Source organism: Stenotrophomonas sp. STEN063 (genome assembly GCF_056854515.1).
Genome location: NZ_JBXFWF010000042.1, coordinates 1 through 41,167 on the forward strand (window position 1 = coordinate 1; position 41,167 = coordinate 41,167).

Below are 41,167 nucleotides of genomic sequence, written 5' to 3' on the forward strand. Positions count from 1 at the left end.
GGGTGGGGCGGGCCGGCGCTCATGGGCCAAGGCCCTCGCCCTCGTAAAAAGCGGGCCAAGCGCCCGGACTCGACACAAACCCCCACGCGCACCCCGATTTTGCCATCGCTGACAGTGCGCATGATTGCTGCCAGGACGAACAGGCCAGTACACCCTGCGCAAGCGGTGACCACTGCGACTGCCAGCAGCATTGCAACATGCTGCCCAGCGTCACGGTGACCAGGCTTGCACCGATGCGCCATGCCTTGGCGCCAATGCCAGCACTCCCCTCTCGCGACGATGTGGCCCCGGGCCAGCTCAACCGCCCTCCCATCGGCTGATTCCCGCGCCTTCTGGCGTACGCAGATATCTGTGCCAAGGCGATCGCCCTGGTGCGCCCTTGATCTGTTCAGGACACGCAGCAACGCATCGTGATGCGGCTGTGTGGCCGGGAGTTCCACATGTCTTCTGATTTCCTTTCCGATTCGCGCTCGGTACTGTCGCGACGTCGCTTCGTGCAGGGCTTGGCGATTGGCGGCGTGGTTGCCGGTGCCGGCCTGGCGCGTATTCCGCAGGCCTTCGCCGCCGGCAGCGCCATGGCCGTGCCGCCGGTTGAGCTGCGCGGCACCGAGCTGAACCTTGCGATTGGCCGCTCGGCGGTCAACTTCACCGGCCGTACCCGCCCCGCCATCACCGTCAATGGCTCCCTGCCAGCGCCGATCCTGCGCCTGCGTGAGGGCGATACGGTCAACCTGCGTGTGGCCAACTCGCTCACCGATGAAATGACCTCCATCCATTGGCACGGCATCCTGCTGCCGGCCAACATGGACGGCGTGCCAGGCCTGAGCTTCAACGGCATCGCACCGGGTGAGGCCTACCAGTACCGGTTCCAACTCAAGCAGTCCGGCACCTACTGGTACCACAGTCATTCCATGTTCCAGGAACAGGCCGGCCTGTACGGCGCGATGATCGTCGATCCGCTGGCACCGCCGCCGTACCACTTCGACCGCGAGCATGTGGTCATGCTCTCGGACTGGACCGACATGGACCCGGATGCGCTGTTCCGGCGCATGAAGAAAATGCCGATGCATGACAACACCTACCAGCGCACGGTGGGTGACTTCATGCGCGACGCGCGCAAGGATGGCCTGCGCGAGACACTCAGCGACCGTGGCATGTGGGGCCGGATGCGGATGACGCCCTCCGATCTGTCCGACATCAACGCCCACACCTACACCTACCTGATGAACGGAACCGCGCCGGCCGGCAACTGGACCGGCCTGTTCCGCAGTGGCGAAAAGGTGTTGCTGCGTTTCATCAACGGCTCGGCGATGACCTACTTCGATGTGCGCATCCCCGGCCTGAAGATGACCGTGGTCGCCGCTGATGGCCAGTACATCCATCCGGTCAGCATCGACGAGTTCCGCATTGCCCCGGCCGAGACCTTCGACGTGATCGTCGAACCGACCGGCCAGGATGCCTTCACCCTGTTTGCGCAGGACATGGGCCGCACCGGCTACGCCTGCGGCACGCTGGCAACGCGGCATGGCCTGCAGGCGCCGATTCCGCAGATCGATCCGCGCCCGCTGCTGACCATGAGCGACATGGGCCACGACATGGGCAGCCATGGCGACCACGGTGCCGGCATGGAAGGTGGTTGCGGCGCCAACATGGGGGCCAAGGGCATGGAAGGCGGCTGCGGTGCGGCGATGGGTCACGGCGCCCATGACGGCTCCGACAAGTCGCCCAAGCACAAGCCCAGCGAAGCCGGCAATCCACTGATCGACATGCAGACCGCGGCCACCGAGCCCAAGCTCGACGACCCCGGCATCGGCCTGCGTGACAACGGCCGCAAGGTGCTGACCTATGGCGCGATGCGCTCCTTGTTCGAGGACCCGGATGGGCGTGAGCCCGGCCGCGAGATCGAACTGCATCTCACCGGCCACATGGAAAAGTTCGCCTGGAACTTCGACGGCATTCCGTTTGCCGGTGCCGAGCCCATCAAGTTGAACTACGGCGAGCGCATGCGCATCGTGCTGGTCAACGACACGATGATGCAGCACCCGATCCACCTGCACGGCGTATGGAGTGACCTGGAGAACGCCGACGGCGAGTTCCAGTTGCGCAAGCACACCATCGACATGCCGCCCGGCACACGCCGCAGCTACCGCGTGCGCGCGGATGCGCTGGGCCGTTGGGCCTTCCATTGCCATCTGCTGTACCACATGGAAGCGGGCATGATGCGCGAAGTGAGGATCGACGCATGAAGACTCTTTCTCACTCGCTGCTGTTCATCGCCCTGGCCGCCAGTGGCAATGCCTTCGCGCAGGACCCACATGCGGGCCACGCCGGGCACGCCGCTGAAGCAAAGCCGGCCGTGGATCCGCATGCCGGGCACAACATGCCCAAGACCAAGCCGGCCGATCCGCATGCTGCGCACCGTGGTCATGGTGGCAAAGCCAAGGCTGCTGATCCACATGCAGGCCATACCATGCCCGCCGATCCGCATGCCGACCATGCAATGCCCAAGGCGGAAGATCATTCCAGCCACGGCGCGGCAGCTGACCCGCACGCGGGGCATGCAATGCCCTCGGATCCGCATGCCGGTCACAACATGCAGGGCAACAGCGCCAGCGACGCGCCGCGCGAACCGATCCCGACGCCGACCAAGCAGGACTTCGACGATGCCTTCCCGGTATTGAAGCCGCATGCGATGGAGCACGCACCGTCGTTCCACAGCCTGGTGGTATTCGATCATCTGGAAGCCTGGGACAACGCCCACGGCAGCGGCCAGGCCTGGGGCATCGACTCCTGGTTCGGCAGCGACATCAACCGCCTATGGATCCGCAGTGAGGGCGAGCGCAGCGAGAACGCGCTCGGCGACTGGTCGGTGGATGCGCTGTACGGGCATTCGATCTCGCCGTGGTGGGACGTGGTGGCCGGTGCGCGGCATGACAACAGCCGCGAATCCCCGGATCTGACCCGCGCAGCCTTCGGCCTGCAGGGCATGTCTCCGTACAAGTTCGAAGTCTCGGCGATGGCCTACATCGGCGGACCGCGCAAGGCCGAGTTGGCCTTCGAGGTCGAGTACGACGTGCTGCTGACCAACCGGCTGATCCTGCAACCGGTGGTGGAAGCCAGCATCGTTGCCGATGATGATCCGCGCCGCGGTGTGGGCAGGGGCCTGAGCAGCGTGGAAGCAGGCCTGCGCCTGCGCTACGAGTTCACCCGCAAGTTCGCACCGTATGTGGGCTTCGTGCACGAGCGCGCGTTCGGCGATACCGCCGACCTGCACCGTGATGCCGGCGAAGGCGTGAGCGAATCGCGCTGGGTTGCCGGTGTGCGCTTCTGGTTCTGATTCGTAGTGATGGCGTCGCATGCCGACGCCATCCCCACTCTCGTTACAAGGAATACATTCGATGAAATTCTTTCTCCAGGCCGCACTGGTCGGCGCGACCTCCCTTGCCTCCGTTTCCATCGCGCAGGCCCAGCATGCCGGCCATGAGCACCACGCACCGGCTGCAAAACCGGCTGCAAAGGCACCGCAGGCTGATGCAGCGGCGACGTTCAAGCGTTTCGATGCCAACAAGGATGGCTTCATCAGCCGCGAGGAGCTGCCCAGCGGTCACCCGCTGCTGCCGCACTTCGGCATGAGCGACGGCAACCGTGATGGCAAGCTCGACGCCAAGGAATTCGAGCGCGGCCTGTCGATGCTGTGACGCCCTACTGCCGCACTGGCCTCCGGCCTGTGCGGCAAACTGTCCAAGGAATCTAGATCATGAAAATGCGTTCAAAGCCGATGTTCTCGCTGCTGGTTCTGGCTGCCGGCACCTTGTTGATCAGTGCCTGCAATGCCAGTCCGTCAACTGCCAGCACGGCAGCCGCTGCGGTTGTTGCGGCACCTGCGAAGGCTGCTGAAGCTGCGCCGGCTACCAAGGCCTTGCCGTTGGTGGTTGTGCACAAGGACCCGAACTGTGGCTGCTGTGGTGGCTGGGCCGAGCATATGCAGGCCGCAGGCTTCCCGGTACAGATCAATGACACCAGCGACATGATGGCGGTGAAGCAGCGGCTGGGAATCGGCGACGGCATGATGTCCTGCCACACCTCCGAGATCGACGGCTATGTGGTGGAAGGCCATGTCCCGGTGGAAGACATCAAGAAGCTGCTGGCCGAGCGCCCGCAGGCACGTGGCCTGGTGCTGCCGGGCATGCCGGTGGGTACGCCGGGCATGGAATCGCCGGATGGTTACCGCCAGGCGTTCACGGTTGCATTGCTCGGCAATGATGGTTCGTTGAGCGAGTTCTCAAAGCACGAGTAATTTGCGCTAAAAGCTCCTCTCCCTCTCGCGGGCGGGAGAGGCGCAATAGACGAACTATTGATTCGTAGCCCCCTTGCCTCAGCGCAAGGGACGGGACCAAAGCCGCGTGCCGTTGTAGTGCCGAGCCATGCTCGGCAGGGGCTTTACCGCAAGGTGCAAAAGCACCCCTCATCCGCCCTTCGGGCACCTTCTCCCGCAAGCGGGAGAAGGGAATGCTGGAAGCAAAGATCAAAGCAACGGCCGAAGCAACAGCCAAAGCAAAAGCCAAAGCAATAGCAAGAGCCAACAACCACGGCAGCCGCCTAAGCAACTGCCGCAGCTCAGCTGCAGCAAGCCTGCGTCAGATCTTGAAGTCATCAAACGCAACCCGCTCATCCGCAACACCCAGCTTGCGCAACAGCTGCCTGGTCGCCGCCAACATCGCCGGTGGTCCACACAGATAGAACTCGCAACCCGCCAGATCCGGATGCTGCTTCAACAGGTCTTCATGGATCGCATCATGCACACGCCGTGCATCCGTCCCCTGCCCCGACCACACCGGATGCCAGCTGAAGTTGGCATGCTCACGCGCCAACTCCTGCATCTGCTCGACGTACGGGCAATCACGCTCGCCACGGGCGCCGTACCAGTAATGCATACGTTCACCACCACCTTCATCCAAGCGCTGCTGGATTAGTGCACGTAGCGGCGCCATGCCTGCACCGGCGCCAATGAATATCTTCTCGCGCTCACTGCCGCTGAGTGCGAAATCACCAAACGGGCCGCTGTAGCGGACACGGTCACCCTCACGCAACGTATAGGCATAGGTCGAGCCCTTGCCCGGCGGATGCTTGCGGTTCTCCTGCCAGCCGGGACTGAAGCGCACCAGCAGCACCAGGCCGCCGTCCGCGTTCGATACCGGTGTCGCCAGCGAGTACGAGCGCCGCACCGCGGTCTTGTTCTGTAAGGTCGCAGGCAAGGACAGCCCCTTCCAATCCTCGTCATGCTCGTCCGGGTACCACACCGCACTGCGCGGCAACTCGTACTCGGGCACGTGCATCTGCAGGTAGCAGCCCGGCTGGAACTGCGCGTCCGCGGCCTGCTCAGGGCGCAGATGGATCTCGCGCAGGAACGGCGTCACCGCGACGACCTTCTCGACGACGGCCCAGTGGTCGGTCCACAGGCTGGCACCGCCGGCCACTTCGATCTCGACGTCCTCATCCACCTGCAGATTGCAGGCCAACCTGCAGCCGACCTTGCGCTTTGCTTCGGCCACGTGCGCGCGATCTGCCGCTGTTGCCTTACTGGCACCGGAACGTACCCGCACCTCGCATAGACCACAGCTCTGGCCGCCACCGCAGTTGGAGGGAAGATTGATGCCCTCACGTGCGAGCGCCACGTAAACGCTGTCGCCACTGGCTACCTCGACCGTGCGCAGATGCGCGCCGCCCGGTGCATAGACCATCAGCTGCCGGCGTGAACGCCAGCGACGTGGGATGAACTCCTGCAGGTGGAAACTGGCGATCAGCAACCACACACCGGTCAGCGCCAGCCACAGACCACCGATGCCCATGCCAACCACCAGCGGGTTGTTGAAGTTGGCCCGGCTGCTGTAGTCCATGATGTGCAGCATCCAGAAGATGTCGAACAACCGCCACGTCGCGTTGCGATGCTCCATCACCTGGCCGCTGTGCGCGGACACATAGATGCTCGTGTCCTGCGCATCACTGAAGTCGACGCGCCATACCGGATCCGGGTTGGCCCGGGTTTCCAGCGTCTTCTCCAGGTACTGCGGCGCGGCGGCAACACCATCACCGGCATACGCAGCCTGCGCAACTTTCGCAGCGATCGCCGCATCGATACTGATGCGCTTGCCGTCACGGGCGTCGATCACCTCGGTGCCTTCCGGCGACTGCAGGCGGTACACCGGCTGTTCCAGCAACCAGCCACTGTCCAGTGTTGCCGCCTCACCCTTGGCTGCGGCCAGCGCCACGCTTGGCGACACTGTCGCGGCCGGCCACGCAGGGTTGGCAACTGCTGCTGCCTGCTGGGCACTGCCCTCGATCTTGTCTGGGTCGAGCAGGCTCATCATCAGCCCACTGCCCAGCCACACCACGAACTGCAGGCCGACGATCAGGCCCACCCACTTGTGCAGGGTCCGCATCCAGGGCGTCATGCGTTCCTCCGTTTGCCGAAGCTGTAGAACAGCAGCCAGATGCCACTGAGGGCGAAGCCCAGGCCAATGACCGAGGCCACGCGCAGCAAGGTGTTGTTGACGTCAGTGCGGTTCTCGTAATCCATGATGTGCAACATCCACACGAAGTCGAAAATGCGCCACAGGTCGTGCCGGCGCGCGAGCAGCTCACCGCTGTCGGGTGACAGGTACAGCGTGCTGTCACCGCGCCCGCTGAAATGCACGGCCCACATCGGCACCGGCCGGGTCTTTACCTCCGATGGCGCACGGGTGATCCACTCCACCCGCTCCACTTCGCCCTCGCCCTGGTACAGCGACTGCGCCAGCGCTATGGCCTGCTCGCGGTCCATCGGTGCCAGGCGTTCGCCGCTGGCAGCATCTACCAGATACTTCTGTTTGCCTTGGCGGATCTCATAGACCTCGCGCTCCAGCACATGCTTTAGCCGGAACGATTCCATCTGCGGGTAGCGCGTGCCCAGCACATCGGCACCAACGCGCGCGGTCTGCGCCGGCAGCGGCGTCCCGTGCACGTGGGCAAGGTGGTCGCCATGGATCACGTCCAGCGGCACCACGGTCATGTAGACGCCGCTGAGCATCCACAGCAGCGCCTGCACACCGATCACCAGACCGATCCATTTGTGGGCACGGCGTGCCCAGAATGCGGGTTTCATCAACATCGTCCTCGTTCAATGACGCGCCCCGCCGCAGCTGCGACGGGGCGCATCCAATCACCAGCGGTAGCCGATGCGTGCGTACCAGCGGCGACCCAGCAGGTCGTAGGTCATCGTATCGGTGTTGGCATCGGTGTAGCTCTGGATGAACGGCGGCTTCTTGTCGAAGACGTTGTCCAAGCCCAGCGATACATCCAGCGCCTTGCTCACCGCGTACTTGAGCTGCAGGTTGTGATAGAACACCGACGGCGCGTGGTCACCGATGTCACCGCGGGCTGCATTGATGTCATCAGCGCGACCGATGTACTGCGTGCTCCAGGTACCCGACCATTGATCGCGCGAGGCATTGACCGAGACCAGGCCACGCCACTTGGCATAGCTGCCGCGTCCGCCGGTGATCTTGCCGGCGTACTCGATCAGGTCGGCACCGTCGTACGGCCGCACGTCATAGCGCTGCAGGTAGGACACATCGGCACTGACGCTGGCATCGAAGCCGGCGGCCTTGAATTCATACAGCGCGCCGAAGTCGTAACCGGTGACATGCTCATTGGCGGCGTTGACTGGTTGCGAGGACAGGAAGTCCACTTCGCCGGTGCGCGGATTGCGGGTGAAGTTGCTGGCATCGCAGAACGGATGCGCCAGCCCCGGGGTGTTGTAGCAGATGGCCAGTTTGGTGGAACCGTCGATGCGCTGGATCGCGTGCTTGATGCGGATATTGTAGTAATCCAGCGTCAAGGTCAGCCCGGACAGGAACGCCGGTGTCCACACCACACCCGCGGTGAACGAGGTGGCGTCTTCCGGCTCCAGCGCCGAGTTTCCGCCCGAGGTGGTGAGGATGGTATTGCCCGGCTGCACGTAGCCAGCCGGCACGCCGTAGGCCTGGCAATTTTGACGAACCGTGGAGCCCGCCGGCAACGCCGACCAGTTGCTGCACGGATCGGTGGTGGTCAGGTTGCCCTCGGCCACGCCGCCAAACAGTTCCGGAATGTTCGGGATGCGGAAGGCGGTGGCATAGGTGCTGCGTACTTTCAGCGCCGGATTGATCTGCCAATCCAGGCCGGCCTTGTAGTTGTAATCGCGACCGAACAGATCGTAGTCCGACGCACGCCCGGCCAGATTCAGATACAGCGAATCAGCGATGACGTTGTCCTGCAGCAGCGGAATGGCCAACTCGGCGAAGACTTCCTTGGCGGTGTACTCACCGGCAATCGGGTCCTGCTGGTTGGTATTGCCGATGCCCAGCACGGTCAGCGGATCGGGATTACGCCAGCCGCGTTCCTTGCGCACTTCCACGCCGGCAGCGAAGCCTACCCAACCTGCAGGCAGCTCGAAGATCTGTCCGCTCAGATTGGCAGTGAAACTCTTCTGTTCGTTGCCGCCGGTATCGCGCGAGGTGTAGAGGATGTAGTCGAGCACTTCGCGACTCAGATCGCCATAGCCGAGATAGTCGCCGCAGGGAATCGCTGCGCCCGGCACCGGGCTGCAGACGCTGCGGTTCAAGGTCTGCTCGACACGATCAAGATTGGCGACGTTGTCCGAACCATCAACGCCCGTGTTGCGGCCCCAGTTCAAGGCCGCCGACCAGTCCCAACCAGTGCCGAACTGGCCCTTCACTCCGACCAGACCACGGAAGGTATTCACCTCCTGCGAGAAATGGCGCGGGCCGGCTTCTTCCAGACGACGGCGCTGCAGCAGCAGGTCCTGTCCGGTCGGGTTGGTCGGGTGATTGGCGGCGATGTTGATCGGCCGATACACGCCGAGTCCGCCCGGCGCGGCCAGCTGATCGGATTGGCGGTTGGTGTACATCAGCTCCGTGAAAACGGTGGTGTTCTCGCTGATCTGGTTGTCACCGAACACGCTCATGCTGATGCGCTTGATCGGATTGACCGCGTTGAGCGTGGGGTTGCCGTTGTAGTTGTGCTTGGCGGCCGAGTACGGTTCGTAGAAATCGCCGTTGCCGCCCAGTACCTGGTTGAAGTTGACGCGGCTGCCATCGGCCAGCAGCGCGCGGCCACCCACCGTGGTGGAACTGCCCGAGCACACCAGCTTGCCGCCTACTTCGGCCAGGCCGCAGGGCGCTCGCGACGCCATGTTCACCGTGCCGCCTTCGGCGTAGTTGATGCCGGCCATCAGCGAGCCGCGATCGCTGGTGACGCCCCAGGCCAGGTCGACAGCGGTTTCATCGCCATCGCCACGCGTGGTCTGGCCGTAACGCACCGCGGCCTCGGCGCCGTCGAATCCCTGCTTGGTGATGATGTTGACCACACCGGCCACCGCGTCGGCGCCGTAGATGGCTGAGGCGCCGTCCTTGAGCACTTCCACGCGCTCGATCAACGACACCGGGATCATGTTCAGATCGACCGAACTATTGGCGCCGGTACCGCCATTGACGATGCGGCGACCATTGAGCAGCACCAGGGTGCGGTTGATGCCCAAGCCGCGCAGATTGACCTGGGTGGTGCCATAGCCATTCTCGGCCCAGTAGGCATTGCTCTGGCTGCCGGCAAAACCGGCCGAGGCCGGCAGGCGCTGCAACAGCGTGTCCACCGAGGTGGCGCCGGAGCGTTCAATGGCCTGCGCGTCGATCACGCTGACCGGGCCTACGCCCGACAACTGCGCGCGCTTGATGTGGCTGCCGGTGACCTGCACGGCATCCAGCGTGCGGGCGGCTTCATTCGGGGGTTGCGCGTCCTGCGCGTTGGCAGCGTGGATGGCGGTGGCACACAGCAGCGTGCCAATGGCCGCAGCCAAGGCTTGGGGCTTCAAATACATGTTCTCTCTCGCTGGGATTCTGTCTCGGGGCGATAGCCGCGGTCGCGGGCGCGAGCACGGTTCACTACTACGTCGTGGTGACGCGAGAACAACCGCTCAGACGATGGGAGGTCGGAAGACGCGGGACAGCCTGCCCGCCGGCAATACCAGCACCGGCAATGGCGTATCGGCCGATACCGGCGGATGCGCACCGGCGAACAACAGCGCCGTCGCGGGGGGATAGATGGTGAACACACACAGACATTCGCAGCCCACGCTGTCAGCGCAGCTGCAGTCATCGGCATGGCTGGAAGTCGACTTGCCAGCGTGCTCGTCGTGGCCGCTGCCAGCTGTTGCGCCCGGCGCTGCCGACGTGCGATTCACCAGATCACTTCGAACCGGATTACAGCTGGCACTGGCCGCGCGGGTAATTCCGGCAACCGACGGAGCCCCATCCGCATGCAGCACCATGCGCGTGCTCGCCCATGCACCGAGCACGCCTTCAACGGCGAGCACCAGCATCAGCAGCAACGGCAGCCACACACGGTAGGACATGAAGTTCCGGACAGCCTCTTTATTTGTATATACATACAATGAATAACGCGAGCAGCGAAACCTTGTCAACCTCCGTTGCTCACGTCATGGCTCCGTCCGTGGTGGCATCCTCTGCCAACAATCCGCGCAGGCCTTGCGCCAGCGTCACTCCCAGCGCACATCAGGCGATGCATGCGCGCTTCATCAAAAACAGGGGAACAACGACTATCCTGCGACGCAGCATAGCCAGCGCGCGCGCAGCCGCCTAGCCGTGGAAGGTATGCAGTTGATGATTTTTTGTATCGACGCATGCAAGCTGGGCTAGCGATTTCAAATGCAACTTTTTGCATGAGCGTTACGCTGCCACGGCAGCGCACCCGCCCTCCCCCATTCATCGCAACAGGATAGTTTTCATGAGCCTTCAAACCCTTGCCCAACAGCCTGGCGTTGCCGCCCAGGTGCCGGCCGAAACCAATGGCTTCGTGTTCAACCACACGATGCTGCGGGTCAAGGACATCCGCGCCTCGCTGGATTTCTATACGCGCGTGCTCGGCTTCCAGCTGATCGACCAGCGTGATTTCGCCGAAGCACAGTTCAGCCTGTACTTCCTGGCCTATGTGCCGGCCGGTGTACAGGTGCCGCAGGACGATGCCGAGCGCCGCCTGTGGATGGCCGGTATTCCCGGTGTGCTGGAACTCACCCACAACCACGGCACCGAGAACCAGGATGGCCCGGTCTACCACGACGGCAACAGCGACCCGCGCGGCTTCGGCCACATCTGCGTGTCGGTGCCGGAACTGGAAGCGGCCTGTGCCCGTTTCGAGGAACTGGGCGTGCCGTTCCAGAAGCGCCTGAGCGATGGCCGCATGAAGAGCCTGGCCTTCATCAAGGACCCGGACGGTTATTGGGTGGAGATCATTTCCAATACCGTGCGCGCCTGACCAACGCATGGTCTTGAAACAACAAACGCCGGCATAAGCCGGCGTTTGTTGGTGTCGAACCACTTGGCAGAGGCTGCGACTTACTTTTTGAAGGTGCCGGCCTTGACCAGCACCATCTTCTGCGGGTCCACGTACTTGCGGATCACGCCATTGACCTGCTGCAGCGTCACCGACTGGATCGCCTGCGGGTAGTTGTCCAGCCAGGCCAGGCCCACACCGCGCTCAACCGTGCCGATGATCGCCGCCGACATGCCGTCGGTATTGCCCAGGCCAACCTGGTAGCTGCCGACCATGGCCTGCTTGCGTGCGTCGAGTTCGTCGGCGGTGATTCCATCCTTCCACCAGCGCTGCAGTTCGCGGCGGGTGCTGGCGATGCCCTTGTCCATCAGCTCCGGTGCGAAGGTGGTGCTGATGCCCAGGCCGCCGTCCATGTAGTCGCTGCCCAGCAGGTTGCCGCCGATGCCGTAGGTCAGGCCTTCCTTCGCCCGCACCGCTGCCATCAGCCGGCCGGTGAAGCCAGAACCCAACACGTCCACGCCCACCGTCATCGGCAGGTAGTCGGCATCGGTGTAACGCAGGCCGGTGGACTGGCCCAGGAACACGCTGACGCTGGCCTTGTCCTTCATCGCGATGTTGTGCTCGGCGGCCTTGGCCGGCAGCCGTGCCGGTGCGTCGCGCAGATAATCCACGCCGCCGCTCCAGCCGTTGAAGCCGTGTGCGACCGCGGTCTCGATCGCCTTGGCATCGACGTCACCGGCAAACACCAGGGTCATGTGCGCCGGGCCGTAGTACTTGGCGTGGAAGGCCTTGATCTGCTCCAGCGTCACTTGCGGTACGGCCTTGAGCATGGCTTCGCGCGGAGCAGGTGCGTTGATGCTGCCAGCCGGGAAGATGCTCAGCATCATGGTTTCGCGGGCCATCGTGCCGGGGTTGTCGCTGGCCTGGCGCAATGCCGCTTCCAGCTGCACCTTGGCCTTGGCCAACTCTTCAGCGGTGAAGGCCGGCTGGCGCAGCTGTTCGGCGAGCAGGTCGAGCACGGTCGGCAGGTCCTGCTTCAGGCTCTTGCCGTAGATGCCGATGCGCGCGGCGCTGGGGCTGAAGGACAGCTGTGCACCGATGCCGTCCAGCGCATCGGAGATGGCGAACTTGTCGCGGCGGGTGGTGCCGGCTTCCAGCAGCATCGCGGTCAGCGTCGGCACTGCCGGGTTGTCGCCCTTGGCGGCGAGGAAGGCGTCACCCAGCGGCATCGAGCCGGTGAAGGTGACCACGTCCTTGACCCCCATCGGGTAGACGATCAGGTCGATGCCGGCGGCCTTGGCGTGCACGGCGGTGTCGGCGACGCCGGCCTGTGCGGCGAATGCGGCAAGGCTGGACAGTGCAGCCAGTGCCAACGGAATCAGTCGAATGCGTTTTGCGTTGTTCACTTGCTGCTCTCCGGCACGAACCAGCCAACCGTGCTCTGCTCTGCGGTGAAATACTTGCCGGCGACGCGCTGCACGTCGGCCGGGGTGACCTTCTCAAGATCCTTCAAGGCGCTGGAATACAGGGTCCAATCGCCCATCGCGATGAACTCGTTGAGCGCATCGGCGGCCTGGTCGGTGCCATCGCGGCGGTAGGCTTCCTCGGCACGGTACGGACCAAGCACGCGTTTGATCTCCTCGACGCTGACGCCATCGCGGGCAACCTTGGCGATCTCCTCGCGGACGATCTTCTCGATCTCTTCGTGCTTGCTGTCCGGGGCCAACGCCACGCTCAGCATGAACAGGCTGGGATCGCGCTGCTGGTACATGCCACCCGATACCGCCACCGCCTTGCTGGTGTCCACCAACGCACGCTGCAGGCGGGCGCTGCGGCCGCCCTGCAACACCAGCTCCAGCACGTTCAGTGCCGGAATGTCCTTGTCCAGGCCCGCCGGGGCCTTGTACGCCATCATCACCGTGCCGGTTTCACCAGCACGACGCAGCGTCACCCGACGCTCGCCCTGCTGCTCCGGCTCGGTGGTGTAGACCTCGGGAATGGCATGCGGCGAGCGCGGCACCTTGCCGAACTTCTCACCAATGCTGGCCAGCACCTTGGCACTGTCGATATCGCCAACCACGGTGACAGTGGCGTTGTTCGGCCAGTAGAAGGTGTCGTAGAACGCGCGCAGCTTCTCGATGGACACCTTCTCGATATCGCTGCGCCAGCCGATCACCGGATGGTGGTACGGATGCGCGCTGAAGGCGGTCGCCCACATCAGCTTCATCAAGGCGCCGTTGGGATTGTTTTCGTTGCGCTCGTATTCGTTGCGCACCACCGTCATTTCGCTCTGGCGATCCTTCTCACGCAGCAGCAGACCCCGCATGCGATCGGCTTCGATGGCGATGTAACCGTCCAGCGCGGCCGGCGGCAGCGTGGCGTAGTAGTTGGTGCGGTCCAGCGAGGTGGTGGCGTTGAAGCCGGCACCGACGCGGTCCAGGTAGGTGTCGACGTTGTTAGCGCCGTCGAAGTTGGTGCTGCCCATGAACATCAGGTGCTCGAGCAGGTGGGTGCCACCGGTGGTGCCGGTCACCTCGTTGCGCGAACCGACCCGATAGGTCATCTGGAAGGTCACCACCGGTGCGGCGTGGTTGGGCAGCAGCAGGACGCTCAAACCATTGGCGTCGAGCCGGTACTCGTCGATGCCATCGGCGGATTTTACGTAGGTGAAGCCATTGACCTTGACCGGCTCGGCCGAGGCAGCAGCAGCTGCCATCAAGCCCAGCGCAAGGCCGGCGCACAACAGGCGTTGCGAAATCATGCGTTGCGTTCTCTCTAGATGCGCCCGGAGGCGCGGGGAAAGTCGGGGCGGGAGTTCAATCCCGTCTTGGTGGGGTAACGTTGTCCAGCGCGGAGAGCACGATCTCCGGCGTGAGTACCTCGGGCAGTTCGCGGGGCGGGCCGCCACCGGCCGGATAGGCCAGGTTGAACGGCACCGCGCTGCGGTTCCAACGTTCCAGCTCGGCGGTGATCAGTGGATCGGCGTTGGTCCAGTCAGCCTTCAGCGCGACCACCTCGTTGTCGCGGAAGTAGTCGTTCACCCGTGCCGCGGCGAACACCACCTTCTTGTTGACCTGGCAGGTAGCACACCAACGCGCGGTGAAGTCGACATAGATCGGGCGGCCCTCGGCCTGCAGCTGCTGCACGCGCTCGCTGCTCCAGGCTTCCCATTGCAGGGCTTCCGGCGCTGGAGCACGCGGCCAACCGAACAGCACCGCCCCTGCCAGCACCAGCACGCCGGCAACCACACCGAATCTGGCGCAGCCGCCGCGTGCACCGGGACGGGTGCCACGGCCATACAGCCACACACCGAAGCCCAACAGTGACAGCGCCAACAAGGCATTGAGCAGGGCCGCTTCGTGCAATTGCCCCGCAAGCACCCACAGCAGGTAGCCGACGGTGGCATACAGCGGGAAGGCCATCAGCTGTTTGAAGGTTTCCATCCACGCGCCGGGGCGCGGCAACAGTTTGACCAGCGACGGGAATACCGACAACAGCAGGTAGGGCAGCGCCAGCCCCAGCGCGATGGCGGTGAACACCAGGAACGACTGCGCGGTTGGCAGGGCCAACGCTGCGCCCAAGGCCGGTGCCAGGAACGGCGCACTGCACGGCGTTGCCACCACGGTGGCGAGCATGCCGCTGAAGAAGCTGCCGGCCACACCACTCCGCATCTGCAGGCCTGAGCCGACGCTGGTGGCGCGCATGCCAACTTCGAACACGCCACTGAGGTTCATCGCGAAGGCCAGCATCACCAGCGTCAGCACGAACACGAACGGTGCCGATTGCAGCTGGAAGCCCCAGCCCAGTTGCTGTCCGCTTTCACGCAGCACCGCCAGCATGCCCGCCAACGCCCAGAACGAGAGCAGCACACCGGCGGTGAACGACAGCGCATGCAGGCTGACCTTGCGCCTGTCATTGCCAGCCTGCTCGATGAAGCCAACCACCTTCAGGCCAAGCACCGGGAACACGCAGGGCATCAGGTTGAGGATGAGCCCGCCGAGCACTGCGAACAGCAGCACCAACAGCGACAGCTGTGCACCATCATTGCCTGCACCTGAAGCCGGTGCAGCCCCAAGGTCGGCCGTGCTGACCAAGGCAGTCGCCTCGGCCTCGGCCACGAACGGCAACTCAATGCTGACACCACGGTAGACGCCTTGCGCGTCGGTGTAAGCCAGCACGCCGCGCAGCGCCGCATCGGCTGGCATGGTCTCGGCCGCATCCAGAGGCAACTTCAGCAAGGCGCGTGCGCCGCGATTGCCGATGGTCTGCGGCACCTTGTAGGAAACGAATTCGTCGGCGGGGAAGAAATGCAATTCGGCGATATCTGCCGGTGCGGCCACGCGCAGGGTCAGGTCACCCTGTTCACGGGTTGCCGCCAGCTGCCAACCTTCGCTGGAACCTGGCATCGGCAATGCCGCCAACGCCGCCTGCATATCGGCATCAGGCTGTGGCAGGTCGGCACTGACCGGCACGCTCAGGCTCAAAGCTGCCTTGCCCGGGATGCACACGGTTTCGCACATCAGCCAGCGCGCCTGCGCCTTCAACTCGACAACACTGCCGGGTTTCAGGTCAGCCGGAGCGATCAATCGCACCGGCAGGTAGGACAGGCCTTCGTAACCGTGGCCGGTGATATTGCCTTCGCGGTCACGGACCAGGATTGGCGTTGGCCACTGGATCGCCTCGGCGGTCCAGCCCGGTGGAAGCTCCCACATCAGCCTGGTCGGCAAGCCTGTACCAGCGTTTTTCCAGAAGCTGTGCCAATGCGGATCGTGCTGCATGCGCAGGGCGAGCTGCAGCGGCTGCCCAGGTTGCACCGAACGTTGCGCCGCGACGAGCTCGGCCTGCACCTGCGCCAGCACGCCGCCAGGCAGCAGTACGCCGAGCAGCAACAATGCGCTCAGCGCGGCGCGGCGGATGACATCAACGTGCAGGCGCATCTTCAACCTTCTTGATCTGCGCACGCACTGCGCGCTCGACGTCCCACTCGCGCATGCCGACACCGACAATGGTGCCGTCACCGGCAATCAGGTAGTTCTGCGGCAGCTGCACCACGCCATAGGTCTGCGCGGCCTTGTCCTCGAAGCCCGGTGCCTGCAGGTTGATCCACGGCAGGTCGTTGCTGCCGCCCTCTTCCTGCATGGCCTTGGTCCAGTCCGCCTTGTCTTCATCCAGCGACACGGCGTAGATCTCGAAGCCGTGTGCGTGGAACTCGCGGTACACCTTCAGCAGATGTGGGAATTCGCCACGGCACGGCCCGCACCAGGACGCCCAGAAATCGAGCAGCACCAGCTTGTTGCGCGCCAGCACCTCGGACAGCTTGACCACCTTGCCGTCCACACCGACGGCCTCGATGTCGGCATAGGGCTTGCCCGGGCCGAACTTCTCGGCCAGCTGCTGGGTCTTGGCGTAGTCGGCCGCGGCCTGCTCCATCTGCACGATCAAGGGATGCGCGCCGAGCTCCTGCTTGTAGCTGGCCAACAACTGCGCGCGGCGGGCCACGTCGTAGCGCTTCCAATCGTAGTTCTCGCTCAGGACCAGCAGCTTGAGCAGCGCCGGCTCGGCACCATCGAGGATGACCGCGTCGTAGTCATTCCTGACCTTGGTCAAGGCAGCAAACGGCGCAGCAACCGACTCGCGCGCGGCCTTCATCGCTGCTTCGTCGTTCTCATCCACACCGTCGAAGGCCTTGCGATTGGCTTCGCGGTTGGCCTTGTAGGCAGCTACATAGGCGGGATCCCGCAGATAGCCGTAGACACGCTCGGTCAGGCTGCCGCCCTTGGCCACCGGGCCCAGTTCGCCGGCTTCAATACGCAGCTCGCCGGGCTCCAGCACCAGTTTCACCGAGCCTTGATTGCCCACCATCAGCACCGCCGGTACGGCCTGCTTCACCTCACCGCTGAGCACGAAGGCGCCATCCTGCACGGTTGCCGTGGCCACCGGTTCGACATGCATTGGGTCGGTCGCCGCCGACGGCACCAGCAGTTTGAGTTCGGTGCCATCGGCCAACCCCGGCAGCGTGCCGCGAATGCTGTATGCACCGCTGCCTGCAGGTATGGCGGCGGCGTCCTCGGCCGGGTTGGCAGGCGGGGTTTGCGATGGGCTGCATGCAGTGAGGCCGAGTGCAGCGACGACCGCGCTGGCCAGCAGGCTGGCGCGCAGGGTGTTGGCGATGGACTTCATGGATTTCCTTGCAATGGATGCGGCGCGCCGCCGACGAGGGATCGGCGCACCGCGTTGTTACGGAGCAACGCGACGGCGTCAGAACTCTTTCTTGATGTCCAGGTAGAGCACGCGGCCGCGGATGTTCACGCGGTTGGAGACGAAGCCGGACAGGTTGTCGACGAACGGATAGTCGCGATCGAACATGTTCTGCACGCCCATTCGCGCGGTCACCCCACCCAACCAACCATCACGCTGATGCTTGCGATAGCCGACCTGCGCATCAAAGGTGGTGTAGGACGCCGAGCGCGTACGCGGATTTTCATTGGGAGTGAAATCGTTGTAATCGGTGGCGGTGGCCGACAGCGGGTACAGCACGCGATGCGCGGCGCTGTAATGGCTGCCCAGCGACGCGAACCACGCACTCCCTTCCCAGCCGACGAACAGGTCGCCCGCCCACTTGCTCGGACCCAGCTCACTGTCCGCATAGCTCAGCGTCGGCATTGATGCCAGCGAACGCGAGGTCAGTTCCAGCGTGCGCACGGCATTGAGCTCGATTCGCCAATCGCCCCAGTCATTGCCGAAGTAATAGCTGGCGGTGGTATCGACGCTGCGCGAGCGCCGGCCGAGGAAGTTGATCGCACGGTTGTCCCACAGCATCACCCCGTTCTCGCCCAGGGTGAAGGTCCCTTCGGGCATCTTGCTGATGTCCTTGAAGATCTCCGAATAGGTCAGCCCCGACAGCGGATCGCCGATGTAGTTGTCGAAAGTGGTGCGGTTATAGGTGGCCGACAGCTGCAGGCCGGTGGCGAATCCCGGCACCCAGTCGAAGCCATAGGTCACCACGCTGGCCACCTGCGGTTTCAGGTTCACGTTGGGGCCGCTGAGTGCGACGATCTGGGTGACGCCATCCGGCAATTGCCCACCGTTGAACAGCACCCGTGAGGTGTAGTCGTCCATGATCAGCTGGCCGAACTGCTGCTGGGCCTGCGGTACCAGGAAGGACTCGCCCCAGGTGGCGCGCAGGCGCAGCTGATCGATCGGCTTCCAGGCCAGCCGTGCCAGCGGACTGGTACGACTGAAGCTGCGGGACACCAAGGTATCGCTGCCGGTGACTCCACCAGCACCATCATTGTTCACGCCGGTCAGCTGCTCGACATCGAAGCCACCGAGTTCACCGAGCCCGGCCGACCAATCGCGCAGCGCACTGTCGCCGCGCTGGTCGAAGCGCTCGTAGCGGGCGGCAACGGTCAGGCTCAGCAGTTTGGCCAGCGGCTGATCCTTCAACAGCGGGATGCCGATTTCGGTGAACAGCGCCTCGGATTTTCCGGTGCTTTCCGAGTTCAACCGTTCGCCGAGGTTGCTCTCGTAGTTGTAGCGCTGCTCCCGGTGCTGTGCACCAAATGCCGCTTCGATCTTGCCCGCGGGCAGCTGGAACAGCTCACCGCGGGTCAGCAGGTCGACGGTATTGGCACGCGACTGGAAGCGATAGACATGGCGCTCGACCAGGCTCTGCAGCAGCTCGCGGTTGCGCGCGACGATGACATCGTTGCTGCCGTCGCCAAACACGTTCAAGCCATTGAGCACTTCCAGCGTGCGCGCATAGCCATCGGCGCCCATCGAGCCGGTCAGGTCCATCAAGGCGGTGGTGGTGCCCTTCTCGCGGCCGATGCTGTACGTCGCCTCGTAATCCCAGCCCTTGGCAAACGGCAGCTTGCCGTTGATGCCGACATGCGCGTCGCTGTTGGTCTGCTTCTGGTCTTCGCTCAGGTTCATGCCTTCGAACTCACGTTCGAACGAATAACCGACCAGTACGTCACTACCGAAGTTGTTGTATGGATTGCCCTCGGGAACGTAGGTGTTGTAACCGTCCTCGAAGATGCTGAAGTCGAACAGCGTCGGCCGCCAATTCTCCTTGTTGACCTGGCGCACATGGCTGATGCCGTAGTTCAGCTGCGTGGTTTCGCCAAGATCGTGTACGCCACTGATGCGGACATAGCGATTGTCGATCTTGGGACCGATGCGGCTGCGCTCATAGGTCGACGGTGCGGTGGCCGGGTCATAGGCGAGCAGGCTGTCCGGATCCAGCGCGGTGCCATCCTGGCCGCCGGGAATCACGCCGAGCGCCTCGCCCATGAAATGGTAATCGATGCCGAAATCCAAGGACTCATAGACCACGCCGGGCTGGCCCTTGTTGCGGGTACGGCCGTTGACGCCGCCACGGTCGCTGAAGTCGCCGCGGCCATTCGGGCCAACATGGATCAGGCTGGTGACATCGGCAGGCAGCGTGCGCTCAAGCCCGACGGCAGCAGTAACGTGGCCACTGCCATAGCTAAAGGTGCGGGCCAGGTCCAGCCGCGACACGTCGGCGCCGGTGCTGGAGTTCTCGTGACGAAGCTGCGCGGTAGTACCGTCGTAAGACTTCTTCAATACGATGTTGATCACGCCGGCCACGGCGTCGGAGCCATAGATGGCGCTGGCGCCGTCGCTGAGTACTTCGATGCGCTCGATCTGCGACACCGGGATCGAGGAAATATCGGTATAGGCGCCCTGCGCCTGTGCCGAGCCGCTGCGGCGGCGGCCATCGACCAGGATCAGCGTGGAGCGGCTGCCCAGGCCACGCAGGTTGGCACCGGAGGAACCCAGCCCGGACACGCCATCGCCATAGGAACTGCCAAACTCCTTCTCGCCCAGCGCGCGCGAAGCGCTGGTGCGATTGGAGAAGTTCTGCGGCAGGTTGCGCAACACGTCTTCGATCGAGGCATAACCACGGCTTTCGATCAGCTGCGAATCGATCACGATCAGCGGCGAAGCCGGATCGATGTTCTTCAGGTAGGTACCGGTGACATTGATCGTCTCCAGCGTTTCAGCGCTACCTCCCTCCTGTTCAACCACGTCACCTGCACTGCTGCGTGGGCGGATGGCGACCGTTTTCGCGTTGATGAACTCATGCATGTACGCGGTGGGTGCAAGCAGCTGTTGCAGGGCCGTCGCCGCGCCCACCTGGCCGCTGACTGCTCCGCTCTGCACGCCACTGCCTGCATTGCCGGCGTAGACCACCTGCAGGCCGGACTGCTCTGCAAAAACTTCAAGTGCCGACGCCAGTGATTGCGCAGGAATATCAAACGTGAACACCGCAGCATCGGCCGCCGCAGCCGCGGCAGGTGCTGACTGTGCCACCGCCACATTGCTGGTGCCGACCAGCAGCGCTAGCGCCACCGCCTTCACCAGCGCGTGTTTATGAAGAATAGTGCTGGACCCCATGGATAATTCGCCCCCGAAAGACATCGAATGGTTACCGAGCAACCGGAGCCGCCTTGCGCGGAACCAGCCTCTTGTTACATCCGTGTGTCCAAGTGCGGGAAAAGGGTACTCAAACCCAGAAATATTTTTGTGGATTCCTGCACTGCCGCTTACTGACGACTGCCGCGGGCAGCGATCACGTTGCGGTCGGCCTGCCTGCTGACCTGCAACTGCGAGCAGCATTCCAGGAACTGCAGGAAGGAATCGGCATCATCGGCATGGAAGACACCGCTGTAGCGCTGCTCGCGGATCAGCGGATCCGTCACCACGATCGGTCGTGGGTTGTAGCGATTGAACTCGCTGATGATGTCGGCCAGGGTGTCGTTGCGGAAGCTCAGACGGCGCTTGCCATCGGCGGGCGGGTTCGGCGCTTCCAGCGGCATCCGCAGCATGGCCTGCTGGCCCTGCGGTATGCGAGCCTGTTCACCGGCTGACAATGCCGCAGGACGGCCCAGCGATTCAACCTTGGCCTTGCCCGCTTCCAGTGTGGACGCATCGTCGCGCCACAGCGATTCCAGCCAATTGCTGTTGGCCGTCACCTTGACCTTGCCCTCGCTGACCGCGACCAGCGTGCCCGAAGGCAGCCGGTTGACGGTGAAGCGCGTGCCCACCGCCTGCACGGTGTTGTCGCCTGCGTGCACGCGGAACGGGCGGCTGCTGTCGTGCGCCACGTCGAAAGTGGCCTCGCCATCACGTAGCTCGATGTCACGCACACCCGCACTGAAGCGCACGGCAATGTATGAAGCCGGTGCCAGCGTGACCATCGAGCCGTCGGCCAGGGCGATGCTGCGCTGCTCGCCGACCGCGCTGGCGTACTGGTGAACCGGCACTTCCGGCTGCAGCAGGGTCCAGCTGCCCGCCAGCAACGCACAGGCGGCAACGCCCGCTGCCAGCGCCCAACCCAGCCTGCGACGGCGCCCACGTGCGGCAGGTTTACGTTCCAGCAGCCTTGCCCCCGTTACAGCGCTGGGCGCATCGTGCAGCGGCACCACGTTGTCCATGGCCTGGGCCTGTGCCAGCACCGCGTCCAGGTCGAAGGCCTGCAACGCGCCGCTTGTGGCCAGCTCGCGCTGCACCAACTGCGCCATCAGCAGCTCTTCCAGGTGCAGCGGCGAGCGCGCCACCCAGGCCGCAAAGCCGGCCCGGTCGGCATCGCTGGGCGTCTCGCCCATGACGTGCAGCCACTCGGCGGCCTCGCGTGCGGCGCGCTCCCGGCTCTGTTGCGGCGATGTGCGATAGATATTCATGGTTTCACCCGCCCTGCCTGTCGCAGGGTCCACATCCTGTTCATCGTTCCAAGCTCGCGCGTACATGCGCCAGCGCTTCGACACTGTATTTCTTCACCGTATGCACGCTCAGCCCCAGCTTCTGCGCGATCTGCGCGTGGCTCAGGCCTTCGCGCCGCTCCAGCAGCAGCACCGCCAGCCGGTTGGCCGGCAGCTGCGCCAGCGCATCGCCTACCTGCCGCTCGAAGAAGCCGCCGCCTTCGCTGAAAGCCGCGGGTCCCGGGTTCTCGGCGACCGCGTCCACCACGGTCGAGTCGTACAAAAGTCGGCCCTGCCGCTGGCGCATATTGAACTCGCTGGCCACATGCGCGGCGATGCCATAGATATAGGCCAGCGGGTTGCGCACCGTCTCGATGTTCTGCACGCGCAGCAGGCGCAGGTAGACCTCCTGCACCAGGTCACCCAGGTCCTGCGCCTCGGCCACCCGCCGGCGCAGGTAGCGGTGCAGCTCGGCGCTGTAGTCGTGGACCGCGCGGGCAGCGAAATCGCGCCCGGGCTGGTCCTGTCCGGCCGGCTCCATCATCGTCTCCCGCCCGGACCTTGCCGGTCGTGGCTTTTCCGCACCCTCATTACCCGCTCCCAATTGCAGGGGCGACGGACACAGTGCCCCCCCCTTGACCATGCAGTGCGTGGCAAGGGGCGATTTGGGTACTCCTAGAAAACAACTGGTTCAGCTCGCGATCACAAGGGCGGGCAGCTTAGCCCGTCGCTGCACCACCTTCGCACTGTGCCCAGGCATCCGAAGTCCATGGACAGCTTTCCAAGGTCACCGGCGGCCCGTACCCGCTGCTTGCGCAAAGCAAAAGCCCGGCGCTGGGCCGGGCTTCGAGCAACGTCGGGGGAGAGAGGACCGGGCTGCTGGCGGTGATTATCCGTAGTCCCGGTTACGCTCCCGTGACACCTGCGTTACTCCACGGTAACGCTCTTGGCCAGGTTGCGCGGCTTGTCCACGTCGGTGCCGCGTGCCAGGGCGGTGTGGTAGGCCAGCATCTGCACCGGGATGGTGTGGACGATGGCGCTGAGCACGCCGGCATGGCGCGGGGTGCGGATCACATGCACGCCCTCGGAGGCATTGAAGTTGCTGTCCTGGTCGGCAAACACGAACAGCTCGCCGCCACGCGCACGCACTTCCTGCATGTTGGATTTCACCTTCTCCAGCAGGCTGTCGTTGGGAGCGATCACCACCACCGGCATTTCCGCGTCGACCAGCGCCAGCGGACCGTGCTTGAGCTCGCCGGCCGGGTAGGCCTCGGCGTGGATATAGGAGATTTCCTTGAGCTTGAGCGCGCCTTCCAGCGCGATCGGGTAATGCAGGCCGCGGCCGAGGAACAGCGCGTTCGACTTGCCGGCGAAACGCTCTGCCCAGGCGATGATCTGCGGCTCCAGGTTCAAGGCGTGCTGCACGCTGCCCGGCAGATGCCGCAGCTGCTCCAGATAGCCACTCTCCTGCTCGGCATCGACCTTGCCGTGCAGCTTGCCCAGCACCACGGTCAGCTGGAACAGCGCAGCCAGCTGGGTGGTGAAGGCCTTAGTCGAGGCCACGCCGATCTCGGCACCGGCACGGGTGTAGCAGACCAGCTCGCTGGCACGTGGAATCGCGCTTTCCGGCACGTTGCAGATCGACAGCGTGTGCGTGTGACCCAGCGACTTGGCGTACTTGAGCGCTTCCATCGTGTCCAGCGTTTCGCCGGACTGGGAGATGGTGACGATCAGGTGCTTGGGATTGGCGTAGGCGGCGCGGTAGCGGTATTCGCTGGCGATTTCCACGCTGCACGGCAGCCCGGCGATCGCTTCGATCCAATAACGTGCGGTCAGGCCAGCGTAGTAGCTGGTGCCGCAGGCCAGGATCTGCACGCCTTCGATATCCTTGAACACGGCTTCGGCATTCTTGCCAAACAGCGCTGCCGGGAAACCACCGGCATCAATCGCCGCCTCGATGGTGTCGGCCAGCGCGCGCGGCTGCTCATGGATTTCTTTCTGCATGAAGTGGCGGTAAGGGCCCAGTTCCAACGAGGCCAGCGATACATCCGACATGCGCTGCTCGCGCTGTGCTGGTGCATTGTTGGCATCGAATACGCGCACGCCATGACGGGTCAGTTCAGCGGTGTCGCCCTCTTCCAGGAACATCACCCGGCGGGTGGCCTGCAGGATGGCCGATACGTCAGAGGCAACGAAGTTCTCGCCATCGCCCAGGCCAACCAGCAACGGGCAACCCATGCGTGCCACCACCATGCGCTCGGGCTCGTTCTGGCTGATCACTGCCAATGCATAGGCACCGGTCAGTTCCTTGACCGTGCGCTGCAGCGCGCTGAGCAGATCGTCTTGGTCAGCCTTGAGGTGATGGTGGATTAGGTGGGCAATGACCTCGGTATCGGTCTGCGACTCGAACACATAGCCCAGCGCCAGCAGCTTCTCGCGCTGCTCCTCGTGGTTCTCGATGATGCCGTTGTGCACCAGCGCCACGCCCTGGCTGATATGCGGATGGGCATTGGATTCGGTGACGCCGCCATGGGTGGCCCAGCGGGTATGGCCGATGCCCAGCACCGAATGGAACTGCTCGGCGATGGCAGCGTTTTCCATTTCAGCAACACGGCCGGTGCGGCGCACGCGGCGGATGTGCTCGGCATCCAGCACGGCAATGCCGGAGGAATCGTAGCCGCGGTATTCCAGCCGCTTGAGTCCTTCAATCAGTACCGGAACCACATCGCGATCAGCGATCGCCCCAACAATCCCGCACATGGCCTACCCATTGGTAATTACGAGCGGACATTCTAAGTCAGCTGGATCAGACAACCAGCGGACATGGCGGGACATCGGCGCCCGGACACTGTCCGCGCGAGCGTCCGCGGACACCCGGACACTCACAACGATGAATATTTTCCAAACAAATTCAATTGCTTGGAGTTGGCACGCGACCTGCTTAATGGATAACAAACCCAGCAGCGAAGCCGACGATGATCCGCGACACCTCCGCCCAGGACCAGGTAAGTACCCAGCGCCCGCAACCCGTGTGGCGGCGTTACATGTGGCCTGCAGTGATCACCGCGGTGGTGGTGGCAGGCATCGGTTACGTCGTCAGCAACTGGCTGGGCGCCAGCCGCTCCTTCGACGGTGACCGCCTGCGCATTGCCGAGGTCAAGCGCGGCGACCTGGTCCGCGACATCGCTGCCGACGGCCGCGTCATCGCCGCCAACAGCCCCGTGCTGTATGCCATCTCCGCTGGCACCGTGACCCTGAAGGTGGTTGCCGGTGACGTGGTCAAGCAGGGCCAGGAACTGGCGGTGATCGACAGCCCGGAACTGCGCAGCAAGCTGGCCCAGGAACAGGCAACCCTGGCCGGTCTGGAGGCCGAAGCCAGCCGCGCCGCACTGGATGCCACCCTGGCCCGCGCCACCGGCGCCAAGCTGTCCGACCAGGCCGGCCTGGTGCGCACCGCTGCCGAGCGCGACCTGCAACGCTACCAGCGCGGCTTCGATGGCGGCGCGGTACCGCAGGTCGACCTGGCCAAGGCCCAGGACGAACTGAAGAAAGCCCAGATCGAGCTGCAGCACGCCCAGCAGGACGCCAACCTGCAGAGTCAGGGGGCGAGCCTGGATGCGCGCAACAAGCGCTTGATGGCGGATCGTCAGGAAGCGGTGGTGGCTGAAGTGAAGCGTCAGGTCGACGCACTGACCCTGCGCGCTCCCTTCGATGGCCAGGTTGGCCAGGTGCAGGCCACCCAGCACACCCAGGTGGCCGCCAACGCCCCGATCCTGGGCGTGGTCGATCTGTCGCGCTTCGAGATCGAAATCAAGGTGCCGGAGAGCTTCGCCCGTGACCTGGCCATCGGCATGCCGGCGCAGCTGACCAGCGGCTCCGGCCAGCCATTCCCCGGCGAGATCGCCGCGGTGTCGCCGGAAGTGGTCAACGGCGAAGTCGTTGCCCGCCTGCGCTTCTCCGACAAGCAGCCGCCGGGCCTGCGCCAGAGCCAGCGCATGAGCGCACGCATCCTGCTGGACACCCGCAACAACGTGCTCAAGGTCGAGCGCGGCCCGTTCGTCGAGCAGTCCGGTGGTCGCTACGCCTATGTCGTCAGCGGCGGCACCGCGGTGCGTCGTCCGATCCAGACCGGCGTCAGCAGCCTGGGCGAAGTCGAGATCGTCTCCGGCCTGCAGCCGGGCGAAAAGATCGTTGTCTCCGGCGCGGATCTGTTCGGCGACATCGAACGCGTGTCGATCAATTGATAGGGGCCGGGAATGGGGATTCGGGAATCGTGATGGGAAACAGCTGCAGGCGTCCGGGTTGTCGTGAACCCTGCCGTCCACGCTGCCACCCTCGAATTCCCGCCCCATCGCCGGACCTGGCTACACCCATTCAAACGCAATCCCTGCACCCCGCTCCCGCTCCACCTTCCACATTCCCCGTCGCTGAAAGGAATACCCATGCTCCATATGCAATCCGTCTCCAAGGTCTTCCGTACCGAGCAGGTCGAAACCCATGCGCTGCGCTCGCTGGACCTGCATGTGCGCGAAGGCGAATTCGTCGCGGTCACCGGCCCCTCGGGCTCGGGCAAGACCACCTTCCTCAACATCGCCGGCCTGCTGGAGACCTTCACCAGCGGCCAGTACCTGCTTGATGGCCAGGACGTCAGCCACCTCGGCGACGACGCCCGCTCGCGCCTGCGCAACCAGAAGATCGGCTTCATCTTCCAGGGCTTCAACCTGATCCCCGACCTCAACCTGTTCGACAACGTCGATGTGCCGCTGCGCTACCGCGGCATGCCCTCGGCCGAGCGCAAGCAGCGCATCGAGAAGGCATTGACCGACGTCGGTCTGGGCTCGCGCATGAAGCACTATCCGGCTGAACTGTCAGGCGGCCAGCAGCAGCGTGCGGCAATCGCCCGCGCCCTGGCTGGCAGCCCGCGCCTGCTGCTGGCCGACGAACCGACCGGCAACCTGGATACGCAGATGGCACGTGGCGTCATGGAGCTGCTGGAAGAGATCAACAGCCAGGGCACCACCATCGTCATGGTCACCCATGATCCGGAACTGGCTGCACGCGCCCAGCGCAACGTGCACATCGTCGATGGCCAGGCCACCGACCTGATCCGCGAGCCGGTGCTGGCACACGCCGCCCGCATCGCCGCCGTTGCCGACAACCAGGGCTGATCCCGCGCATGTCGCTGTTCGCCTACCACCTCCGCCAAGGCCTGCGCAGCCTGCGCCGCACCCCCGTGCTGACCGCACTGATGGTGCTGTCGATTGCGATGGGCATTGGCGCGTCGATGACCACGCTGACGGTGAAGCACCTGCTCTCGGGCGATCCACTGCCCGGGCGCAGTGTGCAGATCTATTACCCGCAGGTGGATGCATCGACGCGCGGCGAGCGGGCGCGGCGCGAGCCATTGGACATGCTCGACTACACCTCGGCGACGGACCTGTGGCGTGACGGTCCAGCCGATCGCAAGGCTTTGGTGGTGGACAGCCCCGTCAAGTTATCCGCGCCTGCTAGCCAAGGGCCGGCGATGATGACCACGTTGCTGTCCACCACCGCCGATTTCTTCCCGATGTTCCAGGTGCCGATGGCCTACGGTGCCGGCTGGTCGGCCGAGGATGACCAGCGCCGCGCCCGCGTGGCGGTGATCTCCTCGGAGTTGAACCAGCGCCTGTTCGACGGCAAGGACAGCACCGGAAAGATGCTGCGCATCCGCGACAGCGAAGTGCGCATCATCGGCGTGCTCAAACCATGGCGCCCTTCCCCCCTGTTCTACACCGTCGCTGGCGGCCGCTTCGCGCAGGGCGACACCGCCGACTACTACCGGCAGGTTGAAGACGTAATGGTGCCGTTCTTCACCGGCCTGCAGATCAACGCCGGCAACTTCCGCCAGTTCACCTGCAACAAGTTGCCCGAGAAACCCGGCTACCTGGAAAACACCGATTGCGTGTGGCTGCAGCTGTGGGTGCAGCTGGACAGTGCGGCAAAGGTTGCGGCCTACCAGCAACACCTGCAGGCCTATGTGCAGCAGCAACAGCAGCTGGGCCGCATCAGCCAGCCCGAGCTGACGCGCCTGCGCAGCCTGATGGAGTGGATGGACTACAACGGCGTGGTGCCGCGTGACGTCAAGCTGCAGGCATGGATGGCACTGGCCTTCCTGGTGATCTGCCTGTTCAACACCATCGGTCTGCTGCTGGCCAAGTTCCTGCGTCGCACCGGCGAGATCGGTGTGCTGCGCGCCCTCGGTGCAACTCGCGCGATGGTGTTCCAGCAGTGCCTGATCGAGGCGGCGTTGATCGGCGTTGGCGGTGCGGTACTGGGGCTGCTGTTCACCCTGGTCGGCTTGTGGAGCATCCGCCAGCAACCACTGGCCTATGCCGACATGGTGCAGTTGGACATGACCATGCTTGGCCTCACGTTCGCCACCGCGGTGGCCACCACCGTCCTCGCTGGACTGCTGCCGGCGCTGCGCGCCGCCCGCATCGATCCGGCCCTGCAGATCAAGGCGCTGTAAGCGATGACCCTGGACATCAAACCCATCATCAGCACGTTGTCGCGGCACCGCATCGCCGCCAGCCTGATCGTGCTGGAAATCGCACTGGCCTGCGCCGTGCTGTGCAATGCCCTGTTCCTGGCCGCATCGCGGATGGAGCTGATCGGCATGAACAGCGGCGTCGACGAGGCCTCCATCGCAACACTCAGCCTGCTCGACTGTGACGCCTGCAAAGAGGTGGACGTGAACAGCCGCTGGTTGCAGCAGCTTCGTGGCCAGGCCGGCGTGCAGGCGGTAGGCGTCCTCAATGCCGTGCCGTTCGGCCAACGCGCCGGCACCGCCGGCGTCTCGCTGGATCCGGAAGGCAAGCACCATGGTGGCGTGCCGCATTTCTACACGATGGACGCAGGTGCCATCGATGCCTTGCAGTTGAAGCCGGTGCAGGGCCGCATGTTCAGCGACGCCGACTACCAGCCGGTGGAGAACTTCCTGCCGACGCACGCCCAGGTCTGGATCACCCAGGCGTTTGCCAAACATCTGTGGCCGGGCCAGGACCCGCTGGGCAAGCAGCTGTGGATGGGCGACTACCAGCTCACCGTGGCCGGCGTGCTGGCGCACTTCTCGCGCCCGGACCCGGGCCGCAGCGAGAATGGACTGGCCGGCATGGAGTGGTCGGTGATCGTACCGGTGACCACCGATGCGCAGGCCGGCACCTATGTGATCCGCGCCAACCCGCGTGACCTGCAACGCATCGTCAGCGACGCCGTCGCCGCCGCGCCCAAGGTCACGCCGGAGGCAATCATCTCCGCCGACTACAGCAAGACACTGCAGCAGCTGCGCGAGGTCTACTTCCAGCAGGACCGCAGCATGACCCGCCTGTTGCTGGGCATCTGCCTGGTGATGCTGCTGGTCACCGCGCTGGGCATCATCGGCCTGGCCAGCTTCTGGGTGCAGCAACGCACCAAGCAGATCGGCGTGCGCCGCGCATTGGGTGCGACCCGCCGCCAGATCATCAGCTACTTCCAGACCGAGAACCTGCTGCTGACCAGCGCCGGCATCGTGCTCGGCATGCTGCTGGCCTACACCGGCAACCAGTTGTTGATGCATTACTTCGAAATCCCCCGGCTGCCGCTGTATTACCTGCCGCTGGGTGCCGTACTGCTGTGCTTGCTGGGCCAGGCCGCCGTCATCGGCCCTGCCCTGCGCGCCGCTTCCATCCCGCCCATCGTCGCCACCCGCAGCGCCTGAGCTGCCAAGGATCGTCCATGTTCAGTTATTACTTCAAACTTGCGCTGCGCAGCTTCGGCCGCAACAAGATCCTGACCGCACTGATGGTGTTGGCCATCGCGCTCGGCATCGGTGCGGCGATGACCACCTTGACGGTGTTCAAGGTGCTCTCCGGCGACCCGATCCCGCACAAGAGCGATCGCCTGTTCTATGTGCAGCTGGATCCCTACACCAAGGAAGGCTACAAGCCCGGCGAAGAGCCCGAGATGCAGATGACGCGCTTCGACTCCGAAGAACTGCTGCGGCAGAAGAAGGCGCCGCGCCAGGCAATGATGACCGGCGGCGGCGGCATCGTCGATCCGCGCATCGACGCACTCAAGCCCTTCAGCATCAGCATGCGTTACACCTCGGCCGACTTCTTCCCGATGTTCGATACGCCGTTCGCGTTCGGCCAGGGCTGGAGCAGCGACGAGGACCAGGGCCGCAGCCGCGTCGCGGTGATCAGCGACACCCTCAATGACAAGTTGTTCAAGGGCGAAAACAGCGTCGGCAAGGAAGTACTGGTCGAAGGCAATGCCATGCGCATCGTAGGCGTGCTCAAGGAGTGGAAGCCTGCTCCCAAGTTCTACGACCTGTACTCGGGCAAGTTCGACTCCGAGGAGGATGTCTACCTGCCCTTCAGCACCGCACTGGAACTCAAGCTGGGCCGCAATGGCAGCATGAACTGCTTCGGCCGCGAGCTGGTCAATGACGCCACCGCACTGAACGTGCCGTGCTCGTGGATCCAGTACTGGGTCGAGCTGAACTCGCCCGGCGATGCCAAGGACTTCAAGGCCTACCTGGACAACTACTCCGAGCAGCAGCGCGCTGCCGGCCGCTTCGAGCGCCCGGCCAACACCCGCCTGCGTGATGTCATGGACCTGATGGAATACCGCAACGCGGTGCCGGGCGACGTGCGCCTGCAGATGTGGCTGGCCTTCGGCTTCCTGCTGGTCTGCCTGGTCAATACCGTTGGCCTGCTGCTGGCCAAGTTCCTGCGTCGCAGCGGCGAGATCGGCGTGCGCCGTGCACTGGGTGCCAGCCGCGCCGAAATCTTCAAGCAGTGTCTGATCGAGGCCGGCACGATTGGCCTGGCCGGCGGTCTGCTCGGACTGGTATTCGCCTTGTTTGGCCTGTGGGCGGTACGCCAGCGGCCGGCCGAATACGCCTCGCTCGCCCACCTGGATGGCTCGATGCTGCTGGTCACCTTCGCCCTGGCGGTGCTGGCCAGCATGCTCGCCGGCATCCTGCCTGCCTGGCGCGCCATGCAGGTAACCCCGGCATTGCAGCTCAAGAGCCAGTAACGCCATTACCCCCTCCCTTGCGCAACGCGCAGGGGAGCGCCGGGGAGGGGTGCTTTGGCAGTTGCCCTCGCCCTCGCCTCTCCCAACCAAACCCATTCCCAGCTCCACGCTTCCCCGGAGAAACCTCATGGAAATCCGCCCCATCCTCTCCACGCTGTCGCGGCACAAGACAGCCGCCGCACTGATCGTGCTGGAGATCGCGCTGAGCTGCGCCATCATCTGCAACGCACTGTTCATCGTGTCGCAGCGCATCGACGCCATGCAGCTGGCAAGTGGCATCGATGACAACCACCTGATCGAGATCGGCCTGAGCGGCATTGGTGAGCAGGTTGATGCCGACGCCCGCACTGCCGAGGACATCGCCTCGCTGCGCGGCATCCCCGGCGTCGAGAGCGTGGCCATCGTCAACCAGCTGCCGTTCCAGGGCGGCTCCTGGAACACCTCACTGGCAGCCACCGCGGAGCCCGAAGCGCAGTCGATCAATGGCGCCCAGTACATGGTGGGCGAGAACGCGCTCAAGACCCTGGGAGTCAAGCTGGTCGCCGGCCGCGATTTCAATGCCGATGAATACCAGAGCAGCGATGTACTGGAGAAGGTGGAAGACCTGGGCAAGCTGAAAGCACCGGCCATCCTCACCGAAGCCATGGCCAAGCAGTTCTTCCCGGACGGCAATGCGGTGGGCAAGACCCTGTATATGGCGAACATCCCGGTGACCGTGGTGGGCGTGGCGCAGACCCTGCTGCGGCCGAACATGCAGAACAACAACCGCACGTATTCGATCATCTTCCCGATCCGCATGAACTTCTCCAACGGCGGCCGCTACATCCTGCGCGTCACCGAGCAGGGACGCCGTGATGAGGTGCTGAAGCAGGCATTGGCGACGCTGGACAAGAACGATCCCAACCGCCTGGTCTGGACCAAGCAGACCGTTGAGGAGAAGCGTGCCAAGAACTTCGCCAATGACCGCGACATGATTGGCCTGCTGCTGATCGTCAGTGGCCTGTTGTTGCTGGTGACCGCGCTGGGCATCATCGGCCTGGCCAGCTTCTGGGTGCAGCAGCGCACCAAGCAGATCGGTATCCGTCGTGCGCTGGGTGCCACCCGCGCGCAGATCCTGCGCTACTTCCAGACCGAGAACTTCCTGCTGGCCGGTATCGGCATCGTGGTCGGCATGTTGCTGGCCTACCTGCTCAACCAGTGGCTGATGGGTCGCTACGAGCTGCCGCGCCTGCCGCTGCTGTACCTGCCGGTGGGCGCGGTACTGCTGTGGCTGTTGGGCCAGATCGCAGTGTTCGGCCCGGCCCGCAAGGCAGCATCGATTCCACCGGCAGTAGCCACACGCAGCACCTGATACGTCAGTTCAAGGACGGAACATGTTCGGTTATTACCTGCAATTGGCGTGGCGCGGCTTCGGCCGCAACAAGGTGCTGACCACCTTGATGGTGCTGACCATCGCGGTCGGCATCGGCGCGACCATGACCACCCTTGGCCTGTACTTCGTCTTGTCAGGGGATCCGATTCCACGCAAGAGCCAGCAGCTGTTCTACCCGCAGCTGGAACCGCGCAGCCTGGGCAAGGACGCCACGCTGGAATCGGACCCGCTGGAGCAGATGACCCGCTATGACGCCGAGGAGTTGTTGCGGCAGAAGCGCGCTGACCGCCAGGCGGTGATGACGGCCGGCTCGGTGACGGTGATGCCCGCAGGCAACACCGCACAGCCTTTCCGGGCGATGGCGCGCTACACCTCGGCGGATTTTTTCCCGATGTTCGAGGTGCCACTGGCAGCAGGCAACGCATGGAGTGCGGCCGAGGATGACAGCCGTGCGCTGGTGGCGGTCATTGACCGCAAGCTGGCGCAGCGGCTGTACGGCAGCGAGGACGTGATCGGCAAGGAGCTGCGCCTGCCGCAGGGCGTGTTCCGCGTGGTTGGGTTGCTTGGCAACTGGAAGCCCACGCCGCGCTTCTACGACCTGACCAGCCAGCGTTATGGCGGCAACGAACAGGTGCTGCTGCCGTTCTCCACCTCGCGCACCCTGAGGCTCGATACCCAGGGCAACATGAACTGCTGGGGCAGCAGCGATGACGGCGAAGGCAACCGCGGCCTCACCGCGCCCTGTGCCTGGCTGCAGTACTGGGTGGAGCTGGACACAGCGGACAAGGCACGCGATTACCTGAAATACCTGGCCGACTATTCCGATACCCAGCGTGCCAACGGTCGCTTCGAACGCCCCACCAATGTGCGCCTGCATGATGTGATGGGGTGGCTGGACTTCAACCGCATCGTGCCCAACGACGTGCGCCTGCAGATGTGGCTGGCCTTCGGCTTCCTGCTGGTCTGCCTGATCAACACGGTCAGTCTGCTGCTGGCCAAGTTCCTGCGCCGCAGCGGCGAGATCGGCGTACGCCGATCGCTGGGCGCTTCACGCGCGGACATCTTCAAACAATGCCTGACCGAAGCCGGCTTCATCGGCCTGGCCGGCGGCGTACTGGGGCTGGGTTTTGCGGCGATCGGTCTGTGGCTGATCCGCCAGCAACCGGACGAGTACGCAAAGCTGGCGCAGATGGATGTCACCACCCTGTGGATGACCTTCGTGCTGGCAGTTGGCGTGAGCCTGGTCGCCGGGCTGTTGCCGGCCTGGCGGGCCATGCAGATTCCTCCCGCACTACAGCTCAAGAGCCAGTGACACGGTGGCGCTGAATCCACCGCGTCAGCAACGGCAGCTCTCGCCGCCACGGAGAACACCTTTGGACATCCGCCCCACCCTGTCGATGCTGTCCCGCCAGAAGATTGCCGCACTGCTGGTCGTGTTCGAGATCGCGATCAGCTGCGCCATCATCTGCAATGCGGTCTTCATCATCAGCAACCGCGTTGCGCAGATACAGCTGAAAAGCGGCGTGGCCGAGGACGAGCTGGTCTACCTGGCCACCAGCAGCCTGCTGCCGGACGTCAACTACGATGCGCTGCGCAAGCAGGACCTGGCCGCACTTGCCGCCGTCCCCGGCGTGAAGGCAGTCAGCAGCATCAACCAGATCCCGTATGGCAGCAATGTCTGGGGCTCGGGCATACGCCTGCAGCCGAACCAGACACGCCCGACGGTACATGCCACCAATTACATGGACGACGGCCAGTTGCTGCCGACCTTTGGCCTGCAACTGCGCGAGGGCCGCGGCTTCAAGCCCGACGAGTACCTGGAGAACAGCGCTTTTGCTGGTGGCGATGCCGATCCTGTCGTACCCAGCGTGCTGTTGAGCCACTCGCTGGCCAGGTCCCTGTTCCCGGATGGCAACGCGGTGGGCAGCAACATCTATGTCTGGGGCAGCAAGCCGACCCAGGTCGTGGGCGTGATCGATGACCTGCTGGCACCCGGCGAAGCTGGCGAGTTCAGCAGCCGCTTCGACAGCATGGTGTTCCCGGTCCGCGTCTCCAACGGTGCCTATGCGCTGCGTACCAGCCCCGAGCAGCGCGAGGCCGTGCTGAAGGCCGCCATCGCCGCGTTGAACAAGGCCGACCCCAACCGCATCATCGAGGAACAGGGCACCGTGTCACGCATGCGTGACGCCTTCCAGCACCGTGATCGCTCGGTGATCTGGCTGTTGCTTGCGGTCTGCGTCGCGCTGCTGGCGGTAACCGCCTTCGGCATCGTCGGCCTTGCCAGCTTCTGGGTGCAGCAACGCACGCGCCAGATCGGCATCCGCCGCGCCCTGGGGGCAACCCGCAAACACATCCTGCGCAATTTCCAGCTCGAGAACCTGCTGCTTAGCAGTGCCGGCATCATCGTGGGGCTGATCCTGGCCTATGCGCTGAACATGTTCCTGATGAGCCGGTACGAACTGCCACGCCTGCCGCTGATGTATCTGCCGGTGGCAGCGGTGTTGTTGCTGCTGCTGGGGCAGATCGCCGTGCTTGGGCCCGCGCGTCGCGCAGCGGCCGTGCCACCGGCGGTCGCCACCCGCGCTGCCTGATCCTCTTCCACTGTTTCCCGGAGTCGCCCGATGAAAACCACGCTGACGTTCCTACTGCTGATGCTGTGCTCGCTGACGATGGTCCCCGCGCACGCGGCTGATGCCGACAATGGCAGCCTGCACGACACCATCGCCGCACTCGACCACGGTATGTTCGACAGCTTCAACCGCTGCAGCGATCCGGCCCAGTTCGAGAAGCATGCGGGGTATTTCGATGCGGCGGTCGAGTTCTACCACGACAATGGCGGGGTAACCTGGACACGCGATTCCATGCTGGCGAACACCCGCAAGCATGCCTGCGGCAACTACACCCGGCAGTTGCTACCCGGCACGCTGGAGGTATTCCCGATCAAGGACTTCGGCGCCATCGAACAAGGCCAGCACCAATTCTGCGATCTGAAGGGCGAACACTGTGACGGCGTAGCCGACTTCGTCATCATCTGGCGCCTGCGTGATGGTCAGTGGCAGGCAACGCGGGTGCTGAGCTACGGGCACCGCGCCGCGACTCCATGATCCAGAGACTGGATGCAGGGCAGCACCGCCCCCAAAAGGGCGGCACTACAAGCGGCTCACCGTGTGGCGTGGCCGGGCTTCGATATGGCACTGTCACACGTCCCAGCCAACACATTCGGCAACGTGTAATGTGCTGACTTCAGCGCCAGCACCGCGTCCCTTTATCTTCTTCTGCGACAACCGATGCCACAGATCCTGATCATCGACGACAACACCGCCGTGGCCACCGCGCTGGACGTGCTGTTCTCCCTGCACGACATCGACACCCGCCACGCCACCTCGCCCGAGCAGGGCCTGGCGATGCTGGCCGAACATGAATTCGATCTGGTCCTGCAGGACATGAACTTCACCGCCGACACCACCTCCGGTGAGGAAGGCCAGGATCTTTTCCGGCGCATCCGCCAGGCGCATCCGGACCTGCCGGTGATCCTGCTGACCGCCTGGACGCACCTGGACAGCGCGGTGGAACTGGTCAAGGCCGGCGCCTCCGACTACCTGGCCAAGCCCTGGGATGACGGTCGCCTGCTGACCACGGTCAACAACCTGCTGGAACTGGCCGAGGCGCGCCGCGAGCTGGCCCGCCGTCGCGCCCGCGAGCAGCGCCAGCAACAGGCCCTGCACGATCGCTACGACCTGCGCGGGCTGGTGTTCGCCGACCCTTCCAGCGAGCGCATCATCGCCCTCGCCTGCCAGGTCGCGCGCTCGGAACTGCCGGTGTTGATCACCGGCCCCAACGGCGCCGGCAAGGAAAAGATCGCCGAAATCATCCAGGCCAACTCCGCACACAAGAAGGGTCCATTCGTCGCACTGAACTGCGGCGCCATTCCCTCCGAACTGATCGAGGCCGAACTGTTCGGCACCGAGGCCGGCGCCTATACCGGTGCCAACAAGGCCCGCGAGGGCAAGTTCGAGGCAGCCGATGGCGGCACCTTGTTCCTGGACGAAATCGGCAACCTATCGCTGACCGGGCAGATGAAACTGCTGCGCGTACTGGAAACCGGGCGCTTCGAGCGGCTGGGCTCCAACCGCGAGCGGCAGGTGAAGGTGCGCGTGGTCAGCGCCACCAATGCCGACCTGCCGGCGATGATCCGTGCGGGCAGCTTCCGCGAAGACCTGTATTACCGGCTCAATACCGTCGAGCTCAGCCTGCCGCCGCTGGCCGAACGGCGCGAGGACATCCTGCCGCTGGCGCAGTACTTCCTTGCCGATGGCAAACCGCTGTCGGCATCGGCCTTGCAGGCGCTGCAACGCCACAACTGGCCCGGCAACGTGCGCGAACTGCGCAATGTGATCCAGCGCGCCGCCCTGCTCGCGCAGGGACCGCGCATTGAAGTTGCCGACCTCAACCTGCCACGCGCGCCCGCACGCCCCACCGCACCGGCAGACGAACCCGACCGCGAGCACATTGTCAGCGCCCTGGAACGCGCTGGTGGCGTCATCGCCCAGGCCGCCGCCGAGCTGGGTTTGAGCCGGCAGGCACTGTACCGCCGCATGGACCGCCACGGCATTCCGCGCGAATGAGCAGCCATCAGTGAAAACGCGCTCCTTCACCTTCACCCTGTTCCTGCGCCTGCTGCCGGTGCTGGCACTTGCTGCGGCCTTGCCATGGTTCCTGGCCTACTGGATGGACCGCGGCTGGGTGGTGGTATGCGTTTCCACCGTGTTCCTGCTGGCTGCGATGTGGTGGGCGTTGAGCCGCGCCACCTCGCCGATCCGTTCGCTGCTGCGGGCACTGGCCGGCACCACCAGCAGCTACCGCGACGGCGAGTTCAACTTCGGCGTGCATTGGCGCGGTCACGATGAGTTCGCACAGCTGGTGCAGGCGCATGCCGAACTGGGCGATGTACTGCGCGAACAACGGCAATCGCTGGTGCAGCGTGAGCTGCTGCTCGACACCATGGTGCAGAACACCCCGGTGGCGATGTTGCTGCTTACCGATGGTGGCGATGGCGTACAGCGTGTGACCTTCTCCAACACCGCCGCGCGCAAGCTGCTGCATGGTGGCTGGAAGCTTGAAGGTCAGCGCATGCACGAGTTGCTGGAGAACATGCCGATCGAGCTGCGCAATGCCATTGCCCGCGGCGGCGACAGCCTGTTCGCGGTGCGTGATCCGGATGCGGCCGAAGACGATGATGACGACGAGCAGATCTACCACCTGTCGCGTCGTGCCTTCCATTTGAATGGCCGCCCGCATGAGTTGCTGCTGCTGCGCCTGCTCACCGCCGAGTTGCGCCGCCAGGAAGTACAGACCTGGAAGAAGGTGATCCGCGTGATCAGCCATGAGCTCAACAACTCCCTGGCACCGATTGCTTCGCTGGCGCATTCCGGCGCCGAACTGGTACGACGCGGCCGCCATGATCGCCTTGAAGATATCTTCGGCACGGTGGAAGAACGCGCCCGTCACCTTGAAGGTTTCATCCGCGGCTACGCTCGCTTCGCCAAGCTGCCGCAGCCGCAGCTGCAGACCGTTGCCTGGAGCCAGTTCCTGCATGGCCTGCAGCAGCAGATCAGCTTCCGCATGGCGCCGATGGTCGACGAGCAGTACAGCCGCCTGGATCAATCACAGTTCTCGCAGGCCCTGCTGAACCTGCTGAAGAATGCGCACGAAGCCGGTGCTGACAATGGCGCACCCGATGATTCGGTGGAAGTGCGTATCGCGCGCCTGCCCAACTGGCTGCGCATCGAGGTATTGGATCGCGGCACCGGCATGAACGAAGCGGTACTGCAGAACGCATTGATGCCGTTCTATTCAACCAAGCGCAATGGCACCGGCCTTGGCCTGGCCTTGACCCGCGAGATCATCGAGGCACATGGCGGTCGCATCTCCCTGCAGAACCGCAAGGACGGCGGTCTGTGCGTGGCGATCCTGTTGCCACACGACTAAGCGGGCGTAGCCATGGTTGTGGGAGCGGCGTCAGCCGCGAAGCTGATACCGCATCAGCACCCGCACCACCGGTTATCTGAAACTGTCCTGGCTTCGCGGCTCACGCCGCTCCTACAAATCGGTGGGGCCACGGGGAAAGCCTTGCCGAGCATGGCTCGGCACTACGCCCCCTCCCTTTTGCGCAGCAAAGGGGAGGGTTGGGGAGGGGTTGGCTTTACCGCCTTTGATGTTGCACCGGCTTCGCGGCTTACGCCGCTCCCACAAGAAGCGGTTTGCGGCTACGACAAGATTCGCTGCATCGCCAACCGCAACTCCATTGGAAAGCCAGCTGCTGCCTCGGCCGCCATCACCTCGCGCATGCCTGCGCTCCGCGCATGCGATGGCCATTCACTGAAACCCTCGCTGGCATAGAAGGGGGCATTCCAGGCCACGTCGCTCAAGGTGGTGAGCACCGCCCGGTGATGTCCTGATGCCCTCGCCTGCTGCAACGCGTGCCGCAGCAAGGCACGGCCCAAGCCTTTGCGGCCATGCGTCGGTGCAACGTCCATCTGCTGGATATGGAAGTCAGCACCAAGCACACCTGCCATCAGATAGCCGGCCAGTTGCTGTTCACTGACGATGACCCACAACATTCCACGCTGCCAGGCCTGTTCGAACAACGCTGGCTCGGTTGGGCTCGCTGCAAACACCTTCGCAGCAGGATGCCCTCGCAGGCGTTCACCCGCCTGCGCTTCTATCCGCGGTAGCAGCGCGAGCTCATCGCGCTGCGCCAACCTGGGCTCAGGACTTTTTGACAGGGCGTGTCCAGCCTTCAAGCGTCTGCTGACGTGTGCGTGCCAGCGTCAGTTTGCCTTCCGGTGCATTGCGAGTAATCACCGAGCCGGCACCAATCGTGGCACCGTCCTCGATCGTCACCGGCGCGACCAGCGAGCTGTTGGAGCCCACGAAGACCTTGTCGCCAATCGTGGTCTGGAACTTGTTCACGCCATCGTAGTTGCAGGTAATGGTCCCGGCGCCGATGTTGGTGCCGCTGCCAATAACCGCATCACCCAGATAGGTGAGGTGATTGGCCTTGCTGCCCTTGCCCAGCGTGACCTTCTTGGTCTCCACGAAGTTGCCCACGTGCACGCCATCGGCCAGCACCGTACCCGGGCGCAGGCGTGCGAACGGTCCAATCTGGGCCGCGCCTTCGCTGATCACGCCTTCCAGGTCACAGTGCGGGCGCACCTCCGTGCCAGCGCCGAGCTTGACGTCCTTGAGCCGCACGAAAGCACCGATGCTGACGCCATCGCCCAGCTCGACCTCGCCTTCCAGAATGACGTTGGCATCGATCTGCACATCGCGCCCGACCTTGACCGTGCCACGCTGGTCAAAGCGCGACGGGTCCAGCAGACGCGCGCCCTGCTCGCACAGCGCCTTGGCTGCGCGCAGCTGCCAAGCCCGCTCCAGCTGTGACAGCTGCCAGGGGTCATTCGCCCCTTCCGCTTCCTGCGCATCGCTGACCAGCACCAGTTCGGCCGGTGCGTACTCGTTGGCGGCGGAGGCAAAGACGTCGGTCAGGTAGTACTCGCCCTGCGCATTGCGGTTGGACAGGCCTGAAAGCCAGCGACGCAGCGCGGTGGATTCGGCGGTGATGATGCCGGTGTTCACCGTGCGGATGCGCTTCTGCTCATCGTTGGCATCCTTCTGCTCGACGATGGCCGCGACCTTGCCTTCGGCATCGCGGACGATGCGACCGTAACCGCTGGGATCATCCAGCTCGGCCACCAACACCGCCAGGCGCGGGCCGTTGTTCAGCAGTGCGCTCAAGGTCTGCGCGCGCATCAACGGCACATCGCCGTACAGCACCAGTACCTGCGCCGTATCCGGCACCTGCGGCATGGCCTGCTGGACTGCATGGCCGGTACCCAGTTGCTGGCTCTGCTCGGCCCACAGCAGGTCCTGCTGGTCGGCGAAGGCGGCGCGCACTGCCTCTCCACCATGACCGTAAACTACGTGGATGCCGGCTGGCTTCAGCTCGCGTGCGGTGGCAATCACGTGCGCCAGCATCGGCTGCCCGGCGATGGGCTGCAGCACCTTGGGCAACAGCGACTTCATGCGTTTGCCGGCGCCGGCGGCGAGGATGATGACGTGCAGCGGCTGGGACATGCGTGGAACTTCCTTCGAGAGTCTCTGGATTCTAAGCGCAAGGGGTTAGCATTGCAGGCTATTCGCCAGAGCCCACCACAGCCATGAGCCTATTCCGCCAAGGCACCCAGTTCATCATCATCGGCCTGGCGCAGCTGGCGTTGGACTGGGGGGTATTTGTTGCCGTGACGGCGCTTGGCATACCCGTCGCACCGAGCAACCTGGTGGGGCGGATCAGTGGCGCGTTGTTTGGCTTCTGGCTCAACGGCCGTTACACGTTTGCAACCCAAGGCGAACAGCGTCATGGCTGGAAACGCTTTGCGCGCTTCTGGGTGTTTTGGCTGCTGATGACCGTGATCAGTACCGGACTGATCGACTGGGTCGCGCAATCGCTTGGCCTGCAGTATGCGTGGCTGGCCAAGCCGGTGGTCGAGCTCGGGCTGGCGGTGGTGAGCTTCTTCGCGCTACGCCACGTCGTCTATCGCTGAACAGGCTGTTGTAGTGGGGGGGG

31 protein-coding genes are annotated in these 41,167 nt (G+C 64.3%); 17 read left to right on the plus strand and 14 right to left on the minus strand.

Annotated features, from left to right (window positions below):
- Positions 1–440 precede the first annotated feature (440 nt).
- From AC1VWL_RS12125 to AC1VWL_RS12140, 4 genes are all read left to right on the plus strand, one after another.
- On the plus strand, positions 441–2,246 hold the full coding sequence (locus AC1VWL_RS12125) for a copper resistance system multicopper oxidase (RefSeq protein WP_482986856.1): 1,806 nt from the start codon (positions 441–443) through the stop codon (positions 2,244–2,246).
- Entirely contained in the window at positions 2,243–3,337 is a 1,095-nt protein-coding gene (locus AC1VWL_RS12130; RefSeq protein WP_482986857.1) for a copper resistance protein B, read from the plus strand. The genes AC1VWL_RS12125 and AC1VWL_RS12130 overlap by 4 nt, the downstream gene beginning before the upstream one ends.
- 61 nt (positions 3,338–3,398) lie before the next feature.
- Positions 3,399–3,698 (plus strand): EF-hand domain-containing protein, encoded by a 300-nt coding sequence (locus tag AC1VWL_RS12135; protein WP_482986858.1) that lies wholly within the window; start codon positions 3,399–3,401, stop codon positions 3,696–3,698.
- Positions 3,699–3,757: 59 nt separating this feature from the next.
- Positions 3,758–4,297: a DUF411 domain-containing protein gene (locus AC1VWL_RS12140; RefSeq protein WP_482986859.1), complete on the plus strand. Its 540-nt coding sequence runs from the start codon at positions 3,758–3,760 to the stop codon at positions 4,295–4,297.
- Between the two features lie 340 nt (positions 4,298–4,637).
- On the opposite strand, the gene AC1VWL_RS12145 is transcribed toward AC1VWL_RS12140, so the two are convergent.
- From AC1VWL_RS12145 to AC1VWL_RS12160, 4 genes are all read right to left on the minus strand, one after another.
- Complete coding sequence (locus AC1VWL_RS12145; RefSeq protein WP_482986860.1) at positions 4,638–6,452, minus strand: 2Fe-2S iron-sulfur cluster-binding protein; 1,815 nt, start codon at positions 6,450–6,452, stop codon at positions 4,638–4,640.
- Complete coding sequence (locus AC1VWL_RS12150; RefSeq protein WP_482986861.1) at positions 6,449–7,141, minus strand: PepSY domain-containing protein; 693 nt, start codon at positions 7,139–7,141, stop codon at positions 6,449–6,451. The genes AC1VWL_RS12145 and AC1VWL_RS12150 overlap by 4 nt, the downstream gene beginning before the upstream one ends.
- Positions 7,142–7,198: 57 nt before the next feature.
- Positions 7,199–9,913, minus strand: coding sequence for a TonB-dependent receptor (locus AC1VWL_RS12155; protein WP_482986862.1), 2,715 nt, complete (start codon positions 9,911–9,913; stop codon positions 7,199–7,201).
- 96 nt (positions 9,914–10,009) lie between these two features.
- A complete protein-coding gene (locus AC1VWL_RS12160; RefSeq protein ID WP_482986863.1) occupies positions 10,010–10,447 on the minus strand; it encodes a CopL family metal-binding regulatory protein in 438 nt (145 codons plus the stop codon).
- A 392-nt stretch (positions 10,448–10,839) separates the two neighbouring features.
- On the opposite strand from AC1VWL_RS12160, the gene gloA reads away from it, so the two are divergent.
- The gene (gloA, locus tag AC1VWL_RS12165) at positions 10,840–11,367 is read left to right on the plus strand and encodes a lactoylglutathione lyase (RefSeq protein WP_481547821.1); all 528 of its coding nucleotides are present in this window, start codon (positions 10,840–10,842) and stop codon (positions 11,365–11,367) included.
- 80 nt (positions 11,368–11,447) lie between these two features.
- On the opposite strand, the gene AC1VWL_RS12170 is transcribed toward gloA, so the two are convergent.
- From AC1VWL_RS12170 to glmS, 8 genes are all read right to left on the minus strand, one after another.
- Entirely contained in the window at positions 11,448–12,791 is a 1,344-nt protein-coding gene (locus AC1VWL_RS12170) for a M16 family metallopeptidase (protein ID WP_482986864.1), read from the minus strand.
- Positions 12,788–14,146 (minus strand): M16 family metallopeptidase, encoded by a 1,359-nt coding sequence (locus AC1VWL_RS12175; RefSeq protein ID WP_481534497.1) that lies wholly within the window; start codon positions 14,144–14,146, stop codon positions 12,788–12,790. The genes AC1VWL_RS12170 and AC1VWL_RS12175 overlap by 4 nt, the downstream gene beginning before the upstream one ends.
- A 55-nt stretch (positions 14,147–14,201) precedes the next feature.
- Positions 14,202–16,322: a protein-disulfide reductase DsbD family protein gene (locus tag AC1VWL_RS12180; RefSeq protein WP_482986865.1), complete on the minus strand. Its 2,121-nt coding sequence runs from the start codon at positions 16,320–16,322 to the stop codon at positions 14,202–14,204.
- On the minus strand, positions 16,306–17,565 hold the full coding sequence (locus AC1VWL_RS12185) for a redoxin domain-containing protein (protein WP_482986866.1): 1,260 nt from the start codon (positions 17,563–17,565) through the stop codon (positions 16,306–16,308). The genes AC1VWL_RS12180 and AC1VWL_RS12185 overlap by 17 nt, the downstream gene beginning before the upstream one ends.
- A gap of 78 nt (positions 17,566–17,643) precedes the next feature.
- Entirely contained in the window at positions 17,644–20,808 is a 3,165-nt protein-coding gene (locus AC1VWL_RS12190; protein ID WP_482986867.1) for a TonB-dependent receptor, read from the minus strand.
- Between the two features lie 149 nt (positions 20,809–20,957).
- Positions 20,958–22,094 (minus strand): FecR family protein, encoded by a 1,137-nt coding sequence (locus AC1VWL_RS12195; protein ID WP_482986868.1) that lies wholly within the window; start codon positions 22,092–22,094, stop codon positions 20,958–20,960.
- Positions 22,095–22,134: 40 nt separating this feature from the next.
- Positions 22,135–22,653 (minus strand): RNA polymerase sigma factor, encoded by a 519-nt coding sequence (locus AC1VWL_RS12200; RefSeq protein ID WP_482986869.1) that lies wholly within the window; start codon positions 22,651–22,653, stop codon positions 22,135–22,137.
- Between the two features lie 386 nt (positions 22,654–23,039).
- Positions 23,040–24,872 (minus strand): glutamine--fructose-6-phosphate transaminase (isomerizing), encoded by a 1,833-nt coding sequence (gene glmS / locus AC1VWL_RS12205; RefSeq protein ID WP_482986870.1) that lies wholly within the window; start codon positions 24,870–24,872, stop codon positions 23,040–23,042.
- A 215-nt stretch (positions 24,873–25,087) separates the two neighbouring features.
- Between glmS and AC1VWL_RS12210 the strand changes: the two genes are divergently transcribed.
- The 11 genes from AC1VWL_RS12210 (at position 25,088) to AC1VWL_RS12260 (ending at position 38,529) form a co-directional block, all read left to right on the plus strand.
- Positions 25,088–26,356, plus strand: a complete 1,269-nt coding sequence (locus AC1VWL_RS12210; protein ID WP_482986871.1) for an efflux RND transporter periplasmic adaptor subunit — start codon at positions 25,088–25,090, stop codon at positions 26,354–26,356.
- Positions 26,357–26,554: 198 nt separating this feature from the next.
- On the plus strand, positions 26,555–27,280 hold the full coding sequence (locus tag AC1VWL_RS12215; RefSeq protein WP_313173319.1) for an ABC transporter ATP-binding protein: 726 nt from the start codon (positions 26,555–26,557) through the stop codon (positions 27,278–27,280).
- A gap of 14 nt (positions 27,281–27,294) precedes the next feature.
- A complete protein-coding gene (locus AC1VWL_RS12220; RefSeq protein ID WP_482986879.1) occupies positions 27,295–28,620 on the plus strand; it encodes an ABC transporter permease in 1,326 nt (441 codons plus the stop codon).
- A 3-nt stretch (positions 28,621–28,623) separates the two neighbouring features.
- The gene (locus tag AC1VWL_RS12225) at positions 28,624–29,847 is read left to right on the plus strand and encodes an ABC transporter permease (protein WP_481534504.1); all 1,224 of its coding nucleotides are present in this window, start codon (positions 28,624–28,626) and stop codon (positions 29,845–29,847) included.
- Positions 29,848–29,864: 17 nt separating this feature from the next.
- The gene (locus AC1VWL_RS12230; RefSeq protein ID WP_296247629.1) at positions 29,865–31,169 is read left to right on the plus strand and encodes an ABC transporter permease; all 1,305 of its coding nucleotides are present in this window, start codon (positions 29,865–29,867) and stop codon (positions 31,167–31,169) included.
- Between the two features lie 127 nt (positions 31,170–31,296).
- Positions 31,297–32,520: an ABC transporter permease gene (locus AC1VWL_RS12235; protein ID WP_296247626.1), complete on the plus strand. Its 1,224-nt coding sequence runs from the start codon at positions 31,297–31,299 to the stop codon at positions 32,518–32,520.
- 22 nt (positions 32,521–32,542) lie between these two features.
- Positions 32,543–33,853, plus strand: a complete 1,311-nt coding sequence (locus AC1VWL_RS12240) for an ABC transporter permease (RefSeq protein ID WP_482986872.1) — start codon at positions 32,543–32,545, stop codon at positions 33,851–33,853.
- A 61-nt stretch (positions 33,854–33,914) separates the two neighbouring features.
- Positions 33,915–35,132, plus strand: a complete 1,218-nt coding sequence (locus AC1VWL_RS12245) for an ABC transporter permease (protein WP_482986873.1) — start codon at positions 33,915–33,917, stop codon at positions 35,130–35,132.
- Between the two features lie 30 nt (positions 35,133–35,162).
- Positions 35,163–35,645, plus strand: a complete 483-nt coding sequence (locus tag AC1VWL_RS12250) for a nuclear transport factor 2 family protein (protein ID WP_482986874.1) — start codon at positions 35,163–35,165, stop codon at positions 35,643–35,645.
- Positions 35,646–35,828: 183 nt separating this feature from the next.
- Positions 35,829–37,166 carry a sigma-54-dependent transcriptional regulator gene (locus AC1VWL_RS12255; protein ID WP_482986875.1) on the plus strand — a complete coding sequence of 446 codons (1,338 nt, stop codon included), beginning with the start codon at positions 35,829–35,831 and terminating at the stop codon, positions 37,164–37,166.
- 10 nt (positions 37,167–37,176) lie between these two features.
- Complete coding sequence (locus AC1VWL_RS12260; protein ID WP_481534508.1) at positions 37,177–38,529, plus strand: sensor histidine kinase; 1,353 nt, start codon at positions 37,177–37,179, stop codon at positions 38,527–38,529.
- 278 nt (positions 38,530–38,807) lie between these two features.
- Here the strand turns inward: AC1VWL_RS12260 and AC1VWL_RS12265 are convergent, their stop codons facing one another.
- The gene (locus AC1VWL_RS12265) at positions 38,808–39,218 is read right to left on the minus strand and encodes a GNAT family N-acetyltransferase (RefSeq protein ID WP_482986876.1); all 411 of its coding nucleotides are present in this window, start codon (positions 39,216–39,218) and stop codon (positions 38,808–38,810) included.
- A 91-nt stretch (positions 39,219–39,309) separates the two neighbouring features.
- Complete coding sequence (gene glmU / locus AC1VWL_RS12270) at positions 39,310–40,677, minus strand: bifunctional UDP-N-acetylglucosamine diphosphorylase/glucosamine-1-phosphate N-acetyltransferase GlmU (RefSeq protein WP_482986877.1); 1,368 nt, start codon at positions 40,675–40,677, stop codon at positions 39,310–39,312.
- A gap of 83 nt (positions 40,678–40,760) precedes the next feature.
- Here glmU and AC1VWL_RS12275 point away from each other — a divergent pair, with 83 nt between their 5' ends.
- On the plus strand, positions 40,761–41,144 hold the full coding sequence (locus tag AC1VWL_RS12275) for a GtrA family protein (RefSeq protein ID WP_482986878.1): 384 nt from the start codon (positions 40,761–40,763) through the stop codon (positions 41,142–41,144).
- The last annotated feature ends 23 nt before the right edge of the window (positions 41,145–41,167 follow it).

Coding starts and splice junctions, on each gene's coding strand:
- AC1VWL_RS12155 (WP_482986862.1), bottom strand. CDS start 9,913: ATGTATTTGAAGCCCCAAGCCTTGGCTGCGGCCATTGGCACGCTGCTG.
- AC1VWL_RS12145 (WP_482986860.1), bottom strand. CDS start 6,452: ATGACGCCCTGGATGCGGACCCTGCACAAGTGGGTGGGCCTGATCGTC.
- AC1VWL_RS12140 (WP_482986859.1), top strand. CDS start 3,758: ATGAAAATGCGTTCAAAGCCGATGTTCTCGCTGCTGGTTCTGGCTGCC.
- gloA (WP_481547821.1), top strand. CDS start 10,840: ATGAGCCTTCAAACCCTTGCCCAACAGCCTGGCGTTGCCGCCCAGGTG.
- AC1VWL_RS12135 (WP_482986858.1), top strand. CDS start 3,399: ATGAAATTCTTTCTCCAGGCCGCACTGGTCGGCGCGACCTCCCTTGCC.
- AC1VWL_RS12215 (WP_313173319.1), top strand. CDS start 26,555: ATGCTCCATATGCAATCCGTCTCCAAGGTCTTCCGTACCGAGCAGGTC.
- glmU (WP_482986877.1), bottom strand. CDS start 40,677: ATGTCCCAGCCGCTGCACGTCATCATCCTCGCCGCCGGCGCCGGCAAA.
- AC1VWL_RS12160 (WP_482986863.1), bottom strand. CDS start 10,447: ATGTCCTACCGTGTGTGGCTGCCGTTGCTGCTGATGCTGGTGCTCGCC.
- AC1VWL_RS12195 (WP_482986868.1), bottom strand. CDS start 22,094: ATGAATATCTATCGCACATCGCCGCAACAGAGCCGGGAGCGCGCCGCA.
- AC1VWL_RS12255 (WP_482986875.1), top strand. CDS start 35,829: ATGCCACAGATCCTGATCATCGACGACAACACCGCCGTGGCCACCGCG.
- AC1VWL_RS12250 (WP_482986874.1), top strand. CDS start 35,163: ATGAAAACCACGCTGACGTTCCTACTGCTGATGCTGTGCTCGCTGACG.
- AC1VWL_RS12180 (WP_482986865.1), bottom strand. CDS start 16,322: ATGCGCCTGCACGTTGATGTCATCCGCCGCGCCGCGCTGAGCGCATTG.
- AC1VWL_RS12150 (WP_482986861.1), bottom strand. CDS start 7,141: ATGAAACCCGCATTCTGGGCACGCCGTGCCCACAAATGGATCGGTCTG.
- AC1VWL_RS12200 (WP_482986869.1), bottom strand. CDS start 22,653: ATGGAGCCGGCCGGACAGGACCAGCCCGGGCGCGATTTCGCTGCCCGC.
- AC1VWL_RS12210 (WP_482986871.1), top strand. CDS start 25,088: ATGATCCGCGACACCTCCGCCCAGGACCAGGTAAGTACCCAGCGCCCG.
- AC1VWL_RS12235 (WP_296247626.1), top strand. CDS start 31,297: ATGGAAATCCGCCCCATCCTCTCCACGCTGTCGCGGCACAAGACAGCC.
- AC1VWL_RS12230 (WP_296247629.1), top strand. CDS start 29,865: ATGTTCAGTTATTACTTCAAACTTGCGCTGCGCAGCTTCGGCCGCAAC.
- AC1VWL_RS12185 (WP_482986866.1), bottom strand. CDS start 17,565: ATGAAGTCCATCGCCAACACCCTGCGCGCCAGCCTGCTGGCCAGCGCG.
- AC1VWL_RS12240 (WP_482986872.1), top strand. CDS start 32,543: ATGTTCGGTTATTACCTGCAATTGGCGTGGCGCGGCTTCGGCCGCAAC.
- AC1VWL_RS12275 (WP_482986878.1), top strand. CDS start 40,761: ATGAGCCTATTCCGCCAAGGCACCCAGTTCATCATCATCGGCCTGGCG.
- AC1VWL_RS12175 (WP_481534497.1), bottom strand. CDS start 14,146: ATGATTTCGCAACGCCTGTTGTGCGCCGGCCTTGCGCTGGGCTTGATG.
- glmS (WP_482986870.1), bottom strand. CDS start 24,872: ATGTGCGGGATTGTTGGGGCGATCGCTGATCGCGATGTGGTTCCGGTA.
- AC1VWL_RS12130 (WP_482986857.1), top strand. CDS start 2,243: ATGAAGACTCTTTCTCACTCGCTGCTGTTCATCGCCCTGGCCGCCAGT.
- AC1VWL_RS12190 (WP_482986867.1), bottom strand. CDS start 20,808: ATGGGGTCCAGCACTATTCTTCATAAACACGCGCTGGTGAAGGCGGTG.
- AC1VWL_RS12125 (WP_482986856.1), top strand. CDS start 441: ATGTCTTCTGATTTCCTTTCCGATTCGCGCTCGGTACTGTCGCGACGT.
- AC1VWL_RS12225 (WP_481534504.1), top strand. CDS start 28,624: ATGACCCTGGACATCAAACCCATCATCAGCACGTTGTCGCGGCACCGC.